Raw genomic sequence first — 41,906 nt, 5'->3', positions numbered from 1 at the left:
TCATCGTCGTAACACCGACAGTGTTTGCAAAGGAAAGCTGAATTCTTATCGAAGGAGTTATGCGAAGTTCGCCTAAACGTAGGAATTTCCAAAATCCATCATCGTAGCTCTGACGGAACTCGCAAAAGGAAAGCTGAGTTCTTATCGAAGGATTTATCCGAAGTTCGTGTAAGCACGCCTAAGTTACTCACAATGAAAAGAGTTTCACGCGTTTTTTTTGCCCAGAAATCCGAATTCCCTTTTTGAACTTCTTCATGTATTCAGAGATGCTTTCATAAATTCAAAAGTTATTGTTTTCGGATGAAATTTCGCAATTAGGAATCGGAGTTTCTGGGCTGAAATATTCCAAATTCATCTTCCTTTTTTCAAAGAAAAGAAAGAGACCTTTCAATTCTTTAGGATTTGCTAAAGAATTAGAACCTCCTCTTAAGGGAGGTATTCAAACTACAAGGATCTACAAAGAGATCTCCTTAAACACGGTAGAAATCCAAATTCTCACGTAAAGGATCCGGAAGGGAGCCTAACGCGTTGAGATATTTTTTATATCTATTTTCTAATTCCGTATATTTGCGATTTCGAATGTTGATGAAACGATTATGAATTTCTCCGAAGGCCGGCGTTTTTGCGACTTTCTCTCGGATAGGTCTGCTAAAAGGAATGTGACGATAAAAGATACTTCTTACAACTTTATTGAGTCTCTGAACACCGTCAGATTCGTATTTGATCCAGAGTTGATAGTCGTTTGCAAAGATATCCCTGTCGTTCCGGAAACGTTTGAAGTCTCCCGCAAGTTTCTCCTTGATCTCCATGGAAAGGTCTTTATTCTTCTTAAAGAATTGGATATAGTCGGTGTAATCTGCCGTGATCGAAGGATTCCCTACGTTGTTCCATTCCGCTCCGAGAATGGATTTTGTGAGTTCCCAACGGAAAGCAGCAAGTGCATCGGAGATCATCGTTTTCAGATCTCCTTGAGAAAAGATAGGGACCACAATTCTTCCCGGGCTTTCTTTAGAGCCGGCTCCTCTATGAACCGAAAGATCCTGCCACATCATCACTTTGGTTCCGATGGAAGGTACCAAGATAAAATCGGGTATCACACATTTCTGGATGAATTCTTTCGTGATCCCCAACTCGTTGTTATTGTAGATGACTTCTCTGTGAAAAACGGAGTAATCGATAGCCATTAAATCGTGGATCACGTCGGTAAGAATTTTCTTTGAAACGTAAGACTTATCGATCGCCATCTGACTATGGAACTTTGTAAGAATCGGAAAGTGGGTAGCCGGACTTCCAGAAGTGAGTCTAACGTTGGCCTCGTAAAGAGAAGCAAACTCAAACTTTAATCTTGTATCCGGATTATCAAGTTCAGGAGGAATATCGGATTCTTTTTTAATGTTGATCGTTCGATTCTCCATCTTCACTTTTTCAAAGAAGTTTTGTCCCATCTCGTCCAAAGAAGTCGGAATTTCTCTTTTATAAATTCTCTCCAGCCATTCCGTTCCTAAAGAAATCGGAATATCCGAAGTGAAATTCATCGTATCCTGATGAGAATACATAAAGGCGATTTGAGAATCGTCCACCATGGTTTCGTCGAAAAAGCCGTATTTCAACATGAGATCGACCGCTTTCGGAACGTTGCGGTTTGAATTCATGTATTTCATATAACAGGCTTGATACATGTCCCAATAGTGTCTTCCTAAAGTTCTCCGGACTTTTCGAATGTCCCCTTCTGGATCCAGAGGATTTTTTAGACTTTTTACTTTCACCATGAGAGCGGAGAATTCTTTTACTCTCTCTGCGTCCAAACCTGAAAACTGAATGATAACGGAAGCCGAGTTGTCGAGTTCTTTGCGAATCGCTTCCACATCCACTCCGGCTGTGATTGCGGACGAAGTAGGGGCGGCTGTTTTGGGAGCGGTCTCCTCCATCTTCTTTGCGAGCGAGCCCGCCTTGGAAAGAAAAGCAGCCGCGTTAGGAGAAATACCTGCGACCGGCACTCCAAATAGCGCTTGATGACCATTCCTATACTTTTCAATCTTTCCGGCTGCGGCTCCCAAAACTGGAATTACGAATTCTGCGGGTGCGGTTCCGTAACCGGAAGAAGTGATATCCAGGATGAGATAAAATTTTTCCACGAGGCTATTCTCACCCACAAAAAAGAGTCGGAAGGCCTCATCCAGATCCGAAAGACAGGTTTTGAGAATTCCGGAAATTTGTTCTAAAACGTTCGCGAGTTTTATACAAACGTAGGTGAGCATCGAAGGATCGGCCGTAAAAAGTGCGTTTAGGATCTTCGGATCCTGGAGAACAAGCTTGCGGATGAAGTTGAATTCTCCGTCCTGAAAATCGATCTCTTCCGGATAGAGCCTTGTGAGTTGCGATTCGTGCTCTTCTTCTAGGAACTGCGGACTCGGTCGATCTGGAAGAAGGCCACCGTTGTCAAAAAATAATTTCAGATTCTCTCGGCAGAGACGCATCACCGGATCCACAACGTCCGAAGATACTTCGGGAATCGGAGATCCCGGTTTGATATCGGGAAAAACGCTCGGATTGAATTGATAGTAAAGAATGGAAAGGTTATCGTTTACCTTTTCAATTTCAGAAGTGATCTTTCGGATCTGATTCGCTTTTTTAAAAAGTTCAGTGACCTCTCTTAGGAGGGTCCTTGCGACCATCATTCCTAAAGAAATTCTCGAACCTATACTCTTCGCTATGGTTTGAGAATTCATGGCGTAAGTGGAAATTACACACGCTTCTTCCGCTTGGAGATGGAAGGGATATCTTCCATTCGTGAAAAGAGCAACGGAACCTGGGGTGAGATTGGCGCCGTTGAGTTTGAAAAGTTCTAATTTTCTTCCACTGGGGACTTCGGTTAAATAACGAACCGTTCCACTGTGAAGCACGTTCAATGTATTTGCTGGAGAACCCTCCGGGAAAAGGAGCGTTCCTGCGGGAGCCTGGGCTTGTTGTTGTGGAACTGAAGGATCAAATGCCATAGTTGATTATCGAAGGTTAAATGAAAAAGAAACTATTCCTAATCCATACGGAAAACACTTTTTTTCAAGACTCGAGAAAAAACCAGTTTTCAATGAGAAGAATCGAGTTGGATTCTTGGAAAACTTGACTCTTTATGCCTCTTGAAAACCATAAAGAACGATGAATAAAATCGAAAAACTTCTTCGTGTGTCCAGAATCGGAATGATCACAAATCAGAGCGCCTTCGGGCTCGATGGGGAATATCATTTTCGGACGATTCACAAAAGATACGATCTAAAAAAAATCTTTGTCCCCGAACACGGACTTTTCGCGGAGCTTCAGGATCAGGTTTCCGGTTCTCATCTTAGATACAATTTGGAAGGTGTGGAATTTATCAATCTTTACGGAGATCATGAGTCCAGTCTCGTTCCTGATTCCATATCCCTGGAAGGACTGGATCTCGTGATCGTCGATATTCGGGACACGGGCGCGCGTTACTATACTTTCCTAACTACGGCTTATTATTTTTTGGAAGAGATCAGTAAGTGGAACAACGCAGGGAAAGAAGAAATTTCCGTTCTGGTTTTGGATTCTTCCAATCCTGCGGGAAGAAAAATCGAAGGAACCCCCCTTCAGGAAGATTACGAATCCTTCGTGGGAGTCAGGAGCGTTTTACACAGGCATGGGCTTACTCCGGGAGAATTGCTCAAATATTATAAGGAAGAATTTTCTCTGAACCTGAAGATAAAAATCGTAAAGGATGGCTGGTATTCGAAAAATGATTCAGAATTTTTATGGATTCCTCCTTCTCCGAACATTCCGTTTATCTCCACTTGTTACGTTTATTCAGGACAATGTCTTTTGGAAGGGACGAATCTTTCCGAAGGTCGCGGAACTACGCGTCCTTTTGAAATTTTCGGTGCTCCTTATATTCGAGAAGAAAACGAGAGACTAAAAAAAGAATTGGAGAATTTTCAAAAGGAAAGTTTTGTTCTTCGTCCTTTAAAATTCATTCCTACATTTCATAAGCATAAGGATGAAATCTGCGGAGGTTATCAGATTCTTTTAAAGAGACCGGAGAAATTTCACAGTCTGTTTTTTTCCTTAAAGCTGATTCGATTACTGAGGGAGGAATATCCGAAAGAATTCGCCTATCGCGACGGAGCCTACGAATTTCGATCGGATCGACCTGCGATCGAATTGTTGGTCGGAGATCGTTTTCTTTTGGATTATTTAAACGGAGTATATTCAGATTTTATGGTATTTGAATATTTGAAAGAAGAGGAGGTGATCTGGAAGAAAAAGTGTAAGCGGGTTTTGGATAGAATTTAGAATTGAAAATTTAGTCTTATTTTCGCAAAATACACTTTCGAAGATTTGACGAACGTTTCTTTTTTACGATTTTGTCGACATGGGTTTTATTAGCGTTTATGCGAAGTTCGTCTAAACGCGCGCAAGAAGCGTCGGTTCAGTTGTCGTATCTCCGATAAAACCCTGCGGTTATGCGAAGTTCGTCTAAACGCGCGCGAGAAGCGTCGGTTCAGTTGTCGCATTTCCGACAAAACTCTCGCGGTTATGCGAAGTTCGTCTAAACGTTTAAGAAAGGCCGGCGCAAGTTTGGTGAGAAAATGTGCGTGTCCCTCGTTCTTGCATCGAGACTCCATGATTTCGAACTCCACATAAACACTAAAATTTCGAGAGAAGCATTCAAACATTCTTTTCCGAATTCGGGAATAATTTTCATTCAACATTTGCGAATGAGAAGACTGCGATTTGTAAATGAATCTCCCCCAAAGTGTCTCTCAAAAATCGCTAAATGGTAGAATTAAAGCGGATTCAGAAAGGAAAAATTGATTCAAACCTTCGTCCCGTCTTTTTCAGCGAAAGAATGATCCTTTCTCATTCTGAAATTTCCCAAAAAAATAGAGAGAAAAGGGGGAGTCTGGATTTATTTCCCATTTTTCGGCTGAATATTCCCCGATAAAAATCTTTTAAGCCTGGCACAAATTTTCGGTCCATTTCGTTTTCTAAGCGGGATATTAGGAGATAAATATGAACACACATTTGCAAAAATCGGTGAGGGGTTTGGTCTTGTTGGCGGTCTTGTATTCTCTACTGCATTGTGGAGGCGAAAAAAAGGAAGATATTTCCACTTCCTTGTTCTTATTGAATGCAATTGGTTCTTCCGAAACGAGCGGAACCGCTGATACCGAAGAATTTTTAACAACTTCGAAATCGGAGAGTTCAAATGGGAGCCTTGCTAATTCAATAGGAAGTCAAGATCTTCCTGATTTGACTCTTATAAATCCGCCGCTTTTTTCCTCCTGGAGAGACGAGCACAATCAACATAAGACTCGTTGTATGACTTCCTTGATTCTTCGGATAAGGAATATCGGTAAAGGCTCCTTTCGTCTGAATGATTCCCAATCTTCTTTTGTGATTACGAAGGCGAATCTTAAATCGAATCACGGTAAGAATCCTACGGATAGAAAAAATTTGAAGGATTTACTTCCCGGAGAATCTCTAACGGTCGAATTTAATACCGAATACTTTATTCCGGATATCGATGATCCTCTTCAGGAATTAAAGATTACTGCAGAGCTCGTAGGAATCGATAATGAGTCGTCTTCCAATAACAATATGATTTCAGTTTCTTCAAAAGGGTGCGGGATTCAAAGTGAAACGGATTTGCCCGATCTAACGATAAGTTTGGATGTGAATGATAGGGTCACACCTGGAGAAGAAATCAGTTCTAAGATAATCGCAAAGGTAGCAAACTTTGGAAACGGTTTTGCTCTTGGAAATGGTCCAGCTAACGAAGGCTATATGGTCGATTATATCATTTCGAAAGATCAAATCGTACCGGAAGGTTATGCCGTCTATTCGTCTACATTTAAGGAAGACGCTTTGTTACGCGGTGGAAGAATCAGCAACACACCCGATCGTCCGGCAGGAAGTTATTCTCTACTGGCGCGGGAAGCGATGTATCTTCCGAACGACATCCCTCTTGGAAAGTATTATTTTTGCGCAAGAATTGATCCAGGTAAGAAGGCGAACGAATCCGATGAAACGAACAACGCATATTGTAGAACGATCGAAGTTATCTCCGATATGTTACCGGACCTTACAATCATAAACGCATCCATTAGTCTCAGCGGAGAATGTCATCCTCAGGCTCCCGTTCTTTTGGTCACTGCTGATATAAAAAATATCGGAAAAACGGCAAGCGAGGAGCGATTGGATGTGGGAATGATCTCCGCGATGCATACGGATGTTCGTAATGTCAATTGGGGAAATGGCGCAGGCATTCCAGCCATTCTTCCCGGCCAGACGATCAGGGTTACTTTTCCTATCTATTATTTGATGGGGAATCCTTCTTACATGGAAGGAAGTCATTCTTTCCAATTAGAAGTAAACCGCAGTCATTGGATCGACGATTGGAATCCAAATAACAACCGCTATCACGTGTATCCGGAAATTACGATTCCTTCTGGTCTTTGCATCCGTTAATGGAGATAAACTGGAAAATTTTTCTAATTCAAAAATTCGCTCCTGATTTCTCGAGCGGATTTTTGAATTTAGAATGGTCGACTTAAGAATTGTAAAAAGCCGGAAGTCGTTTCTTTATATTCAATTTATAGGTTAAATCCGCGGTAGCCTCTCACAAATAGTTTCCTTTTTAACTTCATTTCTCGACAAGTTGTGGAAGCCAAAAAGAGATATTGTATATGGTCATAGGAATTCTGGAATAACGATTCCCAAATGATGCAACCTTCGTCTAAAGAAAAAGACTTCTCTACGTTCGAGTCGCAGGGACTCTCGTGCGCAAACGAGTTAACGGAGGTTTGTGCGAGCCTTGTTGAGCGTCTCGCAAGCCGAATGTCATAGCAAATGTGACGAACCTCGTAGTGAGGTACGAGCGAGCGCCGTGAGTGACGAACGACGCGGGAAAACGCGCACAAGTCACCTCATTTCACAAAGTCCCGCGCTTTCACGAAGTTCGCCTAAACACGCACAAATCGCCTCGTTTCACAAACCCCCGTGCTTTCACGAAGTTCGCCTAAACGCGCACAAATCGCCTCGTTTCACAAACCCCCGCGCTTTCACGAAGTTCGCCTAAACGCGCACAAATCGACTCATTTCACAAACCCCCGTGCTTTCACGAAGTTCGCCTAAACACGCACAAGGAATTCACTGATTTCTATGGACAACCCTCCTACCGATAAAGCGGATCAGAGAACGTCTGAAAACAAAGAAGTCAGGAATTTTTTAATGCGTTCGAGAGTTCAAAGGTTTTGAATTGTAAGAATTTTTTCTTCGCTTTTTTCCGAAATCCGGATCTCGACGTTCAAACCGCTCTTGGAAGAGGTTCTCCGGAAAATTCTTTCCAAAAAGCTGGCTTCGGGTTGGATCCTACAGTCGCTCGGGAGCGAAACAAAGTCGTATTCTTTAAATTGAAATCTTGCGAATTCTATCTTACCGGGATCTAAATTTCTCTCCTCTATTTCCCAGTTCTCTTCCAGACATTTCAAACCTTCTCCGGTACTTAAGAGAATTCTAAACTTTGTTTTTGCATCGGGGAAACGAAGTTCTTTGGAATCACTTTCGTTTTTCATAAACAAAAAGAAAGTAGGAACTCCCTCTTTTCCTTCCCGGCTTGATTTTGCATAAACGAGAGCCGATCCGATTCTTAATTTTGAAGACGAGGATTGAACCGCAAACGCACCGGGTGTCATTGTTCTTACGACCATCCCAATGACCAAAACTATCAAAACCAAATTGAGGACAAAGATCAACTTAACTCGCGAAAATTTACCGGAACTGGAACGTTTGCGACTTTCCTCTAAGAATTTTTTAAATTCTTCCGGAGAACGAGAATGATAACCGCCGCTCATTTTTTAGTTTCCTCCTTTTAGTAAACGTTTCCGAATTTCGGAAGCCGTTGGAAAACCTTTAGATCGTTTTGCCGCGTTCGTCAGCAAGGAAAAGGAAAGTTGGGTCGAATTCGGAATCGAAAAACCTCTCGAAAGAAAAAACGCGAGAATTCCCGCCAAAAGATCCCCCGTTCCCATCACCGCCAATTTGGGTTCCGTTTTTTCCCAAACAAACAAATTCCCCTTTGGATCTATTAGAAAAGAAGAATGTCTTTTCCATAAAATGTGAACTCGAAACGATTTCGCATAATCTTTTGCAAGAGAAATTCCTTCCGAAACGGTTTTGATCTTTTGGTTTAGAAGTGTTTCCAATTCACCAGTGTGAGGGGTCATGAGAACTTTTTCATGTAAAATTTTTTCTTTGTAAACCTCAAGAGCGCCGGCGTCGAGCACGCAAAATTTATCTTTCGGCAAATCCAAAATCGGACATTCATCCGTTCTTAATCCGGGTCCGAGTAAAAAAACGGAAGCTATTTTAACAAAGGGCTTTGAAAGAACAGTGGAAGAATCTTCAATTCGATCGATCATCAGGGAAGGATCTTTTTTGAGAACGGAACGCACCGTTTTTTCGGAGGGGCTGAGGAGCAAGGAAATTCCACCGCCTAACTCGTGAAAGGCGAAAAGCGAAGAAAGAGCCGCGCCCGCCATCCCCTGAGAACCTCCGATCAAAAGAAGAGAACCGTTTTTATATTTATGAGAATCTTCTTTTCTCTTAAGGCATTCCTTTAAGTAAGAATCCGGAATTATTTTCCAAAGAATTTTGCCAAACGATTCCGGATTTGGATCGTCCTTTTTCCCGATCGGGAATCCTATTCTATGAAATGTTTTTTTGATCTCGTTCGGTAAAAAACGGTTTCTCCATTTTTTCATCCCGATTTCGGCTAACGCATCCACTTCAAAAGGAACCGGTAAATTTTCGGAAAAACCGGAAATGACGTCTATACTCAGGATAAAAGTTCTCTTAGGGCTTTTCCTTTTTTGCTTTTGGATCTTTTCCAGGACTTCTCCGTATGGGTCTCTGATCGGAGGTTGAAAACCCGTTCCCAAAAGTGCGTCGATGATACAAATGTTCTCGCCTTCAAAGAAAAGAGGATCGGATTCTAAGTTTAGAATCGTACCTCCGGCTCGTAATAGTAGATTTTTATAATATGCGGATTCTTCCGAAAGGCTTCCTTCTTTTAAAAAAACTTTGGATTCTTTTCCTTCCTGGATCAAAAAAAAGGCGAGGGCAAGTCCGTCTCCTCCGTTGTTTCCGTTTCCACAAAGGATAAAAACGGAATCGGATCTTAGGATTTTTTTTCGATAGTTTTGATAGATGGAAAGGGCCGCAAAGCCCATGAGGTGAGAACCGGAAATTCCGGTTTTGAGAATCGTTTTCCGATCCAGATCCCTGCTTTCCTTATCGTCAAACAGAGGTTCCGAATATTCGGAAAACCTTATTTCCATTTATGAATTTCCAGATATCCGGATTTGATTCTGGCGGAATAGATCTCGTCGTTTAGATCCATCCAGGTTTCTCTCCAAAGCCCCCTTGGAGGAAGGTAGTTCAAACGAATGTTGTTTACGTGATTTCCGTCGTCGTCGTGCACTTGGAGACGGATCGAACTCTCCTCCTCGGTTTCGGTTTCCCAGAGAAAAAAGTTATTATCCTTTAAAATCCAATACAAGGATTCGGAAGGATCCTGTATTTCCTTGATCAGATTCGCGGACTTCGTTTCAAAATCATACTTGAAAATTTTTCTGGATTTAAAACGGGAATTCTTTTTATCAAAAATGCTAAACGAAGCGACCGCGTATTTGCCTTCCTGATGCGGAAGAATCGTCTCCAAACGAACTTGTGTGGAATCCGAATCCGAGATAACGTTTGAAAAATTGGACGCGCCGATTGAGCGTAAGAGCGCACCCTTCTCATAAACGGAAAATTTCATCTCTCCGTTCAATCTATGAAAGACAAAAAGAAGATCGTCTTCTCCGGTTTCCATTCTTTCAATGTATCCGAAAGGAGTGTTTCCGGAGGTTCCTTCCACGTAGATCGTATTTAATAATTTTCCTGTGTCGGAAAAATGAAGAATTGCCGAAGGAGTCGCTTCTCTGTATTCCGTATCAAACGAACCGCTTTTTTTTAAGAAGATATCCTCCGTTGCAGGATCCATCTTGGGTTGTTCTTCCTTTCCGGTTCGAGATTGAAGATAAATGTCCTCGCGTCCGTTCACGGCGATCAGTCCTATCTTTCCAATCTTCGCTGGAAAAAATTTATATTTATCTCCCGCCTTTTCCTTCAAAATTCCTAATATGAATTTTAATTCCCCATCGGTGGAGAATACTTTCAATAAGGATTGTTCGAAATCGGGAACGTAAACATTGCCTCCGACCACGGGTAACGTCTGAGGAAGATTGGTGGGAACTCCGTTCAAAATTTTTGCCTGAACGTCTGCGAGAGTGTGACCCAACTTAATTCTTCCATAAAGATAAGAATTGTAATTGTCCACTTTGAATCGAGTGCAACTTGCGATGGCGACGACGAACAAAAGAATTCCAAAAGAAAGAATAAAAATTCTTCTATGATGGGAGCGAATGCGGGAGATTGGATTGAGATTTCTCATGAAAACCTGGTTGGATCTGGGAATGTAACGATACCATTCCAATGGATCGATTGGAAAACAAGCAATAATCCAAGGAATTCAATCGGTCGCGGAATCCGTGGCTTTTTTTACTTTACACTGTAGCCAAATTTGAATAGTTTGATTAGGATATCAGGAAAAATTCAATCATTTGTGAGTTTTCTCTCTATAAGGCCGGGGTTTGACAGTAAGCAAGGAAGAAATCGAGACGATTCTGGATGGAGCCTTGCATTTGCCTGTCAAGCTGTACTCATTAAAGGTCAACCAAAGGCCTAACCACTCGTTGATCGAGGTTGTCTTGGACAATCTCGAACATCCGTATGGTTCAGTCAGCCTTCTGGAATGTGAGCAAGTTTCCAGAAAACTGAAAGAAGAGTTAGAACGGATCTCACCGGATCTCGACTACACTCTGAAAGTTTCCTCCGCCGGGGCGGAAAGGAAGCTTGACCTTCCGGGCGACCTGGATCGATTCCGGGGAATACCGGTTCGTCTGGTTTTTCTATCCGGAGAATCAGAGAATCCTCAGGAAGGAATTTTCCGGATATTGGATCGAGTTGAGGATCAGGTGATTCTGGAAAAATTCCAGAAGGGTAAAAAATCTGCCGGAAAAAAGCAGACGACCCTGAAGCTCAAGGATATACTGAAAGGGAATCTCTACGTAAGTATTTGATATGGCAGTTAAGAAGACACAATCGGAAGGAAATCTGTTGGAAGCAATCCAGCAATTTTGTGCGGACAAGTCCCTGGATAGGGAAGCCGTTATGGGAGTCATACGTGATTCTCTTATAACCGCCTATAAGAAAAAGTCCGGACTGGAAGGATTGGAAGAATCCGAAGAATCGGATATACCTTCTCCTGTCACAGTAGAGTTTGCATCCGGCAAAGACAGCGTCGTTATAGCAATAGCAAAAAAGGTAGTGGAAGGAGCCGCGTCTTCTCCACTCGAAATCGGTTTAGAAGAAGCGAAAGCGATCGATCCTTCCGCAGAAGTCGGATCCGTCGTTTCCTTTCGCGAAAAACCCGTCGAACTTTCTCGAATCATCTCGAGCCAAGCAAAGCAGATGGTTTTCCAAAGACTCAAAGATATGGAGAAAGAACTTCTCTATAATGAGTATAAGGCGAAAGAAGGGGAACTCACACACGGATATTTCCAGAGATGGAAAAAAGACGCGATGAGTATCGACCTCGGGAAAGTGGAAGGAATCATGCCTCGCAGGGAACAAAATCCCGGTGAAAAGTATCACAGCGGAGACAGACTCAAAGCAATCATTCAAAGAGTGGAACTTCGTCCGAGAGAGCCGATTCCAGTCATTACCCTTTCGAGAGCTTCCGCGGATTTCGTTCGGAAACTTTTTGAAATGGAGATTCCTGAAATTTATGACGGACTCGTTGAGATCATCAACGTTGCGAGACAACCTTCCATCAGAACGAAAGTTGTGGTACGTGCGACTCGCGGAGACATCGATCCAGTCGGCGCTTGTGTCGGTATGAAAGGGGTTCGGATTCAATCCATCGTAAGAGAACTTGGAAACGAAAGAATCGACATCGTAGAAGCGTCCGATGATCCATCCGAATTTATCGCAAACGCAATTTCTCCCGCAAAACCTGTGGAAGTCAAAGTGGACGGTTCCGGAAGAGAGGCGATGGTTGTCGTTCCTGACGATCAACTTTCCCTCGCGATCGGAATCAACGGATCCAACGTGAAGCTCGCTTCCCAGTTGGCCGGTTATAAAATCGATATCAAAACCGTAGCGCAGTACAACGCCGAGTTGGCTTCTCCGGAAGCGAGAGAAAGGTTGGAAAGACTTTTCTATTCTCCTTCCGAAGAATCTAAGGCTCAAGCGGAACAAGAAGAAGAGGATGAAGGCCTGACTCCTCTCGAAGATCTTCCCGGTCTCTCAGCCCGTATCGTGGGAATCCTGAAGAGTGAAGGAATTAAGGATCTGGAAACCCTGATCGAATACAGTCAAGACGATCTGGCAAAACTGCAAGGAATCGGACATACAACCGCCGGACAGATTCTCAAACTTTTAAGAGAATCCGTAGAATGGGTGGAAGATAACTGAGAAAACCCGAAGGGTTTTTCTCAGAGCCGGAGCTTTTAGTGACTCCGGAAAGCCAGGGTATCAATTATGGAAGATAAAAATAAGACGATCAAGGAAACGCTCCAGGGCGCGGCGGATGCGGGAAAACGCAAGAAGCTGATCATTAAGAAGAAAGGGGACGAAGCACCTTCGTCACCTTCCGCCTCTGCATCTCCTAAAAAAGAAACGACGGCAGAATCCTCTGCTCCGTCCAAACCGGTGACACCGCTTCCTCCGAGAGGGGATTCCGGTCAGTCGCCGATTGTTCGTCAGGCGCCTTCTTCTCAAAGAGAAGTCAAAAACGAAGAAACTCCGAGAAGACCAGAGTCGGGAACTCCTCAGAGATCTCCTCGCGATCCTCAAGGACAAGGAGGAGATTCTTCCTATCCTCCATCTCCCTCTCCTTTTCAAAAAGAAGATTCGAGTATTATCGTATCCAGGCCGATCGCAAGACCGGCCCCTCGTCCGAATACGGGCGGAGGTTATCAAGGCAATCGCGGACCAGGTCAAGGCGGTGGTTACCAAGGTGGCGGAGGCTATCAAGGAAGTCGTCCTCCGGGTCAGGGTGGCGGTTACCAAGGCAATCGCGGACCGGGTCAAGGCGGCGGAACGGGTTACCAAGGAAGTCGTCCTCCGGGTCAGGGTGGCGGTTATCAAGGCAATCGCGGACCAGGTCAAGGCGGCGGTGGCGGTTATCAAGGAAATCGTGGTCCAGGACAAGCTCCCGGACCGGGCAATCGTTTTGGTGGCAGTGGTCCGGGAAATCGTTCCGGTGGACCGGGCGGACGTCCGATGCCGATTACTTCTGCGGAAGTGGAACTCTCTCAGGCAAGAGGTGCCGCAGGCGCGAGTAAGAAGAAAGGGCACGACAAGGAAAAATCTTCCTCTGATAAGAGGGATTTTTCCGGTGCGGAGAATACGAAATTTTTCAAACAAAGATTCAAGAAATCGAAAGTTGTGGGAGTTTCCGGAATCTCAGTTCCCAAAGAAATTACTATATTAGAAAATGTTCAAGTAGGCGAACTCGCCAAAAAGATGAACCTGAAACCGGGGGATGTCATCGGAAAACTCATGAAGATGGGAATGATGGTGACGATCAACAATATCATCGACGCGGAAACCGCGGGCCTTTTGGCGGATGAATACGGTTGTAAGGTAAAAGTGGTTTCCCTCTATGAAGAAACCATCATCGAAGAAGAAAAAGACAGTCCTGAAGATTATATCAATCGTCCTCCGGTAGTTACCATCATGGGTCACGTCGACCACGGGAAGACCAAATTGTTGGATACGATCCGAACCAGTTCCGTGATCGACACCGAGTCCGGTGGAATCACACAACATATCGGAGCGTATCAGGTAAAAACCGCAAGAGGACTCATTACATTCTTAGATACCCCGGGTCACGAAGCGTTTACTTCGATGAGAGCGCGGGGAGCTAAGATTACGGATATCGTTGTCTTGGTAGTCGCAGCGGACGACGGGGTGATGCCTCAGACTCTCGAAGCGATCAGCCACGCCAAAGCCGCAGAAGTTCCGATCATCGTCGCTATCAACAAGATCGATCTTCCGACTGCAAATCCGGATAAGATCATGCAAGAATTGGCCAACCACGGACTTCAAACGGAAGAATGGGGCGGTCAGACGATGTATGTCAAAATTTCCGCGAAGGAAAATATCGGAATCGATAAACTTTTAGAAATGATCCTTCTCCAAGCAGAAGTGATGGATCTCAAATCGAATCCAAAACGGAAAGCAAAAGGAACGATCATCGAAGCAAAACTGGATCCCGGACGCGGTTCGGTTGCGACCGTTCTCATTCAAAATGGAACGTTACGAGTGGGCGATCCGTTTGTCGCAGGAATTTTCTCAGGTCGAGTTCGGGCGATGTACAACGATCACGGTCAAGCGATTGAAGAAGCAGGGCCAGCATTTCCGGCTCAGGTGACGGGTATCGACGGCGTTCCCGACGCAGGAGCTCCTTTTGACGCGATGGCGGATGAAAAAGAAGCGAGAAATATTTCTCAACATAGAATTGAATTCGAAAGAATCGGAAACGCGGGTGCCGCAGCCGGATCCGCTTCGAAAGTCACTCTTGAGAATATGAACGAGTTTATCAAACAAGGCGCTTTGAAAGAACTCAAGGTCATCATCAAGGCGGACGTTCGCGGTTCTGCGGAAGCGATCAAGGAATCTTTGGAAAAACTTTCCACTCCGGAAGTAAAGCTGAACGTAATTCAATCCGGCGCCGGTGCGATCGTGGATATGGACGTGATGCTCGCATCCGCTTCGAACGCTCTGATCATCGGTTTCCACGTTCGTGCGAATCCGAAGACCATCGCTCTTGCGGAAAAAGAACAGGTTCAGATCAAGTATTACAATATTATCTATCAAGTTGTGGATGAGATCAAACTCGCGATGGAAGGACTTCTCGAACCCGAAAAGATCGAAGAAGTCATCGGAACCGCGGAGATCCGAGAAATTTTCAAAGTCTCCAAGGTCGGAAATATCGCGGGTTGTATGGTTACTTCCGGAAAAATCGCGAAGTCCGCCAATGTGCGCGTGATCAGCGAAGGTGTGATCAAGTTCGACGGGAAACTCAAGTCTCTCAAACGGGTCAAAGACGACGTCAACGACGTGGTTTCCGGATTCGAGTGCGGGATTCAAGTGGACGGATTTAACGATTTCAAATCCGGAGATATCATCGAAGCTTACAACGTTACCGTCATCAAGCGTAAGCTTGAGTAACCGGGGTAACGGACTGTGAATCCGATCCGAAGAAAAAAAATCGAAGCGGAAGCAGTTCGAACCGTAGCGATGATGATCCTTTCCGGCAAGATCAAGGATCCGAGGGTACACATGGTTTCCGTTCACAGAGCGGAGATCTCCGAAGACGGAAAGAATATGCGAATCTTTGTAACCGCGATCTGTACTCCGAAAAAGCAGATCAAGGTATTAGCGGGACTCAACAGCGCCGCCGGCGTTTTTCAGACGACGTTATCGGGAAAGTTAAGTTTAAGAATCGCGCCAAGAATTCAGTTCCTCTGGGATGAGGAATACATTCAGAGTTTGGATGAATCACTCAGACTTACCAGAAAGCCTACCAATCCGGACTGAGTCCGGATTCTTAATCATTCACAAACCCGAGGGAATGACTTCTTCGGATCTTGTGGTGGTAGCGCGTAAAAAACTGCGTTTAAAAAAAGTCGGTCACACGGGGACTCTGGATCGAGCCGCAAGCGGACTCATGATTCTTCCCATAGGAAGTTGTACTAGTTTTTCCAGCGTATTCTTAGAAAAAGAAAAATCCTACGAGGCCTGGGTAAAACCCGGAGAATCCACCGATTCCGGAGACAAGGAAGGAGAGATCTTAGAATCCCTTCCCAAAGAACAAACCGCCGCGTGGTTCCAAGAAAATCAAAATCTCTTAAAAGAACTTTTTCTTGAGGTGCCCACCTGGGAAACCCAGGAAGCCCCGGACGTTTCCGCTCTCAAGGTGAATGGACGGAGAAGGTCCGACCTTTTTCGAGAAGGTGTGGCCTTGGTTCCTGCAATTCGAAAGATTCGCGTCTATCAGTACGAACTCGGAGACTTTAGCGCAGAATCGATTCAATTTAAGATTCGGGTTTCCGCCGGAACGTATATCCGAAAGATCGTAATGGACATTTCGGATCGAGCGGGGTTTCCTCTTCGTCTCGAAAGACTGGTTCGCACGAGCATCGGAAAGATCCATCTGAACCAAGCGGATTCTTATGAGAATCTTTTGGAAGGAAAGGTCAAAATCCATCCTCCGGAGGCGATCTTAGAATTTCCAACCCTCGAAATTCCCGGGACGGAAGTCCGAAACGTTCTCAATGGAAGAAAGACCAAGTTGGAATGGATTCCTCCCACCGAATTCTTACTCGTTTCTCCGGAAGGAGAGATTCTCGCTTGGTGTAAGAAAGAAGAACATGGAATCCATGAGTTAGATTATAAATATTTAAGAGTCTTCCCTAAAAATTAGCTTTAAAGGGGGGCCTATGACCTGAAAAATGGTAAAAAGGTATATTCACGATATGATAGCTACTGAACAGAAAAAAACAATTATCAGTAATTTTGCCCGTAAAGCGGGAGACACTGGGTCCACAGAAGTGCAAGTCGCATTGATTGACGCAAGAATCAAAGAACTCAACGAACATTTTAAATCTCATAAAAAGGATTTTCATTCTAAAACAGGTCTTTTGAGACTTGTGAGCAAAAGAAAGAAACTTCTGGATTATCTTAAAAGAACCGAACTAGACCGTTATAAAAAACTGATCGAAACTCTCGGCCTTCGTAAGTAAGCGAGTCCGACATGACACATACAATTTCCGGTCAGTACGGCCGTGATTCTATCGTTTTAGAAACCGGTAACTGGGCGAAACAGGCTCATGGGTCCGTAGTTTATAAGTCTGGTAATCTGGTTTTATTAGCCACCGTTTGCGCGGCCGATGATGCAAAAGAGGGGCAAGATTTTTTCCCTCTTACTTGCGAATATACCGAGAAACTTTATTCCGTCGGTCGTTTTCCAGGCGGCTATTTCAAAAGAGAAGCCAAACCTCCTGAACACGAAGTTCTAACTTCTAGAATCATCGACAGACCGATCCGTCCCTTATTTCCGGAAGGATATTTCTGCGAAGTGCAATTGCAAGTGCAGGTTCTTTCCGCAGACGGAGACGTTACCGTTGCGGGACACGCGTTAAACGCGGCGAGCGCTGCATTAGCAGTTTCTGATATTCCATTCAATGGTCCTATCGGCGGCGCAAGAATCGGAAGAATCAACGGAGAACTCGTTCTCAATCCAACCAACAAAGAACTTTTAAATTCGGATTTGGATCTCGTTGTAGCCGGAACTAAAACTCATATCGTAATGATCGAAGGAGAAGCGAAGGAACTCAGCAATGAGGAAATGCTCGCGGCTCTTCGTTTTGCTCAAAAGCACATCGCCGAATTCGTTGCGCTTCAGGAAGAATTCGCTAAAAAGATCGGCGTCGTCAAAAGAGAAGTAAAACTCAGAAAGAAAGACGAAGAACTTCTTACAAAAGTGAAAGATTACGCTTTTGAAAAATTAAAAGCGGCAAATCAAACTTCCGATAAAACTTCTCGTAACAAAGAAATCTCAAACGTAAACAAAGAAGTCGTAGAATTCTTTAAACAAACCGTAGAAGAATCCGAGAAGATCAAAGATATCAAATCCTATCTTCACGAATTGGAATATGAAATCGTTCGCGAACAAGTTTTAACACAAGGAACTCGTTTTGACGGAAGAAAGTTAGACGAAATTCGTCCGATTTCAGTTGAAATCAATCCTCTTCCGGGTCCTCACGGATCATCCGTTTTTACAAGAGGTCAAACCCAGTCTCTGGGAGTTGTGACTCTTGGAACCGGATCCGACAATCAGAGATACGAAACCCTCGAAGGACAAAAAGAAAAGTCCTTTATGCTTCACTATAACTTCCCTGCGTTTTCCGTAGGTGAGGTTCGCAGATCTTCCGGTCCTGGAAGAAGAGAAATTGGTCACGGAAATTTGGCGGAAAGAGCGTTAAAACTCGTTCTTCCAAAACCGGATGAATTTCCTTACGTTATCCGCGTTGTATCCGAAATTTTAGAATCCAACGGTTCCAGTTCTATGGCCTCCGTTTGTTCCGGTTCTCTCGCGCTGATGGCGGCGGGTGTTCCGATTAAGGGGAGCGTTTCCGGAATCGCGATGGGACTTTTTTCCGATACGTCCGGAAAGTTCGCAGTACTTTCCGATATCGCAGGTTTGGAAGACCATTTCGGAGATATGGATTGTAAGATTGCGGGAACCAGAAAAGGGATCACCGCGTTCCAGATGGACTTGAAAGTTACCGGAGTGAGTTTTGACGTTCTCGAAAGCGTTTTTACTCAGGCTCAAAAAGGTAGATTCCATATTCTTGATATTATGGAGAAACATATCGCCAAAGCTGCGGATCATCTTGCGGGAACCGCTCCGAGAATTATCGTGAGAAATATTCCTAAAGATAGAATCGGGGAATTGATCGGTCCCGGCGGTAAGAACGTTCGTGGCATCAGCGAACTCACAGGCGCAGAACTCTATATCGAAGACGACGGTCGTGTAACGATTTCCGGTGCGAACCAAGAGTCCGCGGAAAAAGCCGCGAAGATGGTCGATGGATTCTTTACGGAAGTGGAAGTCGGAAAGATCTACGAAGGAAAGGTGAAACGTATCGCCGACTTCGGAGCCTTTGTCGAAATTCTTCCCGGAAAAGAAGGTCTCTGTCATATCTCTAAGATCGATTTTAAGAGAGTCAATTCCGTTAAGGATATCGTAAAGGAAGGAGATATCATCCGTGTGAAAGTCCTCAATGTGGACAAAACCGGAAAGATCGACCTTTCCAGAAAAGACGCGCTCGAAGAAGAGCAAGTCTAAGATTTCAAAAGCGCCCTTGGAGCAAGAACCTTCACAGCAAGTCTATAGGAAAGTTCTTCCCGGGGGCATCACGGTCCTCTTTCAAAAAGCTCCTCATACAGTCAGTGTCTCCGCCGGCGTTTTTGTCCGAGTCGGTTCCAGACACGAATCTCCGAAGAACGCAGGCTATTGTCACTTTTTAGAGCACATGCTCTTCAAAGACACGGCGAAACGCACCGCGAAAGAACAAGCAGAAGACATCGAAAGGGTCGGCGGTTTTACGAACGCGGCGACTTCCAGAGAATACACTTACTTTCACGTTACAGTTGCGGGTAAACACCTGGATCTAGGATTAGAATTGTTATCCGAAATGATCTACCAGCCTCTGCTCAAACAATCGGATATTGAAAACGAGGCAGGTGTGATCTTGGAAGAACTCCAAGGTTATGAAGATTCTCCGGAAGATTATATCCACGACTTTTATTATCAGAATTTTTTTCCTAAGAATCCTTTAGGACGAGATATCATCGGAACTAGAGAATCCATCTCCAAGGTGAGTCATAAGAGTTTATTAGAATTCTATGATACGAATTACCACACTGAAAATATGTTTCTTTCCGTTTCCGGAAACTTCGAACCGGATGAAATATTTTCCATCGTTGGGAAACATTTTAACAAACCCAGAAATAAAAAGAAAGAAGGGAACGACCTGATTCTTCCCAAAAAGAAATGGGGATACTTTCCAAAAAAAAAGAAGCTGGAACAGGTTTATTTTATTTTGGGCGGCGAGGGCTTTCAAAGAGAGTTTCACAACGCTTCCAAAGCGAGTTTGTTCACTCATATCTTAGGCGGTGGAACTTCTTCCCGACTTTTTCAAAAAGTGCGAGAAGAGAAAGGACTTTGTTATCAGATCACGGCGTATCCTTCTTCGTATGCGGATGTTGGGATCAACAGTATCGTTTGTTCCACTTCAAAAGACAAATTCATCACTTGTATGGAAACCATCTCCGACGAACTCAAATCGATCCTGGACCACGGCATCACGGAAAAAGAACTGCGAGACGCCCAGACCAACCACGAGGGAACGCTATCCATCAGCTACGAGCAAACGGAATCTCGAATGAATACAATTGCTCTGATGGAACTCTACTATGGAAGAAATTATACTTACGAAGAAAGGGTAAAGGAGATCTATTCCATTACTCTGGACGATCTCAACAACTTTGCAAAATCCGTTTTTGGAATTCCAAAACTCCATCTTTCCGCTCTTGGTAATCTTGGCGTCAAAGAAGAAAAAGCGGCGATAAAGCTTTTTTCTCTCTAAGTTTTTCAATTTTTTCTATTCGCCCTTTTTCAAATCTACTTTTCATTTTTTACCGATATTCCTTTTGCCAGACAAGCATTCTTTACTTCTCTTTGCATTTTGGCAGTTGTAAAACAATTTGAAGTTCTTGTTTTCGGTTTTTGAGTCGGAAGTTCTCTGAATGTAGGTTTCTCGCCTTTTGGTTTCGGAGAGCGCGAAAGCGATCCGTTTGTGTGAGGTTCGTATAATTTATCGATGCGAAAGGGTTGTAGTTCCGTCCTGACGAGTGGCAGCGATTCTAAGAAGTTCGCCTAATTTAACTGTAAGGATTTTTGTAGGAACTCTCACAGGTTTGCGACTTCTCCGATTCTGCGAAGTTCGCCTAATCTCACCGTGGGGATTTTTGTAGGAACTCTCACAGGTTTGCGACTTCTCCGATTCTGCGAAGTTCGCCTAATTTCACTGTTGGGATCGTTGTGGGAACTCTCACAGGTTTGCGACTTCTCCGATTCTGCGAAGTTTGCCTAATCTCACTGTTGGGATCGTTGTGGGAACTCTTACAGATTTGCGATTTCTTCGTTTTTGCGAAGTTCGCCTAATTGCACTGTGGGGATTTTTGTGGGAACTCTTACAGATTTGCGATTTCTTCGTTTTTGCGAAGTTCGCCTAATTGCACTGTAAGGATTTTTGTGGGAACTCTTACAGATTTGTGATTTCTCCGATTCTGCGAAGTTCGCCTAATTGCACTGTAAGGATTTTTGTAGGAACTCTTACAGATTTGTGACTTCTCCGATTCTACGAAGTTCGCCTAATTTCATTCGATAAAAGATTGTGGCTGAGATTCTGATAAGAATCATGGAAATCTCTTTCTTTAGAAAAAATCTTTAAGAGAGGGGATTCACAAAAGAATGAAAATCTCAGTTAAAAAATTAAAACCAAACGCCGAACTTCCCGGATTACAAACGATTCATTCGGCGGGTTATGACGTGCACGCGTGTCTGGATTCCAATCTAACCCTCGAACCGGGGAAGATTATTTTGGTTCCAACAGGGCTCTCTTTTGCGATTCCTCCGGAATATCATTTTGAAATTCGTCCACGATCGGGCTTCTCGACTAAAAATCGAATTCTCATTCCGAATTCTCCCGGTACGATCGACAGTGATTATAGAGGAGAGTTGATGATTCCTCTTTTGAATTTAGGAGATTCTCCCTATGTCGTCGAGCACGGAATGAGAGTTGCTCAGCTGCTCATTCGTAAAACATGGTATGCGGAATGGTCCCTCGTCGAAGAATTCCCAGATCAAACCGAGCGAGGCGCAGGCGGTTTCGGTTCAACGGGTGTATAACGTTCTATTCTTATAAGCTGATTTGATATTCGGAGATTCAAAACGAAAAAAGCGTAGAATTCTAAACGACGGATTGTTGTTTTTGGAAGACTTCTCGTTTTCAGAGAGCGGAAGTTATCCTAAGGCGACGGATGGAAGAAGAAAACAGTTTTTCTCGTTGGTTTCATATTCTCAGGATTTTATTGGGCTTCGGTATATCCTCCGGATACTTTCTTGTGAAAGCGAAACGAGAATGGTCCGATCCAGTGTCCTCTTCTTTGGCAATTCTCTTCGCTTGCGTTGCTTTTGCCGTGGCGATCGTTTGGATTTTACGTTCTTATCCGAAGCTAAGAATAGGATCGGATCGAAAATTGCGTTTTTTCGTTTTGACAAGTTTTCTCTTTTTTGTATTATTCTTTCTTTTTGAAATAATTCAAAATAAATATAGGTTTTTGAATATTCTAAATAAAGAATATTTTGCATCAAATCCGTTTTTTGAATTTGCGATATTTTCGATTGTGCTAACGTTTTCTTCCTTTTTGGAAATAAAAATTTTGGAGAGCGTCTTCGGAAAAAGTCTTCCTTCCGAATCAAAAAGGAACGCCGTCCTTCTTTCCATTCTTCCTTGTTTGACCGTTTTTGTCGCGGATCATGAATGGACGCGGTCGATCGCAAGGGGTTTGAAAATTTTAGAGGATGGGTCCGAAGACCTTGTCAAAGGCCAAGATTTAACTTCGGCTTTCGCATTTTTTTTTTGGCATTTAAATATAGGATTCTATGCGGTTCGCCTATTTGAAAGCAAAACGTATAGCAAGCCTTTTGTTGATCGGGAAATTGGAGAAAGAATCAATTGAAGAATAAAAACCAATATCTTTTGGATTGTTATCAAGCCGCGTTTGGAACGGTCCTTCCCTCGGCTTTGAGCGAAAGAATTCTTAACGGAGAATTTATTAAGTTCTCAAATAAAGAATTTTTAGAAAAAAAAACGAATCAGCTTTTCGAGATCGAATTGATCAAGGACATAGGGAATCGGATGGGAGGGTTGGTTGATCAGAGCATTCGGCTTGCGATCGCGGAAGCTCTTGATACGGATGAACCGATCGCCTTTGCTGAATTGAAATCGGAATTTGTCAAAGACTCCTTCACTTATAACCTCGTTCTGTTCCCGACGTATGATCCCGAGGATCCTTGTGCGGTTTATCTCCTCAAACATAAGGGTTACCCAGGCGATGAATTTGAAGACGAGGATGAAGACGAAGATGTTTTTGAGAGCGATCTTGAGTTTGAGATGGAGCCCGCATTTGATTCTTTGGCCGATCTCTTTTCTTTGCCTGAAAAAAGAAAAGTACCGTAAAAAATAAGCTTATCTTCGAATTTAGAGTAGGCTCTAAACTCGAATGATTCTTTGTTTTTGATTTCCATTGATTTTAAAACTTGTCTAACTCTTAAAGAGATCGGAGTTTTAGAATTCTATGGAAATGATGTTAAAAGGAAAGACCGCGCTGATTTCTGGCTCGACGGCGGGTATCGGTTTTGCGATCGCAAAACGGCTGCTAAACGAAGGTGCAAACGTATTTATAAACGGAAGAACTGAGTCCCGTGTGGATCAAGCGATCGCTCAATTGAAGAATGAGATTCCGAACGGAAACGTAAAAGGATTGATCGCCGACTTTGGAAAAAAGCAAGAGATCGATTCGATTTTGAAAGAATTACCCGAGGTCGATATTCTTATCAACAACGTGGGAATTTTCGAACCGAAGGACTTTGCGGAAATTCCTGACGAAGATTGGTTTCGTTTTTTGGAAATAAATCTCTTAAGCGGTGTAAGACTCTCCAGATTCTATCTTCCTAAAATGCTAAAGAAAAATTGGGGAAGAATCCTTTTTATCTCGAGCGAATCCGGAGTTCAAATTCCGGAAGAGATGATTCACTACGGAGTCACGAAGAGCGCGCAGATCTCTCTCGCAAGGGGACTCGCCGAACTGACAAAGGGAACTAACGTTACCGTGAATTCAGTTCTTCCTGGACCCACTCGTTCGGAAGGCGTTGGAGGGTTTATAGAGAATCTCGCTTCCAATCAAAAGGTTTCCACCGAAACCGTTGAAAAAGAATTTTTTAAGAATGTGCGCCCGTCTTCTCTTCTTCAAAGATTTGAGAGTGTGGATGAAATTGCAAATATAGTGGTTTACCTCTCTAACCCTCTCTCTTCCGGAACGAATGGCGCCGCTATTCGAGTCGACGGGGGAGTCATTAAATCGGCATTTTAAGTATGAAATTAAGCGTACTGGATCAATCTCCGATTCGAAAGGGCGGTTCTGCAAGACAGGCCGTCCAGGAAACGATTGAACTCGCAAAACTCGCGGACGAATTAGGTTACACACGATTTTGGGTATCAGAACATCATAATATTCAAGGACTTGCAGGTTCTACTCCCGAGGTTTTGATTTCACATCTCGCAGGGATCACGAAAAATATTCGCGTCGGCGCGGGAGGTGTGATGCTTCCCAATCACAGCGCCTTAAAAGTCGCCGAGAATTTTAGAATGTTGGAAACCCTCTTTCCGGGAAGAATCGACTTGGGATTGGGAAGAGCTTCTGGAAGCGATCGATTGACCGCTTCGATTTTAAATCCGGGATCACAATTCATTCGAAACGATTTTGGTCAGCAACTCTTGGATCTTCAGTGTTATCTTACGGACCGAGCCGAGGAAGATTCGATTCAGATGAAGGTTAAGGCGATCCCGAAAGCGGATACGGTTCCGGAGTTGTGGATTCTTACATCGAGCGGGGAGAGCGGTTTGCTCGCGGCTCATTTCGGTTTAGCGCTTTCTTTTGCTCATTTTATCAATCCTCTTGGCGGACCGAATGCGGTGAGGGCTTATAAGGATCGTTTTTGTCCTTCGGAATCTTTGGCTTTTCCACAAGCGAGTTTAGGAATTTTTGTTCTCTGCGCGGAGAGCGAAGAAAAAGCGGAAGAGTTAAGGACCGTAATGGATCGGCAGTTGTTGAATATCGGAAAAGGAATCAGCGAAGGAGTATTGTCTTATGAAGAAGTGATCAAAAGTCAATATACCGAGTTTGAGAAGGCGGTCATCCTGCAAAATCGCGGGAGGATGGTCGCGGGAACCCCCGATCAAGTGAAAGAAGAGATTCTTCGATTAACAGAAGAATACGAAGTGGAAGAGGTTGTTGTGACGACGATTACCTATGATTTTGAAGATAGACTTCGTTCCTATCGTCTTCTTGCAAATGAGTTTGATCTAAAGCCGATTCTTTCGATTTAAAAAAATGTCCGATCTTCGGACAAACAATTCTCTTTTCTATCAAATGACAAAATTAGAATCAAATTCTTTGTATCTGAAAAGTAAGAATTTTAGAATCAAGGGAAAAGACTGTATAAGGAGATTCTAAAATGTTTAAGAATGAAGAAGAACTTGATAAGGATTTTTTCTGGAAGAATCCTCCGAAATTCGAGATTAAAAATCATAGATTGTTTTTTAAAACTTCTCCGGATACGGATTTTTGGCAGAGGACACATTACGGCTTTCGAAGGGACAACGGTCATTGTCTTTTGAAAAATATTACGGCCGATTTTTCACTTTCCGTAAGAACTGAATTTTATCCAAAGAAACAATACGATCAGTGTGGTCTGATCGTTAGAATCGATTCTGAAAATTGGATCAAAACTTCCATAGAATATGAAACTTCCGATCATTCGCGCCTGGGTTCCGTTGTTACAAACCTCGGCTATTCCGATTGGGCCACTCTCGATATCCACTCTAAGATCTATACGATGTGGTATCGAATTCAAAACAAAGAAAACGATTTTTTATTAGAATATTCTGAAAATGGAATGGACTGGAAACAGCTTCGGATGACTCATTTGCTTTCGAATCGTCGACCGTTTGCCGTTGGAATCTATGCTTGTAGTCCGATGGAAAGTTCCTTTGATTGTATCTTTGATCATTTTGAACTGGGTGCTTCCGAATGGCCGGTCTGATTTTCTAATTCGAACTTCGCGTTGAGTTGTGGATGTTTTATAGGACCTGAAGTTTTGCGTTTATACGAAGTTTGCCTAAGCGCCGGACTTGTTTCTTGAGAGTTATGTAGGAACTCCAGCTGCTTTTTTGCGTTTATACGAAGTTCGGCTAAACGCCGGACTTGTTTCTTGAGAGTGATGTAGGAACTCCAGCTGCTTTTTGCGTTTATGCGAAGTTCGCCTAAACGCATGGACTTGTTTCTTGAGAGTGATGTAGGAACTCCAACCGCTTTTTTGCATTTATGCGAAGTTCGCCTAAGCGCGCGGACTTGTTTCTTGAGAGTGATGTAGGAACTCCAACTGCTTTTTTGCGTTTATACGAAGTTCGGCTAAACGCCGGACTTGTTTCCTGAGAGTGATGTAGGAACTCCATCTGCTTTTTGCGTTTATACGAAGTTCGGCTAAACGCCGGATTTCTTCCCGAAAAACACCCGGTCGACTCCAGATATGAGAATTCTCAGAGCTTTGTGATCCGAGAAATAAATTCTTCTTTTAGGAACATCGTAATTGATTTCATCGATTCTCCTCGAAAAGGAAATAGAGAATTCAAAGTGGTAGTTCCTACAATTCTTTTCAAAAAAGCGGGGTCCGGGGTTTTCATCCGGAAGAAGTTCCCCGGAAAGGGGGTAGCGTAAGACGCGAAAGCGTCTGGAGCGAGGGGGACTTTTCCCCCTCCATGCGGCTCAAAAGTAGGAACTCACACAAACCGATTCCCCTTTTCTAAAAGGTGAAAAAATTCCAAAATTAAGTCTCTTTTCTTTTTCTGGGCAGTTTCCGATACAAATAGCATGGAATCCAAAGACTTCAAACCAGCCTGGAACCTACAGAATGGGAAAAAGATTCTTCCCTATGTCTTACTTTTTTCGGGGATTATTCTGACCCTTTCCCTCGGGTCTTTCGACGCCGGTGAGCAGGGAATCGAGCACAACTTCTTCGGAAGACTCGGATTCTATCTTTCTTACGGAATGTTTTTTATGTTCGGGGCCGCTTCGTTTCTGCCCGGACTTTTTGCCATCGGTCTTGGATCCCTTCGTCTTGTGAAAGACGAGTTTGACTTAACGAACAGACTCTTCTCACTTCCCGTTTTCTTATTCTCTTTTACGGTCACCCTTCAAGTGACCGGACACGTTTCTACGATTCCTTTCGGTTCCCAAGGAGGATTCGTTGGACAATTACTTTCTTCGGGACTGGAATTTATTTTCGGATCCACGGGGAAAATTCTCATCCATCTTGTTTTTTACTTCTACGGTTTAATACTTTTGTTAAACGAATCTCCTCTTCATTTTTTTGGAAGAGTTCTCGGGACCGCCGGAGCTAAATATAAAGAAGGATTTCAATCCGGCTTGGGAAAAGGCGGTTCGAGTTTGGGAACCCTCTTTCAATCTGCGGTTGAGAAAATTCAAAAAAGGGAATCCAGTCCTCCGTGGTTTATTTCCCTTTCGAGCGCGAACCATTCCCCGGAAGAACTTTTTCAGCAGATGCATTCTCAAAAAAAAGGCGTTGTAAGAATGGAGCCTTCTCCTTTGCAGACGGCTCTTCATTCTACCTTTGGAAAAGAAGGAAGACTTTCGGATCTACTTTCAAAAGTGGATTCCGGATCCCTTGTTTCCAAGGAAAGTTCTCGGATTCGTTTTCAAAATCAGGGCGCCTTTTCTGGAAATTTCGAAGAGGAGGGAAAAGTTTTTCGTTTCCAATCGGTTTCTTCCGCCCTCTCTGAAAAAATAAGAGATGAAAAAAGTTTTCAAGAATCCTCTTCAAGCTGGGAAATCATAGATTTCAGAACTGGAGACTCAAAAAATCCTTTTGCAAAAAAAGAAAACACGATCCTGGCGGTTTCTCCTCCGAAGGAGGAATCCATTTCTTCTTTGGAGGAAGAAGAGGGAGAATGGATCGAAAATTCTTCGGAAGATATGGAAGAGGAATTTTACGAGGACACTTTTGAGGAAGAAGAATCGGAAGCTCCTCCGGAAGAAGAGTCGATAAAATCTCTGGAAGAAGCCAGCAAAGTTCCGGAAGATAAAAATTTCATTCCTCTCTCTCCGATTGCGAATTTGGTCCCAAGTTTTGAAACAAAAGAAAGGAAGTCGGAACAGGTCCTTCCCTTTCCTCCCGTGACGTTGATCCCGGAAGTAAAGTCGAAACGTTCCATCTATCACGTTCCTCTTAAGAGTTTAAAAACGACTACTACCAAAATTCAAGACCCTCTTTTTAAGATCGAGAGCGACAAGGTCGCAAGAAAGATCGAGGAAATCATTCGTCAATACGGATACGAATCTCAGGTCGTTTCTATGGAGAGAGGGCCGATTATCACTCGATACGAACTTACTCCTCCCCCCGGAGTAAAGCTGGGAAGAATTACTTCTCTTGCTGACGAACTTCGTCTTTATCTCGCCGTCAAAAACATTCGTATCGTCGCTCCGATTCCTGGAAAATCTACGATCGGGATCGAAGTTCCGAACACGATTCGAGAAGATGTTTTTCTCGGAGACATTCTCCATCAAAACTTAAGCCTGAGACCGAAGAAGGATCTTTCGATTCTCATTGGAAAAGATATTTCAGGAAAGTTAGTCAGCATTGATCTCAATAAACTTCCGCATCTTCTCGTTGCGGGGACGACCGGTTCCGGTAAATCGGTTTGTTTGAATTCTATGATTTCTTCTCTCGTGGTTCATCTTTCTCCGGAAGAAGTTCGTTTTATCATGATCGATCCGAAGATGGTGGAACTTACGCTCTACGAAGACATTCCTCATCTTCTAATGCCGGTGATCACCGATCCGAAAAAAGCGACACGAGCTCTTGCTTGGGCGATTCAAGAGATGGAAGCTCGTTATCATTCCGTTTCAAAACTCAAGTGTAGAGATTTTAAAACTTATAATGAGAAAGTGGAACAGGGAGCGCATAGAGATGGATATAAGAAGATGCCTTATATCGTAATCTTTATAGACGAGCTTGCGGATCTGATGATGGTTTCCGGAAAAGATCTGGAAGACGCGATCACGAGAATCACGCAGAAGTCTCGTGCGGTCGGGATCCATCTGATCATGGCGACACAACGTCCTTCCGTCGACGTGATCACGGGTCTTATCAAAGCAAACTGCCCTGCGAGAATGGCGTTCCATGTTGCACAGAAGACGGATTCTAAAATTATCTTGGATCAGAACGGTGCGGAATCTCTTCTCGGAAAAGGGGACTTTTTATACAAGTCTCCGACCGCTGCGGATCTTGTGAGAATTCAATCCCCTTATGTTTCGGAAGAGGAGATCGAGAAGATCGTAGAAGAAGCAAGGAAGTTTGGAAAACCTTCTTATGTGGATTTTGATCTGGATGAAGAAACGGAGAACGCCGCGATGGACGAGGAAGACGAAGAACTCTTCGAACAGGCTTGGGAGATCGTTCGTTCGGATCGGAAGGCATCCGCGAGTTATCTTCAGAGGAGGATGAGGATCGGTTATAACAAGGCCGCTCGTCTTATGGAACTCATGGAAGAACGCGGATACGTGAGCGCACAGATCGGCTCGAAGGGAAGAGAGATTCTTAAGTAGGGGCCGCGGAGTTCCAACGCGGATCTCGTCTCGGAGGGAAGAAATCAGTGTGTTTTTTGGGGGAGGGGGAGGAGTCCCCCTCGCTTCAGCCGCTCCGCGTCTTACGCTACCCCCTCTCCGGGGGAAAATTTTCAGAAAAAGAACCCCGGACCCAGTTCTTTTGATTAGGGAGAGTAGGAACTGCAACAGCTCCTCTTCGGGCTTCTCCCTAAGAGAAATCGAAGAAATCAACTTCAGTGATCCGAAACAAAGAAAGTATCTCTCGGATCACATTCCAATTCTCTGGAAATCCTTCGTCCAGATAAATCGAGATGAAGAATATATCTGTAATTCTTGTGAAACGTTGGAGCTCCTTGATTCATCGTCTTCTCGATAGAATCTCCGACTCCAGCATCTTCCAGATGCAAGAGATAATTAAAAAGAAAACACCGAGAAACTCCGTGAGCCTGGGCTAAGACTCCCAATAAGACCCAGCTTTCTATCCCGATCCGAACGTTGACCTTTTTCAATTGATTCTTACCGGGACTCAATTGATATAAGGTAGTATCGGTTCTCCTTCCCAGTCTTCTCTGCGAAGAGAGAAACTTTCCATAACGTTTTAGGAGAATTGGAATCTTCTTTGGAAGAATTCTCCTCTCATTTTCCGGATATCGCAGCAAGGTTTTTTCCGGAATGAGCAGAGTAACGACGTTTGTCTTATTTCCTTGGAGACGAGATCGGAGGATATGATCCCCCTTCAGCATTAATAATCCCATTACTCTTCTACGGTTCCGCGATGGAGTGAACCATACGTTTGATTTGAGAAAATTTTCAGGGAGAGAGAAAAAAAGGGTCTTTTCCGAACCCGGTCCAAAGGGATTTCCGTTTGACCCAGGACTGTGGGAACTCTCACAAAACTTCCTTCTACGATCAATCTCCGCAACGCGGGTCAAAATCAGGACTTCCTTCCGCACTTCCGGCCCGCCCTTAAAATCCAAACTCCGCCTCCCCGAACGTGCGCAGGAGTTCCAACACCCGGTCCCACCGAAATTCTCCCGAACCGGGCCCTCCCTAATTTTAGAAAGTGACAAGGTTCCTAATACGTCCGAAGGTAGTAAAAAAATCCCGGGAGATCCGGTTTTTCTCATGAAAAAAACAATCATTCTCTCTTTTTGTTTCTTATTTCTAACCATAGACTCCGCTCTCTGGGCGCAACCCTCTCACAACTGGAATTCTCCTTCCGAAGTCGTAAAACAGGTGAAGAAGAAGTTTAGCGATCTGAGTTCCTACAAAGCCGATTTTCAGATCCAAACCGTATCCAATAAAAAAAGCAAAAACATGAGAGGGGTCTGTCTTTATAAAAAAGGCGGAAGAATCCGTTATCAATTCAGCGATCCTTCCGGAGATGAGATCGTATCCGACGGAAAAACTCTCTATATCTATATCGCTCGTCTGAATGCGGTTGGAAAACAAGACCTTACATTCAATAAATCGAATAAATCCGGACCGATCTTTTCCAGTTTTACGGACGAAGGTCTTTCTCGAATTTTTAGAAAGTATCACTACAAGTTTGATTCCATCGAACAACCTCAGGTTTCACCAAAAGACGGACGCAAATACTTCGTTCTCAATTTAGAACAAAGAGAAAAGGTCGGCGGGTTTGAAACGATGCTTCTTTACGTGGACGCCGAAAGTTATTTTATTCAAAAAGCGGTGGCGAGCGACGGAAGAGGAAAGGAAACTACAGTAGAATTTTCGAATATAGAAACAAATCCCGATTTGGAAGACGGTCAGTTCAATTTTCATATTAGCGGAAACGCAAAAATCGTAAACAACCCTCTTGTGTCGGAACAATAACCAAAGTCCGAGAAAGGAGCGAAAACATTGAATCAGAAAAGAGTAGGACAGATTCTCCGCGAAGCGAGAGAAGAAAAAAAGTTAAGTGTAAAAGACGTAGCGAAAGAAACAAACATTTCGGTGAAATATATCCTTGCACTCGAAACGGAGGATTATTCTCAGTTTCCGGGTGAAACCTTCACCATGGGATTTTTAAAAAACTACGGAAGTTATCTCAAACTGGACACGGGGCAGCTGATCAACTTGTATCGTGGTGAAAAAATCGAAGAGTCTCAGGCTCCTCTCGAAGAACTCACACGTCCCACAACTTCTTATTATTCTAAAATCAACGTGGATAAGAATAAGATCTTTACGATCGCGGCGGTTCTTGTCATTCTAATCTGCGCTTATATCATTATCGACGTAGCAACCGATTCTTCTTCCGGCGACGACGCGGTGGAAGAATCCGGTAAAAAACTGGACATCCCCGAAAACATCGACTTCTCTTCCAGATCGATTCCGGAAAACAGAAGCGAATCCTTCATTCTTACCCCGGACAAAGGCGTGAGTTTTCCAGTAAGCAATCAACAGTGTAAACTTTTTATAGACTCCGTAGAAAAGGGCGGGGCAGTAAACACTGCCGTTCTTGCTTTTAACGTCTATCCGGAACTCACCGTATATAAATTCCGTCTGAGCGAAGGACAGGAAAAAGTTCTGAGTTATACGATTCCCGAAATCTCAAGCCTCAGACGCAACGTAAGAATCATCGCGCAAGCCGTGACTGAAAACTCCGCCAAAGTTCTTGTTACACTTAGCGAAGAGGAGCAAAAACCGGAGAGTGCAGTCGACACCACAAAGACATTAGGCGACGTTCCGATCCAAGTAACTCTTTTCTTTAGCAAAGCCAGTTACGCCGAATTCATCATCGACGGGCAGATGGGATTCAGAGGTCTTGTGCAGGCCGGAGAAAATCGAAGCCTCGAAGCAAAGGATCGTCTCGAACTCAAAGTAGGAGACGGATCCGCGGTGGAAATGATTCAGAACGGAAAGCCGAAGATCACACTGGGTCGTCCCGGAAAACTCGTAAAGAAGATCTTTGTCAAAACTCAAAACCCTTATGATAGTACACAGTCCGTCATCAGGGAGCTGGGAGAATAGAATTTTTTGGAAAAGAAATTCTTCATCACCACACTGGGGTGTCCGAAGAACACGGCGGACTCCATGAGCATGCATCATTCTCTTCTGGAAGAGGGATTTGTTCCCGCTACACTTCCGGAAGAATCTGATTTTCATTTTATCAATACCTGTACCTTCATTCAATCAGCGACCGAAGAAACGATTCAAACGATTCTTTCCGCGGCTCAGGTCAAAAAACAAAATCATCAAAAACTCGTAGTAGTGGGTTGTTTTGCGGAACGTTATCCGGATAATATCAGCGCCGAAATCCCGGAAGTGGATCTCTTTTTTGGAACCGGAAAATACAACCAAGCGGGAAAACTTCTCAGAGAAAAGTTCCCCGATCTTTCTCCTCCAAAATTAGAATTCAACGAAGACATATTAGAAAGGCTCAAACTTTCCGCAGGCATCGAAAACTATTCCAAACCGTACGCTTATGTAAAAGTTTCAGACGGTTGCAATCGAGGATGTTCTTTTTGTATCATTCCTTCCTTTCGCGGGAAGTTTAAAGAATCACCGGTGGAAGATATCGTTCGCGACGCGGATCGTGCGATTCGCGCGGGAGCTAAAGAGATCTGTCTTGTTTCCCAAGACACGGTTTATTACGGAAGAGATTCGGAAGTTCTTCTGGATATGGTTCGTAAAGTTTCCGAAATCGAAGCGCTCAAGATTCTAAGATTGTTGTATTTGTATCCGGATAAGAAGACTGAAAAACTCATTCGTCTTATGGGTCAAACTCCGAAGATCGCTCCTTATCTGGAATCTCCACTCCAACACGTTTCTTCCAAAATTTTAAAGAGTATGAATCGCGCCGGAGAAAGTTCCTACTTCAAGGATCTTTTTTCACTCGCAAGAGAAGTCAAACCCAGTCTGGAAATCCGTACTTCGTTTATCATCGGTTATCCGGGAGAAGAACCGGACGACGTGGATCAGATCCTTCGTTTTATCGAAGAGACAAGACCCGAAAAGGTGAACTTATTTTCTTATTCTCCGCAGGAAGGAACCAAAGGCGCCGAGGTCAAACAGACGGTATCCGAAAAAGAAAAATCGAAACGAATCAATCTTATCCGCGACGCGCACCTGGCGATCTTGGAAGAGATCCACGAATCAAGAATCGGTCAGACCTATGACGCGATCGTCGACAATATCGAAGACGGTCAAGCGGTGGTAAGAAGACTTCAAGACGCGCCGGAAATGGACGAGGTCGTTTATGTGGACGATCCTTCTTTGATTCCGGGAACTCTTGGAAAAGTCAGGATCGATTCTTTTTACGAATACGATATGAACGGAACCTGGGTTTTTTGAATGAACAAAGTTATTTTCAATATTCCTAATATTCTTACGATGCTCCGCGTAGCTGCGGTTCCTTTTTTTGTCTGGTTTTTATTCCAGAAAGAATGGGAATATCATATCGCAGCTCTGATTCTATTCGTCGTTGCGTCCTTGACCGATCTCATCGACGGTTATCTCGCTCGAAAATGGAATCAGGAAACCGAGTTTGGAAAATTCTTAGATCCGCTCGCGGATAAGATCATCGTAACGGGTTGTTTTGTTACGTTTATCTTTTTGCAGGAACAAATCGAATTCTGGATGGTTTGTATGATCATCGGAAGAGACATGCTCATCACTTGTCTTCGTTATCTTGCGATTCGTCAGGGACAATCGATCCGAACCACGATGCTCGGCAAAGTGAAGACGGTCTTTCAGATGGGAGCGATCGTACTCATTCTTGTATTCTTTATTCTCGTATCGAGTAAGAAAAGAATTTTGATCAACGAGGCTTACGCTTCCGGAAAGGCTTCCGGTCTCACGGTATTCGAGATTGCAACCGGGAATGCGATTTACTTTTTTCAAAACTTAAACAAGAATACCACCTTGGGAGATATCATCTTCGGTCTTGGAGCCTTCGTTCCTTATTGGGGAATGCTGATCACGACCGCGATCACTGTGTTCTCGGGGCTTCGTTATATGGTGTCCAACAGCCAAGTTCTTTATCCCTCCAATATCAAAAGGATGTTTCAGAAACGTGGAACCAAGAGCAGCAATTCTTAAACTGATCGATCGAAAACACCTCACTTCCGAAGAAGCCGAGTCTTTTCTAAATCACGTCATGAAAGGAGAAGTTTCCGAAATTCTTCTTTCCGCTTTTTTAAGCGCGATGAGAGCCAATGGAGAATCGGTCGACGAAGTTCTCGGTTGCACCTTGGCCCTCCGCAAAAACGCGCTCCGACCGAAGACCGTATTTCCTTTTGATCTTTTGGACACTTGTGGAACCGGAGGAGACGGGCAGGGGACGATCAATATCAGCACCCTTTCCGCGATCACACTTGCTTCTTTAGGAATCAAGGTCGCCAAACACGGAAACCGATCCGTATCCTCTCATACGGGATCGAGCGATATTCTAACGAGACTCGGGTACAAAACCGAAAAGACCCAAGAAGAAGTGGAACAACATCTGATCTCTCAAGGGTTCACCTTTCTCTTTGCACCGATGTGGCATCCTTCTATGAAATACGCGGGACCGGTTCGCAAAGAATTGGGCTTTCGAACGGTCTTTAATATGATCGGTCCGCTTTCCAATCCGTTTTCTCCCCAGTATCAGATCATCGGGGTTTACGAACCGGAACTCATGGAACTCTTTATCAAGGTATTACAAGCCCTTGGTTTAAAACGGGCTATGGTCTGCCATTCTCGGGACGGATTGGATGAATTTTCGATCTTTTCGATCACGGACTATTCTTTTCTGGAGAATGGGGTCATCAGTCGTCATTCTTTTGATCCTTCTATCCTAAAACTGCCGACACTAAAGAAAGAAGAAGTCTACGCATCCTCTTCCGATCACGCGGAAGCTTTGGCAAGAAGAGTTTTGCAAGGAGAGGCGATCGCGGGATCTCATGCGGTTGCATTGAATGCGGGAGCGGGTCTTTTTGTGATGGGAAAAGCTCCGAGTATCGAAGAAGGATACAAAAATGCCCTGGAAGCGATTCTTTCTGGAAAAACAAAGAAGTATTTCGAAGATTTAATTTCCAAAGGGTAAACGAGAAAAATACTGGTTAGAATCCTCTATCCAATCTAAACAGGGAATTAGAAATGACTCTGAATTCAATCATACTCCTTCAATTGGCACAAGCCGCCGGCGACGGAGACAAATCTCCTTTCTCCACGTTACTCTTGATTCCAATCATGCTCGTGATCATGTATTTTCTCGTAATTCGTCCTCAAAGAAGCGAAGAGAAAAAACGCAAAGAGATGATCGAAAGTCTCAAAAAAGGCGACGAGGTTGTTACTTCTTCGGGGATTCACGGCAAAGTTGTGGAAATCAAGGAAAACAACGACGTTGTGGTTTTAAACATTGCGAAGGATACGAACGTTTCCTTTACGGCGAATACGGTTCTTAAAAAGAAACAAGCGGACAAATGAAAAAAGCGGCGGTCTCCATTCTACTCTTTCTTTTTCTTGGGAATACGGTTTTGTTTTCCCAGGACGGGGAAGAAATCGACTTCCTCGAAAAGGTTGCCGAACCCAAAAAGACCGTCAGCAAAAAGTCTTCCAACTCGACCGCTTCTTCTTCTACAAAGTCTTCTAAGAAAAAAGAGAAGAAAAAGTCGAAGAAGAAAAAAACGAAAAAGTCCTCCACTTCTCCTCAAAATCCGGAAAATACAAAGAAGAATGTGGAGCCTTCGAACAACGGAGAAGACGTTTCGAAATCCGGGAACAATTCCCAGGACAACGGATCGAATTCATCCAATTCTTCCAATACGAATTCTCAGACAAAAGATCCTTCCACTCGCAGCGTAGAAGAGCAACAACTCGCGAGCGCTTCCAAAGTGGACGCAAGCGATTTACAAAAGCCGTATTGGGTGAACGAGGAAGTAAAGGTGAAACCGACCGGGCTTCCGGGATATACGACCCCTGCGGAGACTGAAAAAACCGAGCAGGGACCTTCTTTTCAGAGTCGCCTCTCCGACATACTCAAGTTAGGCGAAGATAAGAAAAAAGAAGAAGAGAAAAAAAAGGTTCAGGAAGGACAGAAGTCCGGATCCTTTACCGGATTTATCTCCGACTATAAAAAACCCATCATCATTGTAGTATTTATTTTATTATTTGCTTTGTATCGATTGAAAGCGGGAAAATCGCGCGGAAGTTCCGGTCGCAGATCCCCCGTTACGATCAATAAAATGAGAAGAGACTAGGAGTTCCCCTTTGAAATCTGCGACATGGATTTTCCTGCCGCTCGCCATTATTTTAGCGGCCACCATTGTACTGTATCCCAACTTCGCTCCGAGAGAGTTGGAGCTTGCGGTAAGAAAAGAATTTGCATCCCTTCCGGAAGAGCAAAAAAAAGAAATCTTATCTAAGTTTGAAAAACGCTGGAATGCGGAATACAAACAATCCGATTGGGTGATCTCACCTTCTCCTTCCGATCTGAAAGACGAATCCTTTCTTTTGGTAAAAGGAAGATTTGTGACTTCCGCAAAGATCAACCAAATTTCTCAGGAGAATCCCGAGCTCATCCTGGAAGCAAAGAACAAACTTCGTCCAACGCTTGTGGAAGAATGGATCACAAAGGGACGTCCTCTTACGATCAAACTCGGTCTCGACTTACAAGGCGGGATGAGGGTCGCGATGAAAGGGGACTTCGAAGACTACGCATCCAAACTCCGCGAAAGTTATATTAAAGAAATTGAAAATTTAAAAAAGACGGTTGCGGATCCCTCCAACGACGAAAAGGAAAAGAAAAAGGCAACCGATCGTCTGGAAGAGATCGAAGGCTATTTCGAACTTTCTCCGAGCCGTAAACTTTTAGAACTCGAAAAAGCAAAACTCATCATCGACAATCGTCTTACGAGTCAGAACTTAACCGAACCTCAGGTTCGGATTCAAAAAGATCAGGATTCGATCGAGGTTTCTCTTCCTGGGGTAACGAATTCTTCTCAAATTTTAGAAATCATTCAGAACACGGAAACAGTGGAATACCGTCTGGAAGAACCGGAGAATTCGGCTGGAAACGGAGTTACCTACGCTTCGATCATCCAACAGGAAGAAAACAAACTTCTGGAAGCCGGTAAAAGAGAAGAAACCGATATCGTTAAATATCAGAATCTCGTAAAACAAAAGCTTGGAAAAGCGGAACAGGATCGATTCTTACAAGCCCTCGAAGAGAAGTATAAGATTCCAAAAGACAAATACAGAATCTTCGCTTATTGGAAAAGGGGAAACAGTCAGAATTCTCCACAACTTCCTAGAAACTTTATCGTTCTTGAAAAAGCGATCGCTCTGGACGGAAGAGATATGAGAGACGCAAGACCTGCGTTTGAAAATAATTCTTTCGGATATATCGTTTCGTTTACTCTTACGAGCAGCGGAGCCGAGAAATTTTTCGAAATCACTTCTCAGAACAAGGGAAGAAACCTCGCGATCGTCTGGGGAGACAAGGTAGTTTCCGCTCCTACGATTCGAGGCGCGATCGCGGGCGGTATGGCTCAGATCGACGGCTCTTTTACAAAAGAAGAAGCAGTGGATCTTGCGAACGTGATCAGCGAAGGCGCTCTTCCGATTCCTCTCCGAGTTTTGGAGATGAGATTTATCGGACCAACTCTCGGGATCGAATCGATCGAAGTCGGTATCAAAGCCGTCGGGATCGGATTCATTCTTGTGATGTTTTATATGCTCTTGATCTATAGACTTTCCGGAATGGTAGCGAACATCGCGCTTTTTGCGAACATCATCATCTTGAGCGCTCTTCTTTCTTTGATGGGATTCACTCTCACTCTTCCGGGTTTTGCGGGGATCATCCTCACGGTCGGTATGGCGGTGGACGCTAACGTGATCATCTACGAAAGAATCAAAGAAGAATTGATGGCGGGCAAGTCCGCGTCCGTCGCGGTCGCCCAAGGTTTTGACAACGCCTTCTGGACGATCATCGATAGTAACGTTACTACTTTGATTTCAGGAATTCTCATGATTCGCCTCGGAAACGGACCGATCAAAGGTTTCGCGATCACGCTTTGTTGGGGTATTGTCACTTCACTTTTTACCTCTTTATTCCTGAGTCGTCTGATCATGGATCTTTTGGTCAATAAGCTGGGAGTTCAGAAACTCCAGATCGGCTTTAAAAAATTGGAGTCTTAAGAATGTTTGATTTTATAAAATATAAATACGTCTCTATCGGTCTTTCTCTCGCTCTGATTCTATTCGGATTCGGTTATACGTTTGTTGTTCACGGAGGGTTTGCGAACTCTCTGGACTTCAACGGCGGACTCAGAACCGTAATCGAATTTGATAAGAATGTGGATCGTAAGAAATTGGAAACTTACTTTGCCGACAACAAGATCGAAGCCGTTCTTCTTCTTTTGGATAAAGAGAAAAATCACTTTCAGATCGATATCGGACTCGGTTCCGTGGATGCAATCCTTCAAAAATACAAAGAGAAGAACGCAGTAAAAGCTGAAGACAAGGTTGATATCTCCGGGATCGACGCTCTGATTTCGATTTTGATCGCGGACTTCGGAATTAATAAGAGCCAAGTCTTAAGCGCCAATCAAGTAGGGGCAGTGGTCGGCGGAGAATTATCTTCGACCGGAGTTACACTTCTTGGACTTACGATGGTGATCATTCTCGCTTACATCAGCTTTCGATTTCAATTTAAGTTTGCTCTGGGAGCGATCGTCGCTCTTACGCATGACTTAGTTCTAACCATCGCGTTTATAGGATTTTTTCAGATCAAACCAAGCGTTCCGATCATCGCGGCGCTTCTGACCTTACTCGGTTATTCCATCAACGATACGATCGTTGTTTTTGATAGAATTCGCGAGAATGCAGCAGGAAATTTAAACGAAACCTTCGGACAGACGATCAACTCTTCGATCAACCAGACCTTGGGAAGAACGTTTAACACCTCTTTTGCGACCTTGATTTCGATCGTAGCGATCATCATCGGAGGGGCGACCGAGCTCTTCGATTTCGCTTATGTATTAACCTTTGGAATCATCATCGGAACGTATTCTTCGATTTTTATCGCGGCCCCTCTGGTCGATATCTACGACCACGTCTCAAGAAGGATTCGTGCCTGATGTCTCTCCTCCCGGAATCTTTTCGGGAGGAATTGCGTAAACTTGCCTTTCTCTCCACGGGTGAGAGTTCTCCGAACCCGCCCGTTTCTTGTCTTATCACAAACGTCGAAAACACGAAGATCTTCGCACAAGGAAGAACCTCTCCAACTGGCGGACCACACGCCGAAAGAAATGCATATTCGGAATTTCTAAAGAACGGAAATTCCGTTACGCCGCATAACGTATGGGTTACGCTCGAACCTTGTAGTCATTACGGCAAAACCCCTCCCTGTCTCGACCTAATCTTGGAATACAGACCAAAGACTCTTTATTACGGATGGAAGGATCCGAATCCGTTGGTCCAAACCAAAAACGGTTTGGAAGAATGCCTACGTCAGGGAATCAAAGTCGTCCAAGATCCGACCTTGGAAGAGATCGCGGAGGAAAGTCTTTTTGGATTTGCTTCTCGTTTAGAAAGACAAACTCCTTCCATGATTTTTAAAACGGCAGTTTCCAAAGAAGGTTTTTTTGCATCCTCCGATAAAAGAAGAACCCAACTTTCCGGAGAACTTACTTCGTATTACACGTCTTTGCTTCGCGCGAAATGCGACGCTATTCTCGTAGGACCGGGAACCTTGTTTTACGATATTCCTGGGTTGGATTTTCGATTTCCAAAACTGGAAACTTTGGAACCTAAGAAAAATCTTACGAAAGAATTTTCGAAAACCGAAGGGATTCTCGTGCAGGAGTTTTGTGAGAATTTTTTCGGAGCCTCCGCCTTACTTAAGAATATTCTAAAATTGGGAATGGATTCGGATATCCGGAGAATTCACGAAGTTTTTGAAAACGCATATCAGCCGTATCGAGTTTTTATTATATTCGAAGAAAAAAATGTGACGGCAGAGTTTTTAGAAAAACAAAGAGCTATCAACGAAAGAGTGGGTTCGCGAAAATGCGTTTTCCTAGTCAAAAAAGAAACGATTCTTAAAAAGGAAACAGAAGAAGAATTGAGATCTCTTTCCGAGAAGGAATTGTTTTTCGTGGATCCTCCGATGCTCGCGGAAGAAAGCTTAAAAATTCTTTCCGAGATGGGAGTCAATATTCTCCTCGTGGAAGGCGGAAATCTTCTCTATGAAAAATTTCAGTCTAAGATGAAAGCAGACGACGTAATTTTAAAAATACAAACTTCAATTTCCATTCAAGAAGGAATCAAACCGAAGTTAAGAATGAACGATTCCACTTTGCTCTGGAAGTCGAAATTGGAAGAAGATATCTGGGAGGTTCACACATGTTTACGGGACTTGTAGAAACAACGGGAAAAATTTTAGAAATCAAAGATACTTCCGATGGAAGGGACTTCCTCGTAGAAACAGCCTGGATACAGCCCGATCTGAAACTCGGAGATTCGATTTCCGTAAACGGATGTTGTCAGACTGTCACCGAGTTTGCCGATCAAGGAAGCCGCTTTCGATTCTACTCTAGTTTTAAGACTCTCGAGCTTACAAACTTTGGAAAGCTCAAAACCGGAGAGGAAGTGAATTTGGAAAGGAGCGCCTTGCCGACAACTCGTTTGGGAGGACATCTCGTGAGCGGACATATTGACGGGACCGGAAACATTCTCAGCAAAGAAGAGAGAGAAGGCGGAAGTGTTGTCTGTTATACGATCCAGACGGATTCTTCTTTTTCCAAATACATTGCGCCGAGAGGAAGTATCACCGTAGACGGGATTTCTCTCACCGTCGTAGATTCGAGACCGGAAGAATTTGATTTGATTCTTATCCCTGAAACTCTCAAAAAAACGAATGCTAAATCCTGGAAGCCGGGAACTGTTCTTAATTTAGAAATCGATCTCGTGGCGCGTTACTTGGAACAACTCCTAAAATATAAATAGTTTAGAATTCGAACTATTTGGGCTGAAAGTTGGATTTGATTCCAAAGATTTAAGTTTCTGTAGCCAAATTTTAGTCCAATAGAAGAGATGGTAACTAAGAGCTATGATCAAACCCATTGAGAACGCAATCGAAGAAATCAAATCCGGAAGAATGATCATTCTTGTGGATTCGGAAGACAGAGAAAACGAGGGAGACCTCGTAGTCGCGGCTGAATTTGCGGATAAGGAAAAGATCAACTTTATGGCCACCTATGGTCGAGGGTTGATTTGTATGCCGATGGAAGGTGAGAGGCTAAAAAAACTCGGCCTCAATCGTATGGTGGATGATTATTCTCTGGGGGATAAACACGGAACCGCGTTTACGGTTTCTGTGGACGCCAAACACGGGACTTCGACGGGGATTTCGGCTCAGGATCGTGCGATCACCGTACAAGCCCTTTTGGATGAAAAAACCGTTTCGGCGGATTTGATGAGACCGGGACATTTGTTTCCTCTTCAGGCGGTTCCCGGCGGGGTTTTGAGAAGGGCAGGTCATACGGAAGCAGCGGTCGATCTTTCCAAACTTTCCGATCTTTATCCTGCGGGTGTGATCTGCGAGATCATGAACGACGACGGAACCATGGCTCGCCTTCCGGACTTAGAAAAGTTTGCGGAAAAACACGGACTCAATATTTATACAATCGAAGATCTCATCCGCTATAGAAGAGCGAAAGAGAATCTGATCCGCTTGGAAGTGGAATCCA

General features: G+C 43.9%; 33 protein-coding genes (1 of these 33 only partly in view). 28 read left to right on the top strand and 5 right to left on the bottom strand.

Going from position 1 to position 41,906, the window contains the following annotated elements:
• Nucleotides 1-470: 470 nt before the first annotated feature.
• Complete coding sequence (locus tag JWG45_RS02670) at nucleotides 471-2,996, bottom strand: cyclic nucleotide-binding domain-containing protein (RefSeq protein ID WP_205278237.1); 2,526 nt, start codon at nucleotides 2,994-2,996, stop codon at nucleotides 471-473.
• A gap of 160 nt (nucleotides 2,997-3,156) precedes the next feature.
• Between JWG45_RS02670 and JWG45_RS02665 the strand changes: the two genes are divergently transcribed.
• Both JWG45_RS02665 and JWG45_RS02660 read left to right on the top strand, forming a co-directional pair.
• Nucleotides 3,157-4,308: a DUF1343 domain-containing protein gene (locus tag JWG45_RS02665; RefSeq protein WP_205278236.1), complete on the top strand. Its 1,152-nt coding sequence runs from the start codon at nucleotides 3,157-3,159 to the stop codon at nucleotides 4,306-4,308.
• A 720-nt stretch (nucleotides 4,309-5,028) separates the two neighbouring features.
• Complete coding sequence (locus tag JWG45_RS02660) at nucleotides 5,029-6,486, top strand: CARDB domain protein (RefSeq protein WP_205278235.1); 1,458 nt, start codon at nucleotides 5,029-5,031, stop codon at nucleotides 6,484-6,486.
• A gap of 776 nt (nucleotides 6,487-7,262) precedes the next feature.
• On the opposite strand, the gene JWG45_RS02655 is transcribed toward JWG45_RS02660, so the two are convergent.
• From JWG45_RS02655 to JWG45_RS02645, 3 genes are read right to left on the bottom strand one after another with little or no spacing between them, the layout of a single operon-like run.
• Nucleotides 7,263-7,871: a hypothetical protein gene (locus JWG45_RS02655; protein WP_205278234.1), complete on the bottom strand. Its 609-nt coding sequence runs from the start codon at nucleotides 7,869-7,871 to the stop codon at nucleotides 7,263-7,265.
• Between the two features lie 3 nt (nucleotides 7,872-7,874).
• A complete protein-coding gene (locus JWG45_RS02650) occupies nucleotides 7,875-9,356 on the bottom strand; it encodes a bifunctional ADP-dependent NAD(P)H-hydrate dehydratase/NAD(P)H-hydrate epimerase (protein WP_205278233.1) in 1,482 nt (493 codons plus the stop codon).
• Entirely contained in the window at nucleotides 9,347-10,513 is a 1,167-nt protein-coding gene (locus JWG45_RS02645) for an LIC_12708 family protein (protein ID WP_205278232.1), read from the bottom strand. Before JWG45_RS02645 ends, JWG45_RS02650 begins: the two co-directional genes overlap by 10 nt.
• A 199-nt stretch (nucleotides 10,514-10,712) precedes the next feature.
• On the opposite strand from JWG45_RS02645, the gene rimP reads away from it, so the two are divergent.
• The 14 genes from rimP (at nucleotide 10,713) to JWG45_RS02575 (ending at nucleotide 29,229) form a co-directional block, all read left to right on the top strand.
• Complete coding sequence (gene rimP / locus JWG45_RS02640; RefSeq protein ID WP_205278231.1) at nucleotides 10,713-11,201, top strand: ribosome maturation factor RimP; 489 nt, start codon at nucleotides 10,713-10,715, stop codon at nucleotides 11,199-11,201.
• A gap of 1 nt (nucleotide 11,202) precedes the next feature.
• Complete coding sequence (gene nusA / locus JWG45_RS02635) at nucleotides 11,203-12,597, top strand: transcription termination factor NusA (protein WP_205278230.1); 1,395 nt, start codon at nucleotides 11,203-11,205, stop codon at nucleotides 12,595-12,597.
• 66 nt (nucleotides 12,598-12,663) lie between these two features.
• Nucleotides 12,664-15,360 (top strand): translation initiation factor IF-2, encoded by a 2,697-nt coding sequence (gene infB / locus JWG45_RS02630; protein WP_205278229.1) that lies wholly within the window; start codon nucleotides 12,664-12,666, stop codon nucleotides 15,358-15,360.
• Nucleotides 15,361-15,375: 15 nt separating this feature from the next.
• A complete protein-coding gene (gene rbfA / locus JWG45_RS02625) occupies nucleotides 15,376-15,729 on the top strand; it encodes a 30S ribosome-binding factor RbfA (RefSeq protein ID WP_205278228.1) in 354 nt (117 codons plus the stop codon).
• Entirely contained in the window at nucleotides 15,686-16,615 is a 930-nt protein-coding gene (gene truB / locus JWG45_RS02620; RefSeq protein WP_205278227.1) for a tRNA pseudouridine(55) synthase TruB, read from the top strand. Before rbfA ends, truB begins: the two co-directional genes overlap by 44 nt.
• A 52-nt stretch (nucleotides 16,616-16,667) precedes the next feature.
• Complete coding sequence (gene rpsO, locus JWG45_RS02615; protein ID WP_069609165.1) at nucleotides 16,668-16,934, top strand: 30S ribosomal protein S15; 267 nt, start codon at nucleotides 16,668-16,670, stop codon at nucleotides 16,932-16,934.
• Nucleotides 16,935-16,945: 11 nt separating this feature from the next.
• Nucleotides 16,946-19,042 (top strand): polyribonucleotide nucleotidyltransferase, encoded by a 2,097-nt coding sequence (gene pnp / locus JWG45_RS02610; RefSeq protein WP_205278226.1) that lies wholly within the window; start codon nucleotides 16,946-16,948, stop codon nucleotides 19,040-19,042.
• A 16-nt stretch (nucleotides 19,043-19,058) separates the two neighbouring features.
• Nucleotides 19,059-20,345 carry a M16 family metallopeptidase gene (locus JWG45_RS02605; RefSeq protein WP_205278225.1) on the top strand — a complete coding sequence of 429 codons (1,287 nt, stop codon included), beginning with the start codon at nucleotides 19,059-19,061 and terminating at the stop codon, nucleotides 20,343-20,345.
• Between the two features lie 887 nt (nucleotides 20,346-21,232).
• Nucleotides 21,233-21,670, top strand: a complete 438-nt coding sequence (dut, locus tag JWG45_RS02600) for a dUTP diphosphatase (protein ID WP_205278224.1) — start codon at nucleotides 21,233-21,235, stop codon at nucleotides 21,668-21,670.
• A gap of 829 nt (nucleotides 21,671-22,499) precedes the next feature.
• Nucleotides 22,500-23,003: a hypothetical protein gene (locus JWG45_RS02595; RefSeq protein WP_205278223.1), complete on the top strand. Its 504-nt coding sequence runs from the start codon at nucleotides 22,500-22,502 to the stop codon at nucleotides 23,001-23,003.
• 118 nt (nucleotides 23,004-23,121) lie between these two features.
• Entirely contained in the window at nucleotides 23,122-23,916 is a 795-nt protein-coding gene (locus tag JWG45_RS02590) for an SDR family NAD(P)-dependent oxidoreductase (RefSeq protein ID WP_205278222.1), read from the top strand.
• A 2-nt stretch (nucleotides 23,917-23,918) separates the two neighbouring features.
• Nucleotides 23,919-24,932, top strand: coding sequence for an LLM class flavin-dependent oxidoreductase (locus tag JWG45_RS02585; protein ID WP_205278221.1), 1,014 nt, complete (start codon nucleotides 23,919-23,921; stop codon nucleotides 24,930-24,932).
• A 128-nt stretch (nucleotides 24,933-25,060) separates the two neighbouring features.
• Nucleotides 25,061-25,648, top strand: a complete 588-nt coding sequence (locus tag JWG45_RS02580; protein ID WP_205278220.1) for a DUF1349 domain-containing protein — start codon at nucleotides 25,061-25,063, stop codon at nucleotides 25,646-25,648.
• A gap of 827 nt (nucleotides 25,649-26,475) precedes the next feature.
• On the top strand, nucleotides 26,476-29,229 hold the full coding sequence (locus JWG45_RS02575) for a DNA translocase FtsK (RefSeq protein WP_205278219.1): 2,754 nt from the start codon (nucleotides 26,476-26,478) through the stop codon (nucleotides 29,227-29,229).
• Between the two features lie 233 nt (nucleotides 29,230-29,462).
• Here the strand turns inward: JWG45_RS02575 and JWG45_RS02570 are convergent, their stop codons facing one another.
• Entirely contained in the window at nucleotides 29,463-29,984 is a 522-nt protein-coding gene (locus tag JWG45_RS02570; protein WP_205278218.1) for a DUF1564 domain-containing protein, read from the bottom strand.
• A 370-nt stretch (nucleotides 29,985-30,354) separates the two neighbouring features.
• On the opposite strand from JWG45_RS02570, the gene JWG45_RS02565 reads away from it, so the two are divergent.
• The 12 genes from JWG45_RS02565 to JWG45_RS02510 all read left to right on the top strand — a co-directional run.
• Nucleotides 30,355-31,065, top strand: a complete 711-nt coding sequence (locus JWG45_RS02565; RefSeq protein ID WP_232380477.1) for a LolA family protein — start codon at nucleotides 30,355-30,357, stop codon at nucleotides 31,063-31,065.
• 27 nt (nucleotides 31,066-31,092) lie between these two features.
• Nucleotides 31,093-32,202 (top strand): helix-turn-helix domain-containing protein, encoded by a 1,110-nt coding sequence (locus JWG45_RS02560; protein WP_205278217.1) that lies wholly within the window; start codon nucleotides 31,093-31,095, stop codon nucleotides 32,200-32,202.
• 6 nt (nucleotides 32,203-32,208) lie between these two features.
• Complete coding sequence (rimO, locus tag JWG45_RS02555) at nucleotides 32,209-33,525, top strand: 30S ribosomal protein S12 methylthiotransferase RimO (RefSeq protein WP_205278216.1); 1,317 nt, start codon at nucleotides 32,209-32,211, stop codon at nucleotides 33,523-33,525.
• Nucleotides 33,526-34,272 (top strand): CDP-diacylglycerol--glycerol-3-phosphate 3-phosphatidyltransferase, encoded by a 747-nt coding sequence (pgsA, locus tag JWG45_RS02550; RefSeq protein ID WP_069606784.1) that lies wholly within the window; start codon nucleotides 33,526-33,528, stop codon nucleotides 34,270-34,272.
• The gene (gene trpD, locus JWG45_RS02545; RefSeq protein ID WP_205278215.1) at nucleotides 34,247-35,257 is read left to right on the top strand and encodes an anthranilate phosphoribosyltransferase; all 1,011 of its coding nucleotides are present in this window, start codon (nucleotides 34,247-34,249) and stop codon (nucleotides 35,255-35,257) included. The genes pgsA and trpD overlap by 26 nt, the downstream gene beginning before the upstream one ends.
• A 59-nt stretch (nucleotides 35,258-35,316) precedes the next feature.
• Nucleotides 35,317-35,640, top strand: a complete 324-nt coding sequence (gene yajC / locus JWG45_RS02540) for a preprotein translocase subunit YajC (protein ID WP_205278243.1) — start codon at nucleotides 35,317-35,319, stop codon at nucleotides 35,638-35,640.
• Nucleotides 35,637-36,413 (top strand): SRP-less Sec system protein, encoded by a 777-nt coding sequence (locus JWG45_RS02535; protein ID WP_205278214.1) that lies wholly within the window; start codon nucleotides 35,637-35,639, stop codon nucleotides 36,411-36,413. Before yajC ends, JWG45_RS02535 begins: the two co-directional genes overlap by 4 nt.
• Nucleotides 36,414-36,423: 10 nt before the next feature.
• Nucleotides 36,424-38,352 carry a protein translocase subunit SecD gene (gene secD, locus JWG45_RS02530; RefSeq protein ID WP_205278213.1) on the top strand — a complete coding sequence of 643 codons (1,929 nt, stop codon included), beginning with the start codon at nucleotides 36,424-36,426 and terminating at the stop codon, nucleotides 38,350-38,352.
• Nucleotides 38,353-38,354: 2 nt separating this feature from the next.
• Nucleotides 38,355-39,293 (top strand): protein translocase subunit SecF, encoded by a 939-nt coding sequence (secF, locus tag JWG45_RS02525; RefSeq protein ID WP_205278212.1) that lies wholly within the window; start codon nucleotides 38,355-38,357, stop codon nucleotides 39,291-39,293.
• The gene (locus JWG45_RS02520) at nucleotides 39,293-40,579 is read left to right on the top strand and encodes a bifunctional diaminohydroxyphosphoribosylaminopyrimidine deaminase/5-amino-6-(5-phosphoribosylamino)uracil reductase RibD (RefSeq protein WP_205278211.1); all 1,287 of its coding nucleotides are present in this window, start codon (nucleotides 39,293-39,295) and stop codon (nucleotides 40,577-40,579) included. The genes secF and JWG45_RS02520 overlap by 1 nt, the downstream gene beginning before the upstream one ends.
• Nucleotides 40,561-41,163 carry a riboflavin synthase gene (locus JWG45_RS02515; RefSeq protein WP_205278210.1) on the top strand — a complete coding sequence of 201 codons (603 nt, stop codon included), beginning with the start codon at nucleotides 40,561-40,563 and terminating at the stop codon, nucleotides 41,161-41,163. The genes JWG45_RS02520 and JWG45_RS02515 overlap by 19 nt, the downstream gene beginning before the upstream one ends.
• 103 nt (nucleotides 41,164-41,266) lie before the next feature.
• A protein-coding gene (locus tag JWG45_RS02510; RefSeq protein WP_205278209.1) for a bifunctional 3,4-dihydroxy-2-butanone-4-phosphate synthase/GTP cyclohydrolase II crosses the window boundary here: on the top strand, nucleotides 41,267-41,906 show its 5' portion. It continues 566 nt past the right edge of the window; only the first 640 of its 1,206 coding nucleotides appear in the window; the start codon lies at nucleotides 41,267-41,269; its stop codon lies off the right edge, out of view.

Source organism: Leptospira ainlahdjerensis, from assembly GCF_016919175.1.
Classification (GTDB): Bacteria; Spirochaetota; Leptospiria; order Leptospirales; family Leptospiraceae; genus Leptospira; species Leptospira ainlahdjerensis.
Note: the sequence above shows the minus strand (reverse complement) of the source record. Positions and strands in the feature narration are given on the sequence as shown.

What these genes read in the sequence shown, in the direction of transcription:
- JWG45_RS02665 (WP_205278236.1), top strand. Translation starts at nt 3,157, where the DNA reads ATGAATAAAATCGAAAAACTTCTTCGTGTGTCCAGAATCGGAATGATC.
- JWG45_RS02670 (WP_205278237.1), bottom strand. Translation starts at nt 2,996, where the DNA reads ATGGCATTTGATCCTTCAGTTCCACAACAACAAGCCCAGGCTCCCGCA.
- JWG45_RS02590 (WP_205278222.1), top strand. Translation starts at nt 23,122, where the DNA reads ATGGAAATGATGTTAAAAGGAAAGACCGCGCTGATTTCTGGCTCGACG.
- JWG45_RS02565 (WP_232380477.1), top strand. Translation starts at nt 30,355, where the DNA reads ATGAAAAAAACAATCATTCTCTCTTTTTGTTTCTTATTTCTAACCATA.
- secF (WP_205278212.1), top strand. Translation starts at nt 38,355, where the DNA reads ATGTTTGATTTTATAAAATATAAATACGTCTCTATCGGTCTTTCTCTC.
- JWG45_RS02650 (WP_205278233.1), bottom strand. Translation starts at nt 9,356, where the DNA reads ATGGAAATAAGGTTTTCCGAATATTCGGAACCTCTGTTTGACGATAAG.
- infB (WP_205278229.1), top strand. Translation starts at nt 12,664, where the DNA reads ATGGAAGATAAAAATAAGACGATCAAGGAAACGCTCCAGGGCGCGGCG.
- JWG45_RS02575 (WP_205278219.1), top strand. Translation starts at nt 26,476, where the DNA reads ATGGAATCCAAAGACTTCAAACCAGCCTGGAACCTACAGAATGGGAAA.
- JWG45_RS02570 (WP_205278218.1), bottom strand. Translation starts at nt 29,984, where the DNA reads ATGGGATTATTAATGCTGAAGGGGGATCATATCCTCCGATCTCGTCTC.
- JWG45_RS02655 (WP_205278234.1), bottom strand. Translation starts at nt 7,871, where the DNA reads ATGAGCGGCGGTTATCATTCTCGTTCTCCGGAAGAATTTAAAAAATTC.
- JWG45_RS02580 (WP_205278220.1), top strand. Translation starts at nt 25,061, where the DNA reads ATGTTTAAGAATGAAGAAGAACTTGATAAGGATTTTTTCTGGAAGAAT.
- JWG45_RS02660 (WP_205278235.1), top strand. Translation starts at nt 5,029, where the DNA reads ATGAACACACATTTGCAAAAATCGGTGAGGGGTTTGGTCTTGTTGGCG.
- JWG45_RS02515 (WP_205278210.1), top strand. Translation starts at nt 40,561, where the DNA reads ATGTTTACGGGACTTGTAGAAACAACGGGAAAAATTTTAGAAATCAAA.
- JWG45_RS02520 (WP_205278211.1), top strand. Translation starts at nt 39,293, where the DNA reads ATGTCTCTCCTCCCGGAATCTTTTCGGGAGGAATTGCGTAAACTTGCC.
- JWG45_RS02585 (WP_205278221.1), top strand. Translation starts at nt 23,919, where the DNA reads ATGAAATTAAGCGTACTGGATCAATCTCCGATTCGAAAGGGCGGTTCT.
- pgsA (WP_069606784.1), top strand. Translation starts at nt 33,526, where the DNA reads ATGAACAAAGTTATTTTCAATATTCCTAATATTCTTACGATGCTCCGC.
- JWG45_RS02535 (WP_205278214.1), top strand. Translation starts at nt 35,637, where the DNA reads ATGAAAAAAGCGGCGGTCTCCATTCTACTCTTTCTTTTTCTTGGGAAT.
- rpsO (WP_069609165.1), top strand. Translation starts at nt 16,668, where the DNA reads ATGATAGCTACTGAACAGAAAAAAACAATTATCAGTAATTTTGCCCGT.
- nusA (WP_205278230.1), top strand. Translation starts at nt 11,203, where the DNA reads ATGGCAGTTAAGAAGACACAATCGGAAGGAAATCTGTTGGAAGCAATC.
- truB (WP_205278227.1), top strand. Translation starts at nt 15,686, where the DNA reads ATGAATCACTCAGACTTACCAGAAAGCCTACCAATCCGGACTGAGTCC.
- pnp (WP_205278226.1), top strand. Translation starts at nt 16,946, where the DNA reads ATGACACATACAATTTCCGGTCAGTACGGCCGTGATTCTATCGTTTTA.
- dut (WP_205278224.1), top strand. Translation starts at nt 21,233, where the DNA reads ATGAAAATCTCAGTTAAAAAATTAAAACCAAACGCCGAACTTCCCGGA.
- JWG45_RS02645 (WP_205278232.1), bottom strand. Translation starts at nt 10,513, where the DNA reads ATGAGAAATCTCAATCCAATCTCCCGCATTCGCTCCCATCATAGAAGA.